The organism is Nocardioides cremeus, from assembly GCF_030518195.1.
Classification (GTDB): domain Bacteria; phylum Actinomycetota; class Actinomycetes; order Propionibacteriales; family Nocardioidaceae; genus Nocardioides; species Nocardioides cremeus.
Window position 1 is genome coordinate 1 of sequence record NZ_JAULSC010000003.1, and the last position, 57,671, is coordinate 57,671.

Genomic DNA, 57,671 nt, shown 5'->3' on the forward strand with positions numbered 1-57,671 from the left:
AGTTACGGCGGCCATAGCGAAAGGGAAACACCCGGTCCCATCCCGAACCCGGAAGTTAAGCCTTTCAGCGCCGATGGTACTGCAACCGAGAGGTTGTGGGAGAGTAGGACGCCGCCGGACATACACTCCGTAGGGGCCACCGCAAGGTGGCCCCTACGTGCATTTACCCCCGACCTCAGGGTCGACGAAGGAGCATCCCCGTGGCTGAGCAGCGACGCAACCAGCGCCCCACCGGCGGTCGCCCCTCGGGTGGGCGACCCACCGGAGGCGGGCGACCGTCCTCGAGCAGGTCCTCGGAGGGCCGACCCGACCGTGGCGGTCGCTCCGACTCGCGCGACTCGCGTGACTCCCGCGACTCGCGCGGTGACCGTGACTCCCGAGGGGGACGCGGTGGACCGTCCCGCGACCGCAAGTCCGGCCCGCGTGGCGCGGGCAGCGGCCGCTCGGTCGAGAAGGAGGCCCCCCGCTCAGCCGACCAGGCGGTCTACGACGGGCCGGACCTGCCGGACGACATCACCGGCAAGGAGCTCGACCGCGCGGTGATCGCCCAGCTCAAGGGCCTGCCCGAGAAGCTGGCCGCCCGGGTGGCGCGCCACCTCGCGGCCGCGGGGGCGCTCATCGACGAGGACCCCGAGACCGCCTACCAGCACACCCTGGCCGCCCGTGCCCGGGCGCCGCGGCTGGCGGTGGTGCGCGAGGCCGCCGGCGAGGCGGCGTACGCGGCCGGGCACTACGCCGAGGCGCTGGCCGACCTGCGCGCGGCCAAGCGGATGAACGGCGCGACCGCCTACCTGCCGATCATCGCGGACTGCCACCGGGCGCTGGGCCAGCCCGACCAGGCCCTCAAGCTCGCGAAGAGCCCGTCGGTGGCCAACTTCGAGTCCGAGGCCAAGGCCGAGATGACGATCGTCGAGGCGGGCGCGCGTCGCGACATGGGCCAGATGGACGCCGCTCTGCGCACCCTCGAGCTGGCGCCGCTGCTGTCGAAGAGCCGGGCCCCGTGGGTCGTGCGGCTGCGCTACGCCTACGCCGACACCCTCGAGGCCGCGGGTCGCACGACCGACGCGCTGGCGTGGTTCCACCGCACCGACGCGATCGATGCCGACGAGATCACCGACGCAGCCGAGCGTGCGGCCCTGCTCGAGAAGGCCGAGCGCGGCTGAGCGAGGCCGGCCGTGACGGGCGCGCCCGGGGTGGTCAGGGCGTGACGATCGCCAGGACCGCCTCGGTGCCCGCCTCGCGGTTGCCCCATCGCGGGCCCTCGCGGAAGGCGAGCGACGGCCGGTCGAGGTAGACCGCGCCGGGCTCCTCGGCCACGACTCGCACCACCAACGAGTCGCCGGGGCCGAGCGTGGTCCCGGCCGGGTCGAGCAGGTCACGGCAGAACGGTGCGGGATCGCTGGTGACCCCCACCGAGCCGCCCCGGCACAGCAGCGGCTCGAGGTCGACGGCGACCGTGGCATCGGCACGCAGTCGCACGCCGGCCACGTGCAGCTCGCGGCCGAAGTCGGAGCCGGTGCTCCAGACGCCCACGAAGACGGGCTTGCCCACCGTCGTGACGGCGGTGACGTGCCCCTCGCGGGTGGGCAGGGCCGGGGGAGTGGTGACGAACCACCAGACGAAGAGCAGGGCCCCCACGGCGGCGACGGCGAGCACGCCGCGGCGCCACAGCCGACCCGGCACCACCCCGAGGCCTCGACCGGCGAGCTGCTGCGACATGGCTGGAGCGTAGGGCATCGCGGCCGCCCCGCCGCGCATGGGAGAACGTGTTCTCGTTCTGGTCGTCGGCGGTGGCATGATGGGCGGATGAGTGCTCCTCTGACCTTGGACAGACCTGCCCTGGAGGGCAGCGTGGCGGTGCGTGCGGGGCGGCGGTTGAGCTTCGCCGAGTACGGCGTGCCTCGGGGCCGGGCCGTGGTCTGGATGCACGGGACTCCGGGGGCTCGCCGGCAGGTGCCGGTGGAGGCACGTCGTCTGGCGCTGGAGCAGGGGCTGCGCATCATCGGTGTCGACCGGCCGGGCATCGGGTCGTCGACGCCGTACCTCTACCCCGACCTGCTCGACTGGATCCACGACCTCGAGCACCTCCTCGACGCGCTCGGGGTGGACTCCACCCACCTCATCGGGCTCTCCGGGGGAGGTCCCTACGTGCTCGCCGCTGGCGCCGCCCTGCCCGAGCGGGTCCACGGCATCGCGGTGCTCGGGGGCGTGGCGCCGACGGTGGGACCGGACGCGGCGGAGGGCGGTGCGATCAGCCTGGCCGTGCGCCTGGCGCCGCTGCTAGCGCTGGGCAGGGTGCCGCTGGGGGTGGCCATGAACCAGTTCGTCAGGCTGGCCAAGCCCGTGGCGGGGTCCTTCCTCGACCTCTACGCCGCCGTGCAGCCACCCGGCGACAGGACGCTCCTCTCGCGCCCGGAGTTCCGGGCGATGTTCGTCGACGACCTGCTCAACGGCAACCGGTTCCAGTCCACGGCGCCGATCAACGACCTGCTCCTGTTCTGCCGTGAGTGGGGCTTCGCGCCGGCCGACGTGCGGGTGCCGGTGCGCTGGTGGCACGGCGACGACGACCACATCGTGCCGCTGCGCCACGGCCGGCACGTCGTGGACCGGCTCCCCGACGCCGAGCTCACGGTCATCGAGGGCGAGAGCCACCTCGGCGGACTCGGGGCGGTCGAGGAGGTGCTGGGGACCCTGCTGGGTCTCGGCCCGCGCCGCGACGCCGGCGCCGTGGCGCCGGCCTGAGGACGGGCCCGCGACACGGGCCGCGACACGGGCGCGGGGGACTGGTGCTCTGGCGCCTCATGGGCCACAATGGTCCCAAACCACATACGTGTCACTCGATCCTTCGAGACTCCTGACGAGACCGCTGGGGAAGGCGTACCTCGCGCCGGAGATGAAGGAGGTCACGGTGACCGCAACGACTGCCACCCGCACCGCGACGAGGGGCGTGCTCTACGTCCATTCAGCACCCTCCGCGCTGTGCCCCCACATCGAGTGGGCCGTGGGCGGCGTGCTCGGCATGCCCGTGAGCCTGGACTGGACCCCCCAGCCCGCGCAGAGCGGGAGCTACCGCGCCGAGCTCTCCTGGACCGGTGCCGTGGGCTCGGCCGCCGCGACCGCATCGGCGCTGCGCGGCTGGAACCACCTGCGCTTCGAGATCACCGAAGAGCCCAGCCCCGGCGTCGAGGGCACCCGCTACTCCTACACCCCCGACCTCGGCGTCTACCACGCCGTGACCGGGATGCACGGCGACATCATGATCCCCGAGGACCGGCTCAAGGCCGCGGTGGTCAAGGCCGCTCTCGGCGACACGACGCTGCTGGTCGAGATCGACAAGCTGCTCGGCAAGCCCTGGGACGACGAGCTCGAGACCTTCCGCCACGCGGGCGACGGCGCGCCCGTGCGCTGGCTGCACCAGGTGGTCTGAGCCGCCCGCTCAGCGACGGCGCAGCCGGAACCTGGTGCGGTCGGCCCAGCCGTCGTGCGCGGTGAAGCCGACGTAGTAGGTCAGCTTGGCGCGGATCTTGAACTTGCCCGGACGCGTCGAGGTGCTGCAGAACTCGAAGGTGTCGCGCCCCTTGCGACGGTCGGAGCCGCTGTGCAGCGCGCCCGACGAGACGCTGTCGCCGCCGGGGCCGACCAGGAAGGTCTCCAGGCCCCATGCCTGGTCGCTGGGCGGACTCACCTTGTAACGGTAGGGGTAGGACCGGCAACCAGGTCGCAGCACCTGGTCCTTGGCCCAGGTGCGGGCGTACTGCGCCATGTCGTGCTTCTCGGCGCCGGTGTGGGCCGCGGCCGGCGTCACCGAGCCGGCCAGCAGCCCGGCGGTGAGCAGGGCAGCCGAGGTGGCGGCGAGGGGCGCGGTGAGCGTGCGGGTCCTGGTCGTCATGCGGTCCTCCACGAGAGACGTCGTCGGTTCAACGCAGGTGCGCGCCGAACGTTACGTACGTCACAGCCCCGCGTCGACGACGTCCACCGGGTGGAACGTCAGAGCGGGATGTTGCCGTGCGCCCCGCGGCGTACGCCGACGCTCTGGACCGCCTCGTCGATCGCCCGGGCGATCGCGGAGCGGGTGGCTGCGGGCTCGACGACCTCGTCGACCACGCCGATCTCCACCGCGCGCTCCACGCCACCGGCGATCCGCTCGTGCTCGGCGGCCAGCTCGGCCTCGAGCGCGGGACGGATCTCGGGGGAGACCTCGGCGAGGCGCCGTCGGTGCAGGATGCGCACCGCGGCGACGGCCCCCATCACCGCGACCTCGGCGCCGGGCCAGGCGAAGACCTTGGTGGCGCCCAGGGAGCGTGCGTTCATCGCGATGTAGGCGCCGCCGTAGGTCTTGCGGGTCACCAGGGTCACGCGCGGGACCACGCACTCGCCGAAGGCGTGCAGCAGCTTGGCGCCGCGTCGTACGACGCCGTCCCACTCCTGGCCCACGCCGGGCAGGTAGCCCGGCACGTCGACGAGGACCACCAGCGGGATGCCGAAGGCGTCGCACATGCGCACGAAGCGGCTGGCCTTCTCGGCCGAGAGCGAGTCCAGGCAGCCGCCGAGGCGCAGCGGGTTGTTGGCCACGACGCCGACCGTGCGACCGCCGAAGCGGCCCAGGGCGGTGACGATGTTGGGTGCCCAGCGGGCGTGCAGCTCCTCGACGGTGCCCTCGTCGAGCACCTGCTCGACGAGCGGGTGCACGTCGTAGGCGCGCTTCTTCGACTCGGGCAGGACGGCCGCCAGGTCGCGGTCCTCGACGTCGGCGACCCGCAGGCTGCCCTGGGCGCCGAGCAGGTTCGCGATGCTGCGTGCGCGCTGGAGCGCATCCGCCTCGGAGTCGGTGAGCACGTGCACGACGCCCGAGCGGCGACCGTGCGGCTCGGGGCCGCCCAGGCGCAGCATGTCGACGTCCTCGCCGGTCACCGAGCGCACCACGTCGGGCCCGGTGACGAAGATCCGTCCCTCGGGCCCCAGGATCACGACGTCGGTCAGGGCCGGCCCGTACGCCGCGCCGCCGGCCGCCGGGCCGAGGACCACGGAGACCTGGGGGATGCGTCCGGAGGCCTGGGTCATCACCTGGAAGATGCGGCCCACGGCGTGCAGGCTGAGCACGCCCTCGGCCAGGCGGGCGCCGCCCGAGTGCCACAGCCCGATGATCGGGATCCGGTCGGTCATGGCCCGGTGGTAGGCATCGACGACCACGCGGCAGCCCTGGTCGCCCATCGCGCCGCCCATCACGGTGGCGTCGGAGCAGAAGGCCACCACGGGCGCCCCGCCGACCGTGCCGACGGCGGCCAGCATGCCGGACTCGTCGTCGGGGGTGATCAGCTCGAGGGAACCCTCGTCGAGCAGCGCCCCCAGCCGGTGCCGGGGGTGGCGCGGGTCCTGCTCGCGGGGGAGCTTGGCCGGCTTCGCGGCGGGCGGGGCGGGGGCGGTGCTCGCGGTGCTCACGTGGTGGTCTCCTGGTCTCAGACGCTGCCGAAGGCGACGGCGACGTTGGCGCCGCCGAACCCGAACGAGTTGTTGACCGCGACGATGTCGCCCATCGGCAGGTCGCGGGCCTTGGTGGCGATGTCGAGGTCGACGGCCGGGTCCTGGTCGTCGAGGTTGATGGTGGGCGGCGAGGTGCGGTGGTGCAGGGCCATCACGGTGGCCACGGCCTCCACGGCGCCGGCGCCGCCGAGCAGGTGGCCGGTCATCGACTTCGTCGAGGTCACCACCACGTCGGTGGCGTGCGCGCCGAGGGTGGCGTGCAGCATCAGCCCCTCGGCGATGTCGCCCAGCGGGGTGGAGGTGGCGTGCGCGTTGACGTGCACCACGTCGGTGGGGTCGACCTCGCCCTCGTGCAGGGCCCGGGCGATGGCCCGGGTGCCGCCGCGGCCCTCGGGGTCGGGCTGGGCGATGTCGTGGGAGTCGGCGGTCACGCCGGCACCCATCACGACGGCGTAGATCCGGGCGCCGCGGGCCAGCGCGTGCTCCTCGGACTCGAGCACCAGCGCACCGGCGCCCTCACCGAGCACGAACCCGTCGCGGCCGGTGTCCCAGGGTCGCGAGACCGTGGTCGGGTCGTTGGTGCTCTTCGAGAGCGCCATCATGTTGGCGAACGCCGCGATGTTGAGCGGGTGGATGGCCGCCTCGGTGCCGCCGGCGACCACGACGTCGGCGCGTCCCAGGCGGATCTGGTCGAGGGCCAGCGAGATCGCCTCGTTGCCCGACGCGCAGGCCGAGACCGGGGTGCTGGCGAAGGCGCGGGCGCCGAAGGCCAGGCTGACGCTGGCCGCGGGGGCGTTGGGCATCAGCATTGGGACCGCGAGGGGCGAGACCCGGCGGGGGCCCTTCTCGAGCAGCGCGTCGTAGTTGGCGAGCAGGGTGGTCACGCCGCCGATGCCCGAGGCGAACGCGACGCCGACCCGGTCGCCGTCGGGGCCGTCGCCCTCGGCGAGGTCGGCGAACCCGGCGTCGCTCCACGCCTCGGTGGCCGCGATCATCGCCAGCTGGGTGGAGCGGTCCCAGCGCCTGGCCTTGACCCGCTCGAGCACGTCGGTGGGCTCGACGGCGGCGGTGCCCGCGATGCGCACAGGCAGTGTCTCGGCCCAGTCCTGGGTCAGTGGTCGGACGCCGGAACGTCCGTTGACGAGAGCGTCCCAGGTGCTGGGCACGTCTCCGCCGACCGGGGAGGTGACCCCGAGGCCGGTGACGACGACTCGCTTCGACGACATGCGTGGGTGTCCTTACGTGGAGGGGTGGGTGCTGGTGCTGGTGCTCGTCTTGCTGGGTGGTGCGGGTCCGGCGGCCGCCCGGGGGCGGCCGCCGGCAGCCGGCTCAGGCCTGGGCGCGCTCGATGTAGGCGACGGCGTCGCCCACGGTCTTGAGGTTCTTGACCTCGTCGTCGGGGATCGAGACGCCGAACTTCTCCTCGGCGGCCACGACGACCTCGACCATGGACAGCGAGTCGACGTCGAGGTCGTCGACGAAGGACTTGTCGAGCTGGACGTCGTCGGTGTCGACGCCGGCGACCTCGTTGACGATCTCGGCGAGGTCGGTGCGGATCTCTTCGGTGGTGGCCATGTGCAGGCTGTCTCCTGTTTCTTGTTGGGTGGTGCTGGACGGTGCGGGTGATGGTGCCGGTGGATCAGGGCAGGACGACGACCTGGGCGGCGTACGCCAGGCCGGCGCCGAAGGCGATGAGCAGGGCGGTGTCGCCCGAGCGGGCCTGGCCCTCCTCGCGCATCCGGTCGAGCGCGAGCGGGATGGAGGCGGCCGAGGTGTTGCCCTGGTGGACGATGTCGCGGGCGATGGCCACGGTGCCGGGCAGCTTCATCGCGCGGGCCATGGCGTCGGTGATGCGGTTGTTGGCCTGGTGGGGCACGAAGCAGTCGAGGTCGTCGACCCCGATGCCGGCGCGGTCGAGGGCCTGGAGCCCGGTCTTGGCCATCTGGAAGGAGGCCCAGCGGAAGACCGCGTTGCCCTGCATGACCAGGTGGGGCATGCGCGGGGAGTCGGAGGTCAGCACGTCGCGCCAGTCCTCGCGCGAGCGGATCAGGTCGTACTGCTCGCCGTCGGAGCCCCAGACCACCGGGCCGATGCCCGGCTCGTCGCTGGGACCCACGACCGCGGCGCCGGCGCCGTCGGCGAAGATGAAGGCGGTACCGCGGTCGGAGGGGTCGGTCTGCTCAGAGAGCCGCTCGGCGCCGATGACCAGCACGTGGCGGGCGCTGCCGCCACGGACCATGTCGGAGGCCATCGCGACGCCGTGGCAGAAGCCCGCACAGGCGGCCGAGACGTCGAAGGCGGCCGCCTGGTCGGTGCCGAGGTCGTGGGCGACCAGGGTGGCCAGGGCGGGGGTCTGCATGAAGTGGCTGACCGTGGCGACCACCACGCAGTCGATCTGGCGGGCGTCGACACCGGAGTCGGCCAGCGCCCGACGCGCCGCCTCGACCGACATCATCCGCAGGGTCTCGTCGTCGGTGGCCCAGCGGCGCTCCTCGATGCCCGAGCGCTGACGGATCCACTCGTCGGTGGAGTCGATGCCGGTGACGACCTCGGAGTTCGGGACGACGCGGGAGGGCCGGTAGGCGCCCAGCCCGAGGACCCGGGCGTGCGCGACGCCCGTGTTGGGGCGCAGCGCGGGCCGGGGGGTCGTGCCGCCCATCAGGCCGCTCCCTCGGGGTGCAGGCGCAGCAGCGGCTGGCCGGGGGCGACGGGGTCGCCGTCCTCGACGAGCCACTCGACCACCTGGCCGCCGTGGGCGGCGGTGATGGCCACGCGGTCGCGCGAGCTGGCCACGTCACCGATCGGTGCACCGGCGCTCAGCACGGTGCTGGAGGCGGCGGCCTCGTCGAGGTGGAAGGTGCCCTTGGCGGGGGAGACCACCACGCGCCACGTCGGGGTGAGGTCGAGCCCGGCGGACTCGCCGTGCTTGTCGACGAAGGCCCGTGCGTCGTCGAGCTGGTCGGGGGTCTTGAGCGCGAAGGTCTCGACGCCCTTGAGGGCGCGCTTGGCGATGCCGGTCAGGGTGCCGGCCGGCGGCATCTCCAGGATGCCGGTGACGCCGAGGTCCTCCATCGTCTCCAGGCACAGGTCCCAGCGCACCGGGTGGGCAATCTGGCCCACCATCCGGCGCAGCACCTCGCGGCCGTCGTGCACCACCTGGCCGTCGCGGTTGGAGATCAGCCGGGTGCGCGGGTCGTGGGTCGAGACCGAGCGCGCCAGGTCGCCGAGGTGCTCGACCGCCGGTGCCATGTGGTGGGTGTGGAAGGCGCCCGCGACCGACAGCGGCACCAGCCGGGCCTTGGCCGGCGGGTCGTCCTTGAGGGCGGCGAGCTGCTCGAGCGTGCCGGCGGCCACGACCTGGCCGGGACCGTTGTCGTTGGCCGGGGTCAGCCCGTGCCTGGCGAGGGCGTCGAGCACCTCGTCGCGGTCCCCGCCGAGGACGGCGGTCATCCCGGTGGGGGTCTGCGCGGCTGCTCGCGCCATCGCGAGCCCGCGCTCGCGCACCAGCACCATGGCCTGCTCGGCGGTGATCACCCGGGCGCCGGCGGCCGCGCCGATCTCGCCGACGCTGTGGCCGGCGACGGCGCCGATGCGCTCGAAGGCGTCGCTGGGGTGGGGGAACAGCTCGAGCGCGGCCACCAGGCCGGTGGCGACGAGCAGCGGCTGGGCCACCTCGGTGGCCCGGATCGCCTCGGCGTCGGCCTCGGTGCCGTAGTGCACGAGGTCGAGGCCCGCGACGGTGGAGAGCCACTCGAAGCGGCGGGCGAAGCCGGTGTCCTCGAGCCAGGGACGCAGGAAACCGGGGGTCTGGGCTCCCTGTCCGGGAGCGACGATGACAAGCACGGGACCTACTGTGCCGCAGCAGGTCCTACGACTCACGAGTGCCACCGACGATCTTTCGGCCACTTTTGTTGTGAGTTTCCTACAACAACCCGAGCAGGGCGGCGCTGGAGCGCCGGCGTACGGGCGGGGGTATGCCGCTCAGTCGTCGGCGGAGCGGCCCGACTGGCGACCGAGCACCAGCGCGATCTGGAGGGTGAAGGCCTCGCGCGCCTCGGTGGGGTCGAGCCCCACGAGGTCGGCGACCTGGCGCAACCGGTAGCGCACGGTGTTGGCGTGCACGAAGAGGGCGCGCGCGGTCGCCTCGATCGAGCTGCCGGACTCGAAGTAGGCCGTCAGCGTGGTGGTCAGGGTGCCGCGCGAGCGCAGCAGCGGCACGTACACCTCCTCGACCAGGTGGCGCCGGGCGTGGCCGTCGCCGCCGAGCGCCCGCTCGGGCAGCAGCTCGTCGGTGCGGACCGGGCGGGGCGCGCCGGGCCACCCGACGGCGACCCGGTGAGCGGAGACCGCGGCCCGCGCCGAGAGGTGGGCGGTGTCGAGGCTGTCGGCGACCGGCCCCACCACGACCGGGCCCTCGCCGAAGACGTCCACGACGTGGGCGGCGGCGGCCCGTGGCTCGGTGACCCCGCCCAGCAGCAGGACCAGCCGGTCGCCCTGGACCGCCCCGAGAGCGTCCATGCCCGCGGCCTGGGCGGCGCGACGGGCCTCCTCGAAGAGGTCGGTCTCGGCGCGGCGGGCGGGTGCCTTGCCGAGCACGACGACGACCTGGCCGCGCCCGCGCCAGCCCAGGGCGCTTGCCCGGGAGGCGATGGTCTCGTCGGCCTCGGCGCGCAGCACCGCGTCGACCACGAGCGCCTCCAGCCGCGCGTCCCAGGCGCCGCGGGACTCGGCGGCGCGGGCGTAGACCTCCGCGGTGGCGAAGGCGACCTCGCGGGCGTAGCGCAGCACGGCCGCGTGCACCTCGAGCGCGTCCTCCGGCTCCAGGAGGGAGTCGACGTTGGCCTCGATGACCTCGATCGAGAGCCGCACCAGGTCGACGGTCTGCTGCAGGCTGATCACCCCGGCCAGGGCGCGGGGTGCGGCGCCGAAGACCGAGGAGGCCAGCGCCCCCTCGCCCGACGGGGTGCTCTCGCCGTCCTCGGCGTACCAGCTGACGAACTGGCGCACACCGGCCTGGACGATCAGGCCCACCCAGGACCGGTGCTCCGCGGCCAGGTCGCGGAACCACGGGAGCGTCGTCTCCATCCGCCCGGTCGCGGCCGTGCTCAACGTCCCGGTGGAGCGCAGCAGGGTCTGGGCGGCGCGGCTGCGCGACGCCGGGGCATGGTCGACCACCCCTGCAGGCTAGTGCGCCCGCCTGCGCGCAGGGGCAGACCCAGGTCGGGGAAGGGCGGTGCCGGCCGCACGCGCAGGTCAAGTTTCGGCCGCGAAGGGGTGAGAACCCTTACGTGCAAGGGAATTGTGCGACATGGTGTCCCGACGCCGCAGTGCTCACGACCCCCAGGTGGGGTGTCGGCTGCGGTCGCCACGACAGGAGGACCGGTGCCCCCCAGCCGCCACCACGTCCAGCACCTCACCGTCCACGGCCACCAGCGCGCCTTCGTGCAGGTCGGGCAGGGGCCGGTGCTGCTGCTGCTGCACGGCCTGGGCTGCGACCACACGACCTGGTCGCCGGTGATCGACGGGCTCGCCGAGCACTACACCGTCATCGCGCCCGACCTGCTCGGGCACGGGCTCTCGGACAAGCCGCGCGCCGACTACAGCGTCGGCGGCTACGCCAACGGCGTGCGCGACCTGCTGACGGTGCTGGGCATCGACAAGGTCACTGTGGTGGGCCACAGCTTCGGCGGCGGCGTCGCGATGCAGTTCGCCTACCAGTTCCCCGAGCGGACCGAGCGGATGATCCTGGTCGCCTCGGGCGGGCTGGGCCCCGAGGTGACGCCGGCGATCCGCGCGATCACCACGCCCGGCTTCCAGCAGGCGATGGGTCTGCTGACCCTCCCGGGCGTGCGCCACGTGGGCACGGCGGGCCTGCGCACGCTCGCCGCGCTGCCGACCGCGGCCACCCGCGACCTCGGCGAGGTCGCCGACATCTACGACTCCTTCAAGGACCCGCGCGCCCGCGCCGCGATCCGCCACGTGGTCAGCGCGGTCGTGGACTGGAAGGGCCAGATCGTCACGATGGCCGACCGGGCCTACCTGACCGAGGCGATGCCGATGTGCGTGGTGTGGGGACGCGACGACCTGGTCATCCCGGTGCGGCACGCGCGCAACGCGGCCGCGCTGGCGCCGAAGGCGCGCGTCGAGATCATCGCGCGCAGCGGCCACTTCCCGCACAAGGATCACCCCGAGCGCTTCGTGGAGGTCGTGCACGACTTCGTGCGCGACACCCGGCCGGCGACGTACTCGCGCGCCCGCTGGCGCCGCCTGCTCAAGAACGGTCCGACCAGCCCTGCCGGCTCCGTGGCGCAGGTCGTGCCGCTGGCCGCCGCCGACGCGGGCGCCTGAGCCGAGCGGCGTACGCCGCAGCCGCCCGAAGCGCGGCCAGCACGTGACGACGGCCCCGGAGCAGTGCTCCGGGGCCGTCGTCGTCGCCGGGGCCCGTGTGCCACGGGCCCCGGCTCAGGCGTCGCCGCCCTCCTGCTTGACCCCGCTCACGGCGGTCGGGTCGTCGATGCGGTACTTCGAGAACGCCTTCTCCACCAGGCTCGGGTCGATCTCGCCGGCGTCGGCCAGCGCCTGCAGCGAGCGGACCACGACCGACTCGGCGTCGATGTGGAAGAAGCGCCGCGCCGCGGGGCGGGTGTCGGCGAAGCCGAACCCGTCGGCTCCCAGCACGCAGTAGTCGCCGGGGACCCAGCGCGCGATCTGCATCGGCACCGCGGTCATGTAGTCGCTCACCGCGACGAACGGGCCGTCGTGGCCGGACAGGGCGGTGGTCACGAACGGGGTGCGGGGCTCGGCGGTTGGGTTGAGCAGGTTGTGCTCCTCCGAGGCGACGGCCTCGCGGGCCAGCTCGTTCCACGACGTCACCGACCAGGTGTCGGCCTGCACGCCCCACTCCTCGGCGAGCAGCTGGCGCGCCTTCTCGACCCAGGGGAAGCCCACGCCCGAGGTCATCAGCTGGACCCGGGGGCCCTCGCCGTCGGCCGTGGAGACCTTGTGCACGCCCTTGAGGATCCCCTCGACGTCGACGTCGTCGGGCTCCTTGGGCTGGTGCACCGGCTCGTTGTAGACCGTGATGTAGAAGATCACGTTCTCGCCGTCGGGGTGCTCCTCGCTGGTGCCGTACATCCGCTCGAGGCCCGAGCGCATGATGTGCCCGATCTCGTAGGCGAAGGCAGGGTCGTAGTGCACGACCGCCGGGTTGGTGGCCGCCAGCAGCGGCGAGTGGCCGTCGGCGTGCTGCAGGCCCTCGCCGGTCAGCGTGGTGCGACCGGCGGTCGCGCCGATGAGGAAGCCTCGGGCCAGCTGGTCGGCCATCGCCCAGATCGAGTCGCCGGTGCGCTGGAAGCCGAACATCGAGTAGAAGATGTAGAACGGGATCATGTGCTCGCCGTGCGTGGTGTACGCCGATCCCGCGGCGGTGGCCGAGGCCATCGCGCCGGCCTCGGAGATGCCCTCGTGGAGCATCTGGCCCTGCTGGGACTCCTTGTAGGAGAGCAGCAGCTTGCGGTCCACCGACTCGTAGAGCTGGCCCTGCGGGTTGTAGACCTTGGCCGAGGGGAACATCGAGTCCATGCCGAAGGTGCGGTACTCGTCGGGCGCGATCGGGACCAGGCGCTGGCCGATCTCGGGGTCCTTCATCCAGTCGCGCAGCAGGCGCACGACCGCCATCGTGGTGGCCACCGAGTTCTTGCCCGAGCCCTGCTTGAGCTCGGAGTAGACCTTGTCTCCGGGCAGGGTGAGCGACTTGGCCCGGTTGACCCGGCGCGGCACGGCGCCGCCGAGGGCCTTGCGGCGCTCCATCATGTACTCGATCTCGGGGGCGTCGGCGCCGGGGTGGAAGAACGGCGCGGCGCCGGTCTCCTCGTAGGAGCGCTCGAGGTCGCGGTCGGAGATCGGCAGGTAGAGACGGTCGCGGAACTTCTTGACGTCGTCCTGCGTCAGCTTCTTCATCTGGTGGGTGGCGTTCTTGCCCTCGAGGGCGTCGATCGTCCAGCCCTTGACGGTCTTGGCCAGGATCACCGTGGGCTGCCCGACGTGCTTCTTGGCGGCGTCGAAGGCGGCGTAGACCTTGCGGTAGTCGTGGCCGCCGCGGGGCAGCTTCTGGATCTGCCGGTCGTTCATGTGCTCGACCATCTTGCGCAGGCGCGGGTCGCCGCCGAAGAAGCTGTCGCGGATGTAGGCGCCGTCCTCGACGGAGTAGGTCTGGAAGGCGCCGTCGGGGGTGGTGTTCATCTTGTTGACCAGCACGCCGTCGACGTCGCGGGCCAGCAGGTCGTCCCACTCGCGGCCCCAGACGACCTTGATGACGTTCCAGCCGGCGCCCCGGAAGGTCGACTCGAGCTCCTGGATGATCTTGCCGTTGCCGCGCACCGGGCCGTCGAGCTGCTGCAAGTTGCAGTTGATGACCCAGGTCAGGTTGTCGAGCTCCTCGCGGGCCGCGACCCCGATGGCGCCCAGCGACTCGGGCTCGGCCATTTCGCCGTCACCGAGGAAGGCCCACACGTGCTGCTGGTCGGTGTCCTTGATGCCGCGGTTGTGCAGGTAGCGGTTGAAGCGGGCCTGGTAGATCGAGTTGATGCCGGTCAGGCCCATCGAGACCGTGGGGAACTCCCAGAAGTCGGGCATCAGCCGCGGGTGCGGGTAGGAGGGCAGCCCGGCTCCGGTGCCGTGCTGGACCTCCTGGCGGAAGCGGTAGAGCTGCTCCTCGGTGAGGCGGCCCTCGAGGTAGGCGCGGGCGTAGACGCCGGGGGAGCCGTGGCCCTGGATGTAGATCTGGTCGCCGCCGCCGGGCGCGTCCTTGCCCTGGAAGAAGTGGTTGAAGCCGACCTCGTAGAGGCTGGCCGAGGACTGGTAGGTGGCGATGTGACCGCCCACCTCCAGGCCCTTGCGGTTGGCGCTGGAGACCATCACCGCGGCGTTCCAGCGGATGAAGGCGCGGATGCGTCGCTCGACGTCCTCGTCACCGGGGAACCACGGCTCGCGCTCGGGCGGGATGGTGTTGATGTAGTCGGTGCTGCGCAGCGCCGGGACCCCCACCTGGGTCTCGCGGGCGCGCTCGAGCAGGCGCAGCATCACGTAGCGGGCGCGGTCGCGGCCGCGCTCGGCCAGCATCGAGTCGAACGACTCGATCCAGTCGCGGGTCTCGTCCGGGTCGATGTCGGGCAGCTGGGTGGGCAGACCCTCGTGGATCACCGAGGTCTTGGCGCTGCCACGCGAGGTGGGCGTGCTCCGCTCGCTCTCGGAGCCGGTGGGCTCGGTGGCGTCCGCGGAGGTGCCTGCTGCAGGAGCTGAGTCGTCGGTCACTCGTCCATCGTGGCACGCAGACCGGCGAACCGAAATCTACCCGTCGGTATGTCCTGTATGCGGTCACCGGCGTCCTGAGAGGGGTCCCGAACGGCCTCGGGGCGGGTGCGCCGACGCCAGCGCAGGAGGCTCGTCACCCGCGCGGGAGGTTGCGTCGCCCGCCCAACTCCGCTGGACTGTCCGCACTACCCTGCGGCGCGGTGCCGCGGGTGTGACGACGTGGAGGTCTCAGTGAGCTCGACCGCGGGTGGCGGGTCCACCCAGACAGGCACCCCTTCAGGCCCGGCCGAGCGCCTCGGCCTCAGCAAGGGAATGGTGGTCCAAGAGCTCGGGTGGGACAACGACACCGACGACGCGCTGCGGGTGGCCATCGAGGACGCCATCGACGCCGACATGGTCGACGGTGACTACGGCAACGTCGTCGACGCCGTCGTGCTCTGGTTCCGCGACGACGACGGTGACCTGGTCGACTCGCTGGTCGACGCCCTGACCGACCTGGTCGGCGGTGGCGCCATCTGGCTGCTCACCCCGCGCATCGGACGACCGGGGTCGGTCGACCCCGCCGACGTCGCCGAGGCCGCCCCCGTGGCCGGCCTCGCGCAGACCACCACCGCGACCGTGAGCAAGGACTGGGCCGCCACGCGCCTGGTCACCCCCAAGACCCCCGCCTGACCCAGGTCCGGCCACACCCCCGGCCACGACCGTCCCGCCCCGGCCGCGGGTCGCGGGGTGGCCCCGGCAGATCGGACGTCATGATCTCCACGCTGCTCACCAGCGCCGGATCGGCGGGCACCAGCCTGCGCGTGCTGGCACGCGCGGGCGTGCTGCGCCCCTACTCACCGGTGGTCCTGGCCAGGCTGGCCAAGGTGCTCAAGGACTGGGGCACCGGCCCGGCCGGCGGGTTCGCCTCCCTGGCCGTGCGCGCCCCCGACGACGTCGGGGTCGTCGACGAGCTCGGCGAGCTCACCTGGAGCCAGCTGCACCGGCGCTCGAACGCCCTGGCCCGGGCCCTGCGCGAGCGCGGGATCGGCGAGGGCGACGCCGTCGCGGTGATGTGCCGCAACCACCGCTTCTTCCTCGACGTGACCTGCGCGGCCGCCAAGCTGGGGGCCGACGCGCTCTACCTCAACACCGCCTTCGCCGGGCCGCAGCTGGTCGAGGTGCTGGGGCGCGACCGCCCCGCCGCGGTCGTGCACGACCAGGAGTTCCTCGACCTGCTCGGGGAGGCCGACGTGCAGCGCCGCGTCGTGGCCTTCGTCGACGACGAGCGCGACCTCCCGGACGGCGCCGACACCGTCGAGCGGCTCGTCGCGACCCACGACAGCAGCGACCTCGAGCCGCCCGCGCGCCACGGGCGCACGGTCATCCTGACCTCGGGCACCACCGGCACCCCCAAGGGCGCGCCGCGCAGCGAGGCCGGCGTCGACGCCGCCGTGGCCCTGCTCTCGGCGATGCCGCTGCGGCGCGGGTGGCGCTGCCACGTGGCCGCCCCGCTCTTCCACACCTGGGGCTTCGCCCACATGGCCCTGGCGATGCTGCTGGGCTCCACCCTCGTGCTCCGGCGCCGCTTCGAGCCCGAGGAGGCGCTGCGCACGATCGCCGAGGAGCGCTGCGAGAGCGTCGCGGTGGTCCCGGTGATGCTGCAGCGCATCCTCGCCCTGCCCGACGAGGTCCTCGACGCCCACGACCTCTCCCGCGTCGAGGTAGTCGCGTCGTCCGGCTCCGCGCTGCCCGGCGACCTCGCCCTGACCTGGATGGACCGCTTCGGCGACAACCTCTACTCGACCTACGGCTCGACCGAGGTCGCCTACGCCGCCGTGGCCGGGCCCGCGGACCTGCGCGCGGCGCCCTCGACGGCCGGCCGGGCGCCGTACGCCACGGTGCTGAAGGTGCTCGACGAGACCGGCGCCGAGGTGCCCGCAGGACAGGCCGGGCGCATCTTCGTCGGCAACACGCTGCTCTTCGAGGGCTACACCGGCGGCGGCTCGAAGGAGGTCGTCGACGGGTTGATGGCCACCGGTGACATGGGCCGCATCGGCGACGACGGGCGGCTCTACGTCGAGGGGCGCGACGACGACATGATCGTCTCGGGCGGCGAGAACGTCTTCCCCCAGGAGGTCGAGGACTGCATCGCCCGCCACGACGACGTCGCCGAGGTGGCGGCCGTCGGTGTCGACGACGACGACTACGGCCAGCGGCTGCGTGCCTTCGTGGTGGTCCGCGACGGCGCCCGGCTCGACCAGGAGGACGTCCAGGGATGGGTCAAGCAGCACCTTGCGCGCTACAAGGTGCCCCGCGAGGTGGTCTTCCTCGACGAGCTGCCGCGCAACGCCACCGGCAAGGTGCTCAAGCGGGACCTGCGGGGCGAGGACGCGTGAGCCAGCACCACACCGACGAGCGCGGCCTGACCCTGGGCGGCCCGGCCCCCGACTTCACGCTGCGCGACCAGTTCGGCCAGGACGTCACCCTGTCGTCGTACCGCGGGGTGAAGGCGGTGGCGATCCTCTTCTACCCCTTCGCCTTCTCCGGGGTGTGCACCAGCGAGATGACCGGGGTGCGTGACCGGCTCGCGGAGTTCATGACCTTCGACACCGAGGTGCTCGCCATCTCCTGCGACCCGATGTTCGCGCTGCGGGCCTTCGCCGACGCCGACGGCCTGAACTTCCCGCTGCTCTCCGACTTCTGGCCGCACGGGCAGGTCGCGCGGTCCTACGACGTCTTCGACGAGGTCGCCGGGGCGCCGCGTCGCTCGTCGTACGTGGTGGACAAGCAGGGCCTGGTGCGGTGGGCGGTGCACAACGCGAACCCGGACGGACGCGACCTCGACGAGCACCTGCGCGAGCTCACGGCCCTGGCCTGAGCGCCGTCCCCGGTACGAGTCCGGGGTCCTGGTCTGGACCGCTGCCGGCAAAATCCGCCGCGAATCGTGGAGAGTCCTCACGGACGCGTCGAGCACCCCGTAGCCTTGGCATCGTCGAACCGCTGGTGACCCGAGACGCCAGCGGTTCGACTCATTTCCGACCCGCGTGCGTGAGCGTCTAGTGTGTGGCCCGCCCGCGGTGCGCTCCGTGCGGGCTCCGGGGCGTATAGCTCAGCGGTAGAGCACCTCGCTTACAACGAGGTGGTCGGGGGTTCGATCCCCTCTGCGCCCACCACCGCGACGGCCGGCGAGAAACTAATCGCCGTGTCGTCCCATCCGGGAGGGTGAGCGTGCCGAAGCACCTGTGACCCGCCTCACCAGGGGCGGTCGCAGACCCGTGGAGGCAACTCGGATGAGTGAGACCAGCAGAAGGAACGTGATCGCGGTGGCAGGTGCCGGCGCCGCGGTCGGAGCAGCAGCACTCATGGGTGGGGGAGCGGCCTCGGCGGCCTCCCGCCCGAGCCGCATCAGCGCCCAGGAGCCGCTCGTCGCCTATGTCGAGGACCACCGCTCCGACCGGGTGACGCTGATGATCGGCGAGGACGAGGTGGTCGTGCGCGACCGCGACCTCGTCACCCGCCTGCTCGCCGCGATGGGAGGCAAGTGAGATGTCGTCCCACCGCGAAGCACCCGAGATCTCCAAGGACCCCGTGGCCGACAGCACGGATGTCTACGCGTTCCGCAGCCCCGCCAACCCGGGCAACGTCGTCCTGATCGCCAACTTCATCCCGCTGCAGAAGCCTGACTCGGGCCCGAACTTCTTCGAGTTCGGCGACGACGTGCTCTACGAGATCCACGTCTCCAACAAGGGCACGGCCCAGGCCGACATCAGCTACCAGTTCAAGTTCAAGACCAAGGTGCGCAACGACCGGACCTTCCTCTACAACACCGGTCAGATCAACAACATCGACGACGAGTCCTGGAACCGGCCGCAGAGCTACTCGGTCAAGCGGGTCAAGGGCAACGACACGACGACGCTGGGCAGCAACCTGCCCTGCCCGCCGGTCAACGTCGGCAAGCGCTCCACCCCCGACTACGCCAAGCTCGGCGAGCAGGCGGTGCACCAGCTGCCGCGTGGGCGCAAGGTCTTCGCGGGCCAGCGCGCCGACGCGTTCTGGGTCGACCTGGGCTCCATCTTCGACCTCGGGGCGCTGCGCCCCTTCAACGAGGCGCACCTGATCCCGATGGGTGCGATGGACGGCATCAACTCGGTGCAGTCCTTCAACGTGCACACCATCGCCATCGAGGTGCCGATCGACGAGCTGACCCGGGACGGCTCCACGCCCTCGGACCCGATGTCGGCCACCTCGACCATCGGTGTGTGGGCCACGGCCAGCCGGCGTACCTCGCGGGTCTTCAACAAGAAGACCGGCACCTACCGTGACTTCGGCAAGTGGCGCCAGGTCTCGCGCCTGGGCAACCCGCTCTTCAACGAGGTCGTGGTGCCGATGGCCGAGAAGGACCTCTGGAACAGCCGCGAGCCCTCGGGCGACAGCAAGTACCAGAAGTTCGTCTACGAGCCCGAGCTCGCCGGTCTGCTGCCGGTGCTCTACCCGGGGGTCTTCCCGAACCTCGAGGCCTACGACAAGCGTCGCGCCGACCTGCACGCGATCCTGCTCACGGGCATCCCCGAGGGCGTCGTGCCGGGCTTCCAGAACTACACCGGCCCGGTGCCCTCCGACATGCTGCGCCTCAACGTGGCGATCCCGCCGAGCAAGGACCCGAACCCGCTGGGTCTCGTCGGCGGCGACCCCGCCGGCTTCCCCAACGGACGCCGGCTCGAGGACAACGTGACGACCATCGAGCTGCGGGCCATCGCCGGGCTCACCATCCCGCTGGTGGACCCGTCCTACAAGCCCGACGACGCCGCCGCCGCGGTCGAGGACGGCTCGGAGTACACCAACTCGCCGCTGCTGGGCGAGTTCCCCTACCTCGGTCTGCCCGGTGGCGGATACCAGACCGAGCCCGGCACGACGCAGGCGTCGTGACCGGGGTCGCGACCGTCCCGGGGAGCGGCCCCGCGGGTCCTGACGAGACGAGCCTGCCGAGGCACCTGCAGGCCAACCTCGACGAGAACCCGTGGGCCGGCGAGGGCTCGGTGCTGCTCGACATCGGGGGCGACGTGGGGGCCCTCGTCGTCGACATGCCCGCGGCACTGGTCGGCTACGAGGTCGAGATCGACCCCGTGGACGGTCGCGACCGCCACGAGCACTCGCACTCCCACGAGCACGACCATGGGCACGGGCACGACCACGGGCACGGGCACCCGCACCGCCGGCACGTCGCGGTGGTGCCGCGGCGTACCCCGGCGGGCATCTCGCCCTCGGTGGTCTTCCCCGACCTGCACGAGGGCGGCTACCTGCTCTACGCACCCGGCACCGATGACGTCGTCCTCGACGTCGTGGTGCGGGGCGGAGAGGTCACCTGGGCCACCTGGCCGGCCTGAGCCCCCTCCCGCGCAGCGCCGTACGTCTGTACGGTGCTGCGCGTGCGGGTTCGCAGCCCGCGGCGAGGAGGACGCATGACTCAGGCACCGTCCGGGTCGGTGGCCGGCAGGCTCGCGGGCCGGCACCTGCTGCTGACCGGGGTCACCGGCTTCGTCGGCGAGGCGCTGCTGCACCTGCTGCTGCACGAGGTGCCCGACGTGCGCGTCAGCCTCCTGGTGCGCCCCAAGGGCTCGACCGGCGGCGCGGCGCGGATCGCCAAGCTGCTGGAGAAGCCGGTCTTCGCGCAGGCGGTCGCCGACGCCGGCGGCGTCGAGGCCCTGCTCGCCTCCCGGCTGGGAGTGGTCGAGGGGGACCTGGCCGACGTGCCGCCGCTGCCCGGCGACCTCGACGCGGTGGTGCACTGCGCCGGCGACGTCAGCTTCGACCCGCCGGTCGACGAGGCCTTCACCACCAACGTGGTCGGCACCCGCGACCTGCTCGCCCGGGTGGTCGAGGCGGGCCGGGAAGCCGGCCGCGACGTGCACTACCTGCACGTCTCGACGGCGTACGTCGCCGGGAGACGCCGCGGGCACGTGCCGGAGGCGCCGGTCGAGCACGACGTCGACCTGGAGGCCGAGCTGGCGTGGGGCCTGGCCCAGCGCCGCGACACCGAGCACCGCAGCCGCAGCGCGGAGGTCCTCGAGGCCGCCCGGCGCAGGGCCGAGAAGGCGCACTCGCGCGCCGGCCTGCTGACCGCGGCGACGGCCACCGAGCAGGCGCGTCGCGACTGGGTCTCCGCCGAGCTGGTGCGGGTCGGCACCGAGCGCGCCCGCAGCCTGGGCTGGACCGACTGCTACACCTTCACCAAGGCGCTTGGCGAGCGGGTCGTCGAGGCGCACGCGCGGGCCGGTCACCGGGTCACGGTGCTGCGCCCCAGCATCATCGAGTCGGCCCTCGACCGCCCGCACGCCGGCTGGATCGAGGGGTTCAAGATGGCCGAGCCGCTGATCCTGGCCTACGGCCGCGGCGAGCTGCCGGAGTTCCCCGCCGCCGCCGACACCATCGTCGACATCGTGCCGGTCGACCACGTGGCCTCGGCGATCGTCGCGGCCCTGGCGCACCCGCCCGAGCCCGGCGAGGCGGCGTACCTGCACGTCTGCTCGGGCGACCGCAACCCGCTGACCTTCGGCGAGCTCTACTCCCACGTGCGCGCCTACTTCGACGAGCACCCCTTCCAGGTCGGCGCCCGGGGCGCCGCCCGGCTGCCCGACTGGCGCTTCCCGGGCGCGGCCTCGGTCGACCGGCTGCTGACCACCAGCGAGCGGGCCTTCAAGGTCGCCGACTACGTCGTGGGCCACGCGCCGCGCGGCGACCGCACCCGCCAGGTGGCCCGCGAGCTCGACCGGCGGGGGCGGCGGCTGGAGTTCCTGCGCCGCTACCTGACGCTCTACCAGGAGTACGCGCAGGCGGAGCTGCGCTTCTCCGACGACGCGACGACGGCGCTGCGCGAGCGGCTCTCGCCCGACGACCAGCGCACCTTCGCCTTCGACACCGCCACCATCGACTGGCCCGTCTACCTGCGCGAGATCCACTGCCCGGCCGTCACGGCGCCGGTGCGTCGCCTCGACGAGCTCCGCGCCCGTCGCCAGGGCGCCCGGGGGCCCAGCGCCGGCGGCGATCGGCTGCCCGAGGTGTCGGGTCGTGCGGGGACGGAGGGCAGCGGCGCCGGCGAGGTGGCCGCGTTCTTCGACATGGACGGCACGCTGCTGTCCTCCAACGTGATCGAGACCTACCTGTGGATGCGGCTCCAGGAGCTCGACGGTGCGGGCCGCTTCGCCGAGCTGGCGCGGGTCGCTGCCCGGGTGCCGTCGCTGGTGCGCGCCGAGCGCCGCGAGCGCAGCGCGTTCCTGCGCGCGGTCTACCGCGAGTACGCCGGCGCCCGGCTCGACGACCTCGACGCCGTGGTCGACGAGCTGCTCAGCGACCACGTGCTCTCGCGCCTGGCCCCGGCGGCCGTACGACGGGTGCGCGAGCACCGGCGCGCCGGTCACCGCACCGTGCTGATCACCGGGGCCGTGCGCCCGCTGACCCGCCCGCTGGCGCCGCTCTTCGACCACATCGAGGCCGCTGAGCTGGCCGTCGACGGGTCGGGCACCTGCACCGGGCACCTGTCCGGCTCGCCGGTGGTGGGGGAGTCGCGGGCCGCGTTCATGCGCGACTGGGCCGCCCGCAACGGCGTCGACCTGGCCCGCTCCTACGCCTACGCCGACTCGCACTCCGACCTGCCGCTGCTGGCGGCCGCCGGGCACCCGGTGGCGGTGCGCCCCGACGTGTCGCTCTACCGGCACGCGCGCCGGCACCACTGGACGATCGTCGACTGGGCCAGCCCGCCCTCGGCCAGCCGCGGGCTCAACCCGGCGGGAGCACGCCGATGATGCTCGCGCTGGAGATGTTCCGCTCGCTGCCACGCACCGTGGTCGGGCGGGCCGTGGGCCCGCGGATGCCAGGCCTGCTCTCCGGGGTGGCCGCGCCGCTGCGGCTGGCCACCATCGAGGCCCCGGTCGTGCGCCGTCCGGGCTGGGCGCGGCTGCGCACCCGGCTCTCGGGCATCTGCGGCTCCGACCTGTCGATGCTCTCGGGTGGCACCAGCCTGTACTTCTCGGCGCTGGTCTCGCTGCCCTTCGTGCCCGGCCACGAGGTGGTCGCCGACCTGGCGGAGGACTGCGACGACCTGCCCGCCGGCACCCGGGTCGTCGTCGACCCGGTGCTGGCCTGCGCGGCACGCGGGGTCGAGCCCTGCGAGGGCTGCGCGGCCGGCGCGACGAACCGCTGCTCGCGCATCACCGTCGGCGACGTCTCGCCGGGGCTGCAGACCGGCTTCTGCCACGACACCGGAGGCGGGTGGGGCCAGCAGCTGAGCGCCCACCGCAGCCAGCTGCACCCGGTCCCCGAGGCCCTCACCGACGCCCAGGCGCTGCTCGCCGAGCCGCTGGCCTGCGCGGTGCACACAGCCCTGCGCGCCGGGGTGGCGCCCGGCGACCGGGTGCTGGTCAGCGGAGCCGGGGCCGTGGGCCTGTTCGTGACCCTGGCCCTGCGGGAGCTGACCCAGGCAGGCGAGATCCTGGTCGTGGCCAAGCACGCGCACCAGCGCGAGCTGGCGCTCGCGCTGGGGGCCAGCGAGGTGGTGGCCCCCCACGAGGTGCTGCGGCGGGTACGCCGCGCCACCGGCGCCTTCCAGCTGCGACCCGAGCTGTCGTCGGCGTACCTGCTCGGCGGGGTCGACGTGGCCCTCGACGCCGTCGGCAGCAAGCAGTCGTTGGAGACCTCGCTGCAGGCCACCCGCGCCGGCGGCCGGGTGGTGCTGTCGGGGATGCCGCGCCCCGCCGACCTGTCGGCGGCCTGGTTCCGCGAGCTCGAGGTGGTCGGCAGCTACGCCTCGGCCCGCGCCGAGCCGGGCGGGCGCAGCGCCTTCGCGACCGCCCTCGAGCTGGCCGGGCACGACGCGCTCTCGAGGGTCGCCGACGGGGTGGCGGCCTACCCGCTGCACCGCTGGCGCGAGGCCCTCGACCACGCCCACTCCACCGGACGCCTCGGCACCGTGAAGGTGGCCTTCGACCCCAGGAGATCGCAGTGATGATCCCAGTGAGGACCGCAGTGAGGACCATGAGGAGCGCCCAGTGACCCGACCAGGTTTCGTGCTCGAGGTCGACGACCGCACCCCGCCGCTGGTGGTCCACGAGGGCCTCGGCTTCCGGCTCGAGGACTTCCCCCTCGGCACCCGGGTGATCTACCCGCCCGAGTCGCTGCCGGGCATCGCCGACGTCGAGGGCGCCGTGCGCGAGGCGCTGCTGCACCCCGTCGACAGCGACCCGCTGCCCGAGCGGCTCTTCGCCGGGATGCGGCTGACGATCGCCTTCGACGACGTGTCGCTGCCGCTGCCCAGCATGCGCCGACCCGACATCCGCCAACGCATCATCGAGCAGGTGCTGACCATGGCCGCCGAGGCCGGGGTCGACGACGTGGAGATCATCGCCGCCAACGCGCTGCACCGCCGGATGACCGCGGCCGAGCTCGAGCACATCGTCGGGGAGCGGGTCTTCCGCTCCTTCCACCCCCAGGGCAAGCTCTACAACTTCGACGCCGAGGACCGCGACGCCCTGACCCACCTGGGCACCACCGACCGCGGCGAGGACATCGAGATCAGCAAGCGGGCGGCGGAGTCCGACCTGCTGGTCTACGTCAACGTGAACCTGGTCGCCATGGACGGCGGCCACAAGTCGGTCGGCATCGGGCTGGCGTCGTACAAGAGCCTGCGCCACCACCACAACGCGCACACGATGGTGCACTCGCGCTCCTTCATGGACCACCAGAAGTCGGCGATGCACCAGTCGGCGTGGCGGATCGGGCGGGTCATCAAGGACACCGTGCCGGTCTTCCAGGTCGAGACCACGCTCAACAACGACGTCTTCCCGCGCCCCTACGAGTTCTTGATGAAGCGCGAGTGGGAGTGGTCGGTGCGCGACCAGGCCTCGATGCTCGCCGCCCGGCGGGGCCTCGCGCTGGCGCCGCAGAAGCTGCGGCACAAGCTCTTCCACGACCTGCGCGCGCCCTACGGGCTCACCGGCATCGCCGCCGGCGAGGTCGAGGCCGTGCACGAGCAGACCCTCGCCCGGGTGCACCGCCAGCAGCTCGTGGAGGTGCAGGGCACCTCCGACGTGCTGGTGATGGGCGTGCCCTACCTGGGCCCCTACAACGTCGACAGCTCGATGAACCCGGTGCTGGCCACCTGCATGGGCCTGGGCTACTACTTCAACTCCTACCGCGGGCACCCGGTGGTGCGCCGCGGCGGCGCGGTGATCCTCTACCACCCGCTCGACGAGGGCTTCAACCAGCTGCACCACCCGTCGTACGTCGACTTCTACGAGGAGGTGCTGGCCGAGACCACCGACCCAGCGGTGATCGGCGAGAAGTACGAGCGGCAGTTCGCCGAGGACCCGTGGTACCGCCACCTCTACCGCACCTCGCACGCCTACCACGGGGTGCACCCCTTCTACATGTGGTACTGGGCGGCGCACGCGATGGACCACGTCGGCGACGTCATCTGGGTCGGTGGCGACCGGCGCGCCGCGGCCCGGCTCGGCTTCCGGGCGGCCTCGACGCTGGCCGACGCCCTCGAGATGGCCTCGGGCACCGTCGGCACCAGCCCCTCCATCACCTACCTGCACAACCCGCCGCACCTGCTGGCGGACGTGCGGGTCTGAGGAGGCACTGATGGGGTTCCTGCGCGAGGGCGTCGACGACGTGCGCCGCACCGCCCGCGGCTGGCGCTGGGGGCGCCGCTCGCAGGTGCCACGATCGGCCGAGCCGTACGTCGAGCCCGTGCGCGCGCAGGTGTTCGGCTCCGACTGGGCGCGGCGTCGCCCGGCGCTCGCCGCGCGCGAGGTGGCCCAGAAGGTGGGCCTCGAACCGGTCTTCCGCTCCCAGGTGCGCACCCGGGTCGAGGGCCTCGACGTGCTCGACCGGGTCGAGGGCCCGGTCATCTTCGTGGCCAACCACGCCTCCCACCTCGACACCCCGCTGCTGCTGCTCTCGCTGCCCGACGAGTGGCGCCGGCGCACGGCCGTGGCCGCCGCGGCCGACTACTTCTTCGACACCTGGTGGCGCGCGGTGGGCTCGTCGCTGCTGTTCAACACCTTCCCCATCGACCGCCGCGGGGGCTCCATGTCGGCGACGCCGGGGGAGGTGCTGGCCGACGGCTGGAGCCTGGTGATCTTCCCCGAGGGCACCCGTTCGGGCGACGGCTGGATGCACACCTTCCGGATGGGTGCGGCCTACCTGTCGCACACCCACGACGTACCGATCGTGCCGGTGGCCCACCGCGGCACCTTCGCCGCCATGCCGCGCGGGGCCGGCTGGCCCGGGCGCGACGAGGGCGGGCGCCGGCAGCTGACCGTGCGCTTCGGCGAGCCGCTGCGTGCCCGCGAGGGCGAGACGGTGCGCGACTACGCCCCGCGGGTGCGCGAGGCCGTCGCGGCGCTGCTCGACGAGGACAGCACCACCTGGTGGGAGGCCCAGCGCCGACGCGCCACCGGCTCGACGCCCGACCCGGGAGGTCCCGACGTGGCGACCTGGCGACGGGTCTGGGCCCAGACCGAGTCGCCGGCCGGCGACCCGCCCTCCGGCCCCCGCCGCCGGGTCTGGCAGCGCTGACACCTCCCCGAGCCGGCACGAGTTCCTGCCGAGCCGGCGTGACTTCCTCGCCGAGCCGGCACGAGTTCCTGCCGAGCCGGCGTGAGTTCCTGGTGTACGGCGCCGTGCGCCGCGAGTCGGCTCGTTTGAACCGGCCGGGTCGGGGGTGGTCTTGTGGTCTTGCGGGTTGCTTGTGGGAACGGGGGGTCTTTGCCGGGTGGTGGCTTGAGGTGGGGGCGTCAGAGTTTGGTTCATCGCCCCCGGACCGGCACTCGCCGGCCTCTAGACAAGGACCTCCCTCATGGCCTCGAACCCCACATCTTCCTCGCGCAAGTCCCTCACTCGTGTCGTCGCGTCGGTGGCGCTGGTCGCTGGTGCGACCGCGGTGGCGGGTCTGGGCACGTTCGGTTCGTTCACCTCCTCGACTGAGGCGACCGAGGCGGTGGCGTCGGGGGAGACGAAGATCGAGCTGGCCGGTCAGGGCACGCAGGGCCTGGACATGGCCGCGGTCGGTCTGGTGCCCGGCGACGCCGTGGAGCGTGCGGTGCAGCTGACCCGGGCCGGGACCACCGAGGGGTTCGGGTCGGTGGCGCTGACCACGACCTCGGCTGCTGCGGCGCCCTCGATCCTGACCAGCGACGCCAGGAACGGTCTGCAGCTGTCCATCGACCAGTGCGCCACGGCGTGGGTCAAGGCCGCTGAGTCCAAGAAGATGACCTGCGCCGGCCCGATCACCTCGATCGTCGCGTCGGTGCCCGTGCTCGGTGCGAACCGCGACCTGGCCCAGGTCACCGCGGCGCTGAACGGCTCCGCGATGGTCTCGAACCTGCGGATCACCCTGGCCCTGCCCCAGGCGGCCGACAACACCTTCCAGCTCAAGACCGACACCGTGAAGTTCGTCTTCGACGCCACCCAGCGCGCCGCCGAGGCCCGCTGACCCTGATCGCTCCGGCCCCGAGCCGGAGACACCTGTGGCCGCCGTGGAGGGAGCGGCGGCCGCACGGCACCTGGTTCTTCTGCCTGCCTCGAGCCGGCTCGTCATCGACGAGCCGGCTCGAGTGCATTGCGGGTTCCGCGAGCCGGCGTGACTTCCTGCCGAGCCGGCGTGAGTTCCTGGCGTACGGCGGCGTACGACGTGAACTGGCGCCGGCTCGCGGGGAACTGGCGCCGGCTCGCGCGGAACTGGCGCCGGCTCGCGGGTCAGGTGAGGAGTTGCTCGCCCAGCCAGGAGCCCTGCTCGAAGCCCGGCAGCACCGCGAAGGTGGCTGAGCCGATGGCGGTGGTCCAGTCGTTGAGCTGGTCGGACTCGTCGAGCGCCTGCTGCACCGGCACGAACTGGTCGGCGAGGTCGGCCTGGAAGGCCAGGAACACCAGCCCGCTCTCCACCTCGACGCCCTGCCCGGTCTCCACCTCGCGGGTGTAGTTGGCGCCCTTGCGGAACATCCGCCGGCCCCCGTGGAGACTGGGGTGCGCCCGCCGGGCGTGGGCGTCGGCCGGCACCACCAGCCGGCCCTGCGACCGGGCCTCGAGGTCGAGGTCGTGGAGCTCCGGGCCGCCCGTCAGCGGCGCACCGTCGGCCAGGGTCCGCCCGACCGAGCGCTCCTGCTCGTCGCGGGTCAGCTCGTCCCAGGTGTCGAGGTCCATCCGGATGCAGCGCACCACGAGGCTGCTGCCCCCGGCCCAGCGGCCCTCGCGCACCCACACCGTGGCGTCGAAGAGCGGGGTGCCGGGCTGCGGGTTGCCGGAGCCGTCGACCTGGCCGAAGAGGTTGCGCCCGGTCTGGGGACGGCCCGTGGGGTCGGTCGGGTTCCACGAGCCCACCTGGCGCCACCGCGCCCGCGCGAAGGGCGCTGCGTCGGCGACCAGGCGGCGTACGGCGTGGGCGACGGTGGTGCCGTCGCGGCCGGCCACCAGCACCGCCAGGTCGCCGCCGCTCCAGCGCTCCTGCAACCGGTCGTGACGCATCGGCGGCACGTCGCCGAAGCCCGGGGGACCGGCCCCGAAGAGCCCCGGCCGGCAGGCTCCGGGCCCGACCCCGACCGTGATGGTCAGGTCTGAGGCCGGCTGGGACAACCAGGGGGCCGGGTCGCCCGGGGCGCCGCGACCGGCGGCGAGGGCCTCGATGTCGCCGGTCCAGAGACGCATCAACCGGCCCAGGGCCTCCCGGTCGACGTCGGGGAGCAGGTCGAGGGCGACCAGCTCGCTCACGGCCGCCTGCGGCGCGGCGACGCCGGGCTGGTGGGCGCCCCAGGGCTCGATGGTGCGGCCGGGCGCGGCCGGTGCGGGTGCCGAGGACGCGGGGGCCGCGTCCTCGGCACCGACGGCCAGCACCGCTCCCGCGCCGGCAGCGGCGCCGACACCGGCGCTGCCGACGTACCCCAGGAGCCGGCGACGGCTGACGCGGGGAGCCGGGCTCACGAGTGGTCGTGCTCGCCGGTGCCGGGCTCGTGGTAATGGCCCTCCTCCTCGGTGAACTCCTTCACGGGCGCGGTGAGGGCCTGCTCGCTGCCGTCGGAGAACTCCAGGGTCAGCTCGACCTCGTCGCCGGCGGCCAGCTCGCCCTGCAGGTCCATCAGCATCACGTGGTAGCCACCGGGCTCGAGCACCTTGCCGCGGCCGGCCGCGACGACCAGGCCGTCGGGCATCGCCTGCATCGCCATCGCGCCGTCGACCATCGACATCTCGTGCAGCTCGACCATGGCGGCGACCTCGGTGCTGGCGCCGACCAGCGTGACGTCCTGCTCACCGTCGTTGTCGATGGTCATGAACGCGGCCGACATGGAGGTGTCCTCGGCGCCGACGGTCGCGCGGACCCAGGGGTCGCCGATCGTGACGGAGCCGGCCTGCTCGGTGGTCTCGGAGGTGGAGTCCGTCGAGCCGGTGGGCTCCTCGTCGCCACAGGACGCCAGGCCGGTGCCCAGGGCGAGGGCCAGGGCGGCCGCGGGGACGAGCCGGCGGACGCGGCCGCGGGCAGGGGCGGTGCGGTTGGTGCGGGTGGTGCGGGTCATGGGGTTCTCCTCGTACGACGGGGGCGCGCGGCAGCGCGCGGGAAGCACCGCCGGCGGCGGTGCGGGTCAGGCGGCGAGGAGGAACGGAGGACCGCGACGGGTGACGAGACGGTGGGGCAGGGTGCGCTCCAGCGGCAGGAGCAGCAGCGGCGGCACGGGCAGCCGACGGGAGGCGTCGAGGCCGCCCAGGGCGGAGGCGTGCAGCGGCAGCAGCGCGAGAGGCAGGGTCGCTGCGACCCGTGCCTTCACGGACGCCAGGACGAGCAGGTGCCACAGGGCCGACTCGCCGACCGCCAGCCACAGCCCGAGCACGACGGCGCCCAGGGTGTGGGCCAGGAGCATGAGCGGGCCCTGGGCGAGCGTGTGCTCGACCAGGTGAGCCGAGGCCTGGGCGAGGGGCCCCGCCGTCACGGCCTCACCCGCGCGGCCGCCGGCCGCCGAGGCGGCGTCGAAGTGGTCGGCCAGCGACCCGACGCGGCGTCCGCCGTCGTCGGCGACGACCTGCAGGGCCGGGCCCGCCGACGAGCCGGGTGCCGGGCTCGGGCCCGATGCGCCCGACCCGGCGCCGTGGTGGCCGGCCGTCACGGACAGCAGGAGGTGGGTGGCGGCCTGGCCGCCGACGAGCAGCGCCACGAGCCGCAGCGCGCTGGCCCGCGAGCGCAGGAAGAACGCGCTCAGCACGGTGCAGGCCGCCAGCACCAGGACCATCGGCACCACCGACGGCAGCCGGCCGTCGGCGGCCACGTGGGACACCGCGCCCGAGACCAGCACCACCGGACCGAGCACGGCCGCCCGCGACCACACGAGCGTGCTCGTGGGCCGGGTGGGGTGCTGCTCGCGCGTGATGGTCGGTCTCCGGTGCAGGCGGCGGGCTGGGGTGGTGAGCTGGGGTCGGCCAAGGCTACAGCCGGCGAGAGGGCGGCGGACCGTTCGTCGCCGCACCCGCACCGCTCGGCGTACCGGCCCCGGCGGCGTACGCCGCGCTGCTGGTCGCCTGCCTAGAGTGGTCGGCGTCACACCACTGACTGGAGGAGCCACATGATCGTCCCGTTCAGCGTCTCGGACTTCATCGACCGCGCCGTGCAGGTCTACGGCGACCGGGTCGGGGTGGTGGACGAGCCCGACCAGCCCGCGGAGCCGTTGGGCGACAAGGGCCGGCTGACCTACCGCGAGATGGCCCGGCTCGCGGCCCGCCAGGCCGCGCGGCTCGACGAGCTTGGCATCGGGGTCGGCGAGCGCGTGGCGGTCGTCAGCCACAACAGCGCGCGGCTGCTGACCTCGTTCTTCGGGGTCGCGGGCTACGGGCGGGTGCTGGTGCCGGTGAACTTCCGGCTGCGCCCCGACGAGGTGCAGTACATCGTCGACCACTCCGGTGCGCGGGTGCTGGTCGTGGACCCCGAGATCGACGAGGAGCTGCGCGACGTCACCGCCGAGCACCGCTTCGTCATCGGCGACGACGACCTCATCTACGCACCCGAGGGCAGCGAGCCGCGGCCCTGGGAGCCCGACGAGAACGCCACGGCGACCATCAACTACACCTCGGGCACCACCGCGCGGCCCAAGGGCGTGCAGATCACCCACCGCAACATCTGGACCAACGCGGTGACCTTCGGGATGCACGCGGGTGTCAGCGACCGCGACGTCTACCTGCACACCCTGCCGATGTTCCACGCCAACGGGTGGGGTTGGCCCTTCGTGGCCACCCAGGCCGGCGCCAAGCACGTGGTGATCCGCAAGATCGACGGCGCCGAGATCCTGCGCCGTGTCGAGGAGCACGGGGTCACCGTCATGTGCGCCGCCCCGGCGGTCGCGGCCGCCGTGCTGGAGGCCGCCCAGGAGTGGGACGGGCCGATCCCCGGGCGCGACCGGGTGCGCATCATCATGGCCGGCGCGCCGCCGCCGACGAAGACGGTCGTGCGGGTGGAGGAGGAGCTGGGCTGGGAGTTCATCCAGATCTACGGCCTCACCGAGACCTCCCCGTTGCTGACCATCAACCGCGGTCGCGCCGAGTGGGACTACCTGGAGCCCGAGGAGCGGGCCGCGAGGCTGACCCGCGCCGGCGCCCCGGCCCTCGGCGTACGCCTCGCGATCTCGGAGGAGCCCGACAACCAGGGAGAGGTGCTGGCCCGCTCCAACGTCTGCCTCGAGGGCTACTGGGAGCAGCCCGAGGAGAGCGAGCGCTGCCTGGCCGGCGGGTGGTTCCACACCGGTGACGGTGGCGTGGTCGGCGACGACGGCTACCTCACCATCAGCGACCGCAAGAAGGACGTGATCATCACCGGCGGCGAGAACGTGTCGTCCATCGAGGTCGAGGACGTGCTCTTCTCGCACCCGGCGGTGGCCGAGGTGGCCGTCATCGGCGTGCCCAGCGAGAAGTGGGGCGAGACCATCAAGGCCCTGGTCGTGCTGGCGCCCGACACCGAGGCCACCGAGGCCGAGCTGATCGCCTGGTGCAAGGAGCGCGCCGCGGGCTACAAGGCCCCGACGTCGGTCGAGATCCGCGACGAGCTGGCCCGCACCGCCACCGGCAAGCTGCAGAAGTTCAAGCTGCGGGCGCCGTACTGGGAGGGCCAGCAGCGCCAGGTGAACTGACCCGCGGGGATGCTCAGGAGGGGCGGACGTCCATGACGACCTCGAACTCCAGCAGGTCGGCGCCGCTGGCGACGGGCTTGGCCCGCTCGCCGGCGTGCGCGGCCTGGGCGCCGCCGTCGCGCCACGCGGCGAAGGACTCCTCGTCCTCCCAGTGCGTGACGACGAAGTAGCGCTCCTCGCCCGCGGTGGGGCGCAGCAGCTGGAAGCCCAGGAACCCGGGGGAGCCCTCGACGGCGCCGGCACGGGCGGCGAAGCGCTTCTCGAGCTCGGGGCCGGCCTGCGGCGGGACGGAGATGGCGTTGATCTTCACGACGGGCATGACGCCACCCTAGGCGCCGGGCCCGGCGCCGGTGCCGGCGCCGATAGCCTCCTGTCATGCACACGAGCTCGGAGCCCACGCTGAGGGACGTCGTCGACCTGGTGCACGGGTGGTACCCGCCCGGCACCGCCGACTCCTGGGACCGCGTGGGGCTGGTGCACGGCGACCCCGCCCAGCCGGTACGCCGGATCATGATGGCCGTGGACCCCTCGCCGGCGGTGGCGCAGGAGGCCGCCGACTGGGGCGCCGACCTGCTGGTGGTGCACCACCCGCTGTTCCTCAAGGGCGTGCACGGCTTCACCACCGAGACACCCAAGGGACGCACCCTGCACACGCTGGCCCGGGCCGGCTGCGCGCTGCTGGCCGCCCACACCAACGCCGACCAGGCCGAGGGCGGGGTCTCGGAGTCGCTGGCCCTGGCGCTGGGGCTCGACGACCTGCGCCCGATCCTCACCGCGCCGCGCCCGGCCCTCGACAAGCTCGGCGTGCTGGTGCCCGTGGCCGACGCCGACCGGCTGCGGGCGGCCCTCGCCGAGGTGGGCGCGGGGCGTCTGGGCGACTACGAGTCGGCCTCGTTCACCGTCGAGGGCGTCGGCCGCTTCCGCCCGCTGCCCGGGGCCACCCCGACCATCGGCACGGTCGGTGACCTCGAGGAGGTGCCCGAGGAGCGGGTCGAGGTCGTCGCCCCCCGCTCGCGCCGCAGCGAGGTGCTGCGCGCGATGCTGGCCGTGCACCCCTACGAGGAGCCGGCCTACGACGTCGTCGAGCTCGCCGACCCCGGCCTGTCGAGCACCGGCACCGGTCGGGTCGGCACGGTGGAGCCGATGTCGCTGGCCGCCTTCGCCGCCCGGGTCGCCGAGGTGCTGCCCCCGACGGTGCACGGCGTGCGGGTCGGCGGCGACCCCGACCGCGAGGTGCGACGGGTCGCGGTCTGCGGCGGCGCGGGCGACTTCCTCCTCGACACGGTGCTCGACATGGGGAGCTCGGGGGGTGCCGACGTCTACGTCACGAGCGACCTGCGTCACCACCCCGCCTCGGAGTTCCTCGAGCACGACGGGCCCGCGCTGGTCGACGTCGCGCACTGGGCGGCGGAGTGGACCTGGCTGCCCGTGCTCGAGGCGCGACTCCGGGCGGCGCTGGTGGGCGAGCGGGGCGCTACGGTGGAGACCCGCGTGAGCACCCGGTGCACCGACCCGTGGACGTTCCGCCCCGATGCACACACAGCACACCCCACAGCCAGGAGAGACCGCTGAAAGCCGATCCGACCGCCCAGGTCACCCTGCTCGAGGTCCAGGAGCTCGACTCCCGGGCCGACCAGCTGCGCCACCAGCGCCGCGCCCTGCCCGAGATCGCCGAGATCACCGAGCTGCAGGCCCACCGCAACGAGCTCGACGACCAGGCCCGCGACGCCCGGATCGTCGTCGACGACCTGAGCGCCGAGCAGGCCAAGGTCGACGCCGACGTCGAGCAGGTCAAGGCCCGCCGGGCCCGCGACCGCCAGCGGATGGACACCGGCCAGGTCGGCAACCCCAAGGACCTCGAGCGCCTCGGCCACGAGCTCGAGTCGCTGGAGCGCCGCATCGCCAGCCTCGAGGACGACGAGATCGAGGTGATGGAGCGTCTCGAGGAGGCCCAGTCGGTGCTCGACTCGGTCACCAAGCTCCTCGAGCAGGCCGACGTGCGGCTCGGCGAGCTGATCGCGGCTCGCGACGAGAAGGTCGCCGCCATCGACGCCCAGCTGGTCGACGTTGAGGCCCAGCGCGGCCCGTCGGTCGACGGGCTGCCCGAGGACCTGCTCGCGCTCTACGAGAAGCTGCGGGCCAACAAGGGCGGGGTGGGCGCGGCGATGCTGCACCAGCGCCGCTGCACCGGCTGCCAGCTCAGCATCGACAACGCCGAGCTCTCGGTGATCCGCTCCGCGCCGGCCGACCTCGTGGTCCGCTGCGAGGAGTGCACGCGCATCCTGGTGCGCACCGCGGAGTCAGGGCTGTGACCTCGCGCGTCGTCGTCGAGGCCGACGGCGGCTCGCGCGGCAACCCCGGCCCGGCGGCGTACGGCGCCGTGCTGAAGGACGCCGCCAGTGACCAGGTCATCGCCGAGGACGCCCGCACCATCGGGGTGGCCAGCAACAACGTGGCCGAGTACTCCGGGCTGGTCGCCGGGCTGCGCCTGGCCGTCGAGCACGCCCCGGGCGCCGAGGTGGAGGTCCGGATGGACTCCAAGCTCGTCGTGGAGCAGATGTCGGGCCGCTGGAAGATCAAGCACCCCGACATGCGGGTGCTGGCCGCCGAGGCCGGCGAGGTCGCACCCCCGGGCACGACGTACACCTGGATCCCGCGGGCCCGCAACGCGCACGCCGACCGCCTGGCCAACGAGGCGCTCGACGGGGTGCGCGAGGGCGTCGTGGTGGCCGAGGCCGAGCCGGCGCTCCCCGCTGACGCCCCCGGCGAGGAGGCGCCCGACGAGGAGTCGCTGATCGAGGAGATCGAGTCACCGGGCGCGACCCGAGGCGAGCAGCCCCGCGACCAGGCCGGGCACCGTGGCTGGAGCGGCCCCACTGCCCCGCCCACCACGCTGGTCCTGGTGCGCCACGGCGTCACCCGCCACACCGCGGCCAAGCGCTTCTCCGGCGGCCTCGGCGGCGACGACCCGGCCCTGAGCGAGGAGGGCCTGGCCCAGGCCCGCGACACCGCCGACTGGCTGACCGGGCTCGGCGAACGGGTCGACGCGGTCGTCTCGTCGCCCGTGCGCCGCACCCGCGAGACCGCGGAGGTGGTCGCCGCGCGGCTCGAGCGCACCGTGGAGGTCGAACCCGGCTTCGCCGAGATGGAGTTCGGCGAGTGGGACGGGCTGACCTTCGCCGAGGTCGCCGAGCGCGACAAGGCGGGCCTCGACGCCTGGCTGGGCTCGATGGACGTGGCGCCGCCCGGGGGCGAGTCCTTCGGCACCGTGCGCGAGCGGGTGCTGGCCGGGCTCGACCGGGTGCTCGCCGAGCACGCCGGGCGCACCGTCGTGGTGGTCAGCCACGTGACCCCGATCAAGACGCTGGTCGCGCACGCGCTGGGCGCGCCGCTCGAGGCGGTCTACCGCATGGAGCTCTCGCCGGCCTCGGTCACGGTGCTCTCCTTCTACGCCGACCCGGCCGCCGACGGCGCGGCGCGCGGCTCGATGCGGCTCTACAACGCGCTGCCGCCGGGGGAGCGCGCCACCGTCGAGCCGGGTCGCTGGTAGCTCAGCCCACCTGGTGGACGGTGCGCCCGGCCACCATCGTGCGCAGCAGGCGGGGCAGCTCGGCGCCGGGCTCGAGCACCGGCACGCCGTCGGCGTCGACGCCTGCCGGGGTCTCCCAGACGGCCAGGTCGGCCACCCAGCCGCGCGCCAGCCGGCCGCGATGGTCCTGGGCGGCGGCCAGCCAGCCGCCGCGGGAGTGGGCGAGCACGGCTGCCAGCGGCGTGAGCCCCTGACCGGGCACGCGGTGGTGCACCGCGGCGCGCACGGCCGCCCACGGGCCCAGCGCCGTCACCGGTGAGTCCGAGCCGAACGCCAGCGGCACCCCGGCCCCGGCCAGGTCGCGGAACGGGTTGGTCTCGCGCCAGCGCTCGCCGAGGCGGGCGGCGTACATGCCCGAGGGCCCGCCCCACAGCCCGTCGAACATCGGCTGCACGCTCGCGGTGACGCCCAGCCGGCCGAGCACGGCGATGGTGGCCGCCGACGGCATCTCGACGTGCTCGAGCCGGTGCCGACCGGCCCGCACAGCCTCGTCGCCGAGCTCGTCGGCGGCGGCCGCGAAGCCCTCGCCGATCGCGTCGAGCGCGGCGTCGCCGATGCAGTGGAAGCCGGCCTGCAGCCCCGCGCGGGTGCACGCCACGACGTGCTCGTGCACCTGATCGGCGCTGACGTAGGCGTGCCCGCAGGTCGGTGCGTCGGCGTACGCCGCCCCGAGCGCGGCGGTGCGCGAGCCGAACGCGCCGTCGGCCACCAGGTCGCCGGCCAGGCCGGCCACCCCCAGCCGCGCGGCGGTCTCGACCGCCATCAGCTCGCCCCAGTAGACCGTCGCGGCGAGGCCGACCTCGTCGGCGGCCTGGCGCACCAGGGCGATCTCGGCCTCCGGGCCGATGTGCGGGGCGGCGTTCTCGTGGAACCCGGCGATGCCGACGGCCGCCATCGCGTGACAGGCGGCCCGGGCCGCGTCGAGGCGCTCGACGTCGCCGATCAGGGTCTCCAGCGTGTGCCGCACCGCGTGGTGGGCGTCGCGCTCGACGCGCCCGTCGGGCGTCCAGCCCTGCAGGTCGGGGAGCCCCGGCACCAGCGAGGCGAGCGCGGGGGAGACGACCGAGGAGTGGCCGTCGACGCGGGTCAGGTAGGTACGCCGTCCCGGCGCGGCCCGCTCGAGCTCGTCGCCGGTGGGCGGGCGGCCCGCGCGCCACGGCGTCTCGTCCCAGCCCTGGCCCACGAGCACCGCGTCGTCGGGGTGGCGCCGCGCGTGACGGGCGAGGGCGTCGAGCACGTCGTCGAGCCCCGTGGCGGCGGCGTACGCCGGGCCGGAGAGGTCGAGGCCGGTCAGCGCGAAGCCGGTGCGCACGGTGTGCACGTGGCTGTCGACGAAAGCAGGGGTGACCAGGGCGCCGTCGAGGGCGACCACGTGCGGCGCCGCGTCGCCGGTGCCGACCCAGGCGTCGGCGTCGTCCTCGCTGCCCAGCGCCACGACCCGGCCGTCCTCGACGGCCAGGGCCGTGGGTCCGGAGCCGGGCTCTGCGGGCGAGGTGGGGTCGAGCACCCGGCCGCCGCGCAGCACGGTCCGGCGGGCGCGGGCGGGAGCAGCAGCGGCGTCCATGGCGACACCCTAGGTCGGGGGTGGGCCGGGGACGGACCGGGTGGCCCCGGTGTCGGCGGGCGGGAATAGCCTCGGTCGTCGCGGGGTTCGCCCGCGGTCGGGCGGGACGAGGACGGGACACGCGGTGAGCGAGCAGGCAGGGTCGGAGCCGAGGGCGGCAGCGAGCCGGGCCACGACCACCCGCGACGGGTTCGCCGTGCTGTGGGTCGCCATCAAGCGCGAGCCGTGGGTCTTCGCCGTCTCCGCCCTGGGCAGCGTGCTGTTCGGCGCCCTGACCGTGGCCGACGCCTGGGTGCTGGGCTGGTCGACGGAGAACGTGGTGCTGCCGGCCCTCGAGACCGGCGAGGTCGGTGCCGGGATGCTGTGGGCGGTGCTGACGCTCTTCCTGGGCGTGGCCATCCTGCGCGCGGTCGGCATCGTCGCGCGTCGGCTCGGCGCCGGCATCATGCAGTACCGGATGCAGGCGCACACCCGCCGCGCCGTGACCCGCCAGTACCTCGCGCTGCCGATGGAGTGGCACCAGCGCCACCCGACCGGGCAGCTGCTCTCCAACGCCAACTCCGACGTCGAGGCCGCCTGGGGCCCGGTCGCGCCGCTGCCGATGGCGGTCGGCACGGTCGCGATGATGGTCATCGCGGTGGTCCAGATGCTCGTCGCCGACCTGGTGCTGGCCGTGGTCGGGCTGCTCGTCTTCCCGGCGGTGATCGCGGCCAACGTCGTCTTCCAGCGGCTCAGCTCGCCGCTGATGACCCGCGCGCAGCAGCTGCGCGCCGAGCTCTCCGAGGTCGCCCACGAGTCCTTCGACGGGGCGATGGTCGTCAAGACGCTGGGTCGCGAGGGCGAGGAGACCGCCCGGTTCTCGGCCAAGGCCCAGGAGCTGCGCGGGGTGCTGGTGCGCGCCGGTCGCATCCGCGCGGCCTTCGACCCGGCCCTCGCAGCGCTGCCCAACCTCGGCGTCCTGGTCGTCCTGGCCGTCGGGGTCGCGCGGGTGCAGAGCGGCGCCACCGACCCCGGCAACGTGGTCCAGGTCGCCTACCTGCTGACCATCGTGTCGTTCCCGATCCGCTCCATCGGCTGGCTGCTGGGCGAGTTCCCCCGCAGCGTCGTCGGCTTCCGCCGGGTCACCAGCGTGCTCGAGGCCACCGGCGAGATGCCGTACGGCGATGCCGCCCTGGCGACCACCGGCCGCGGCGGTGCACGGCTCGAGGTCGACGGCCTCAGCTACTCCTACGTCCCGGGCCAGCGGCTCCTCGACGACCTGCGCTTCACCGTGGAGCCCGGGCGCACGGTGGCGCTGGTCGGGGCCACCGCGTCCGGCAAGAGCACCCTGACCTCGCTGGTCAGCCGCCTCGTCGACCCCGACGGCGGACGGATCCTCCTCGACGGGCAGGACCTGCGCGACCTCGCACCGGGCCAGCTGGCCCAGGCGGTCTCGCTGGTGGCCCAGACCGCCTTCCTCTTCGACGACACGGTGCGCGGCAACATCACGCTGGGCGCCGACGTCAGCGACGAGGAGGTGTGGGCGGTGCTGCGCGCTGCCCAGGCCGACGGGTTCGTGGCCGCCCTGCCGCACGGCCTCGACAGCCGGCTCGGCGAGCGCGGCACCTCGCTGTCCGGGGGCCAGCGCCAGCGGATCTCGCTGGCCCGGGCGCTGGTGCGCCGGCCCCGGCTGCTGGTGCTCGACGACGCGACGTCCGCGGTCGACCCCGAGGTCGAGGCGCGCATCCTGGCGGCGCTGCGCTCGGGCGCCGACGGGGCCGAGCGCCCGAGCCTGCTGGTGGTGGCCTACCGCAAGGCCACGATCGGGCTGGCCGACGAGGTGGTGCACCTCGAGGACGGACGCGTCGTCGACCGCGGCACCCACCAGGAGCTGCTGGCGCGCAACCCCTCCTACGCCGCGCTGGTCAACGCCTACGAGGACGAGCCCGACCCCGATGCCGCCGTCGCCACCACCGCAGGAGAGCCGTCATGAGTGCCGTACGGGCCGCCTCCAGCTCGGGCACCGCGCTCGATACCGGCGAGGAGATGCGCGCGATCGAGACGATCCGCCGCGGGCTGCACCACTCGCCCGAGCTGACCGTCGGCATCCGCACCACGCTGGCCTACGCGGTGCTGGCCTCCGCCGGACAGGTCGTGGTGCCGATCGCGGTGCAGCAGACCCTCGACCGGGGGCTGGGTGCCGAGGGCGGCCCCGACCTCACCTTCACGGCCTGGATGGGCGTGCTCGCCGCGCTCGCCATCGTGCTGACCTCCTGGGCGTCGTACAAGATGACCAGCCGACTCTTCCGCACCGCCGAGGGCGGGCTGGCGACGCTGCGCACCAAAGCGTTCCGCCACGTCCACGACCTGCCGCTGCTGACGCAGAACACCGAGCGCCGCGGTGCGCTGGTCGCGCGCGTGACCAGCGACGTCGACCAGGTCAGCCAGTTCCTGGTCTTCGGCGGGCTGCTCTTCGTGGTCAGCATCGGCCAGGTGGTCATCGCCACCGCGGTGATGCTCATCTACTCGTGGCAGCTGACGCTGGTGGTGTGGCTGTGCTTCGCACCGCTCTTCGCCTCGCTGAAGTTCTTCCAGCGCAAGCTGTCGCAGGCCTACGGCACCGTGCGTCGCCAGGTCGGCGCGATGCTCTCGGCCATCTCCGAGCCCGTGGTCGGCGCCGCGGTCGTGCGCTCGTACGCCGTGCAGTCGCGCACCCAGGACCGCATCGACGAAGCCGTCGACGCACACCGCGTCGCGAGCACCCGCGCCCAGGGCTTCACGGCCTTCTCCTTCTCCCTCGGTGGCGTGTCCGCGGGCCTGGCCAACGCGGGCGTGATCGTCGTGGGCGTGCTGCTCGGGATCGCCGGCGACATCACCGCCGGCGAGATCCTGGCCTTCGCGTTCCTGGTCACCCTGTTCGTCGGGCCGGTGCAGATGGGCACCCAGATCCTCACCGACGCCCAGCTGGCGATCGCCGGGTGGCGCCGCGTCATCGGCATCCTCGACACCCCCGCCGACCTCGTCGACCCGGGGTCCGCGGGCCACGACCTCCCGCCGGGCCCGATCGACGTGCGCTTCCAGGACGTCACCTTCGCCTACCCCGGCGGCCCGCCGGTGCTGCAGGACTTGGACATGTCGATCGCCGCGGGGCGCCGGGTGGCGATCGTGGGGGAGACCGGGTCGGGCAAGTCGACCTTCGCCAAGCTGCTGACCCGGTTGATGGATCCCTCCGAGGGGGCCGTGCTGCTCGACGGCGTCGACGTGCGCGACATCGCCCAGGCCACGCTGCGTCGCAGCGTCGTCCTGGTGCCGCAGGAGGGCTTCCTCTTCGACGACACGATCACCGCCAACGTGCGCTACGGCCGTCTCGACGCGTCCGAGGCCGACATCTGGGCCAGCGCCGAGGAGCTCGGCCTGGGTGACTGGCTGGCCGGCCTGCCGGCCGGGCTCGAGACCCGCGTGGGCCAGCGCGGCGACTCCCTGTCCGCCGGCGAGCGCCAGCTCGTGGCGCTGCTGCGGGCCCACCTGGCCGACCCCGACCTGCTGGTGCTCGACGAGGCCACCAGCGCCGTCGACCCGTCGCTGGAGATGCGGATCGGACGCGCCCTGGAGCGGCTGATGAGCGGTCGCACCTCGGTCACCATCGCGCACCGGATGTCGACTGCCGAGGCCGCCGACGAGGTGGTCGTGGTCGACCGCGGCCGCATCGTGCAGCGTGGCCCGCACGCCGACCTGGTCGTCCAGCAGGGCTCGGTCTACGCCGGGCTGCACGCCTCGTGGGTGGCCCAGCAGGGTCGCTGAGCGGCCACCGCGCGGGGTCCTTTACCTTCGCAGCCCGGTCGGGCGCAAGGGGTCTGGACCGGTCGGTCTGGACCTGCGGAGCGTTCGGGGTCTTTCTTTACCCCCACCCGTAACACCGCCCACGGCCTGCGGTTGGGGCGTGTGCCGACCCCTCGCGGGCGGTGCCGCGTCCCCCCACAGGAGAGGTGTTCCATGCCCTCGTCATCGTCCCGCCACGCCCGCAGAGCGCTCTCGCTGCCGCTGCTGCTCCTGACCGTCCTCGCGCTGGTGGTCGGCACCTTCTCGGTGGCCGCGCACGCGGCCACCGTGACCGTCTCCGGCAAGGTGACAGGTCAGGACGGGGCGCCGCTGCAGGGGGTGACCGTCCGGCTCGGCGATCGGGACGGCGGCAGCTTCAAGGAGCTGGTCGCGGTCGACGCCACCACCGACGCCAACGGCGCGTGGACGACCACGCTCGACGACGCGACCCGCAGCACCTACCTGGTGCGCTACACCGCCCCCGGCTACGACCCGGCGTACCTGCGGACGGGCGGCAACGCCACCACCGACCTCGCCCAAGCCACCTACGTGACGGTGACCGGCGGTCGCACCGACGTCGACGAGCAGCTGCAGGCCGGCAGCGCCGAGCTCAGCGGCGTCGTGACGCGCAAGGGCAGCCTCGAGGACGACCCGGTGGCCGGTGCGACCGTCACCCTGTCGCGCACGGGCACCACCGCGCAGCAGCGGTCGACCGACTCTGACGGCGCCTACCGCTTCGACGACCTGCTGCCCGGCACCTACCGGCTGACCTTCGAGCGCGCCGGCTACCGCACCCACTACTACGTCTCCAGCACGGCAAGCACCGCCGACCCGGCCGCGGCCGGCTCGGTGACGCTGGCCGACCAGCAGACTGTCGCCGCGGCCCACGGCTTCCTCACCCAGATGACCCGCTCGCAGATGGGCGGCACGGTCATGACCAAGGACGGCACGCCCATCAAGGACGCGACCATCCGGGTCTTCACCCGTCGTTTCGCCGACGGCGGGACCGGCAGCGTGCAGTACACGCAGGTGGACAAGGACGGCAACGCCACCACGGCCGCCAGCGACACCACCGAGGGTGACGGCCGGTGGCTCGTCGACCAGGTCTTCGGCGACTACGTCGTCGAGGTGACCGCGCCCGCCTTCGGCACCTACTACTTCGACAACGGCTCGTTGAGCACGGACAAGTCCCGGACTGCCCTGGTGGCGATCGAGGAGGGCACCGCTCGTCGCCTGGACGCCCGACTCGACAGCCGCAGCACCACAACCATCACCGGCATCGTGAAGGAGGCCGGTGGCAACGATCCGGTCAAGGGCGTCGTGATCTCGGTCGAGACCGGCACCACCGACGCCTCCGGCCAGCCGGTGTGGACCGAGGTCCAGGCGACACGGGCCACGACCGGCGCCGACGGCTTCTACTCCGCCCAGGTGCCGCCCGGCAGCGGCTACGTCGTGGGCTTCCACGCGCCGGGCTTCGAGACCCAGTACTTCGACGCGAAGCCGACGCAGGCAGCGGCGGACGAGGTCGAGACCACCTTCAAGACGCCGAAGGCCGGCGTCAACGCGAGCCTGAACCGGGTCGCTCAGGTCATCGGGACCGTGCGGGACAACGCGGGCAACGCGTTGCAGGACGTCCGCGTGACCCCGGTCGTCTATGACGCCGCCGCCGACCAGTGGGTCAGCAGGGCGGCGTATGCCACCCCCGCGACCACCGACAAGACCGGTCGCTACGCGATCACGGTGAAGGACGCCGGCCTCGACCAGCCCTTCCGCCTGCGCTTCGAGAAGGCGGGCCGCGAGACCCGCTGGTTCCCGGCCGCCACGGTCGCCGACGAGGGCCAGAACATCTCGGTCGCCGAGCACCAGGTCCTCCACGGTCGCGACGTCACCCTGCCGACCCTCGCGGTCCTGGCCGGCTCGCTCACCGAGCGCGACGGCTCGGCGTACGACGACGGCGGCGCGGTCTCGCTGTGGCGCAAGGTCTCCTTCACGGAGAAGGGCGAGCAGGGCGGCGCCGCGCACACCGTGTGGCGCGAGGTCGCCACCAGGAGCCTGACCGGCTCGGGTGGATTCTCCTTCTCGGTCGCCAGCGGCAGCTACCGCCTCCTGGCCGACCTCGCGGACGGCAACCGGGGCTTCCTGCCCGGTCTGGTCGGCCTCGACCAGGCGCCGGACGTCACGTTGACCGCCGAGCAGAGCCGGACGCTGCAGCAGTACTCGCTGCCCGGCGTCTCGGCCATCCGGGGCACCGTCACGACCACCACCGGCGCGCCGGCCCGCGACGAGTCCGTGCACGCCCGCTACCGCTTCGTGGAGAACATCGTCGACGGCGCACCCGTGCTGGCCGGCTGGAAGTCCGTCCAGCCCGCAGCCAGCACCCAGAGCGACGGCTCGTACGAGCTGAGGGTGCGCGCGCGCACCTACCGGGTGGGTGTGCCCGGCAAGGGCTTCTACACGACCGACGAGCTGCCCGCACAGGAGATCGGTGACGCCTCCGACGTCGTGGTCGGGGCAGCCGCCAGCACCGGGATCGACGTCCGCCTGAGCGACGGACGGCCGGTCAACCTCGCCGCACCGTGGATCGCCGGGCAGGCCGTCGAGGGGGGCACGCTGACCGCGAAGCCGGGTACCTGGTCGGCCGCGGACGTCACCTACGCCTACCAGTGGTTCCAGTCCGACTCTGCGGCCGGTCCGTGGACGAAGGCGTCGGGCACCTCCGACGGGGCGACCTACAAAATTCCCACAGCGACGCCGATCGTGGGGACCTTCGAGGCCAAGCACTACCTGGTGCACCTGACCGCCCGACGCGCCACGGGCGACGTCAGCGAGGCGGCGAGCAGCAAGCCCACCGGCAAGGCGCAGGCCTCGTCGATGTTCGGCTCGCCCGACCCGTCGACCGAGAACCGCCAGGACCCGCTGGTCACCGGCAGGGCCGTGGTGGGGGAGACCCTGACCGGCACCACCGGTGAGTGGAGCAAGGGCGGCACCTTCGAGCTGCAGTGGCTCGCCGACGGCCAGGCCGTCGCAGGGGCCACCAGCAGCACCCTGCTGCTCGACGCCGCGCAGCTGGGCAAGAAGATCTCGCTGAAGGTCACCGAGACGACCAACGACCCCGACCGCGTCGCGGTCTCGCGCACCACCGTCGAGGTCGTGCGCGGCACGCTGCGGGCCACGACGCTGCCGAGCGTCAAGGGACAGCCGTTCGTGGGCAAGCCGCTCAGCGCCGAGCCCGGCACCTGGAACGCCGCCAAGCCGACCTTCACCTACCAGTGGCTGGTGGACGGCCGGGCGGTGCCCGGCGCGACCGGCACGACGTACACCCCCAGCGGTGCCGACGAGGGCAAGACCGTCGCGGTGCGCGTCGGGGCCAGCGTCGCGAAGGGGATGGACCCGGGCACGGCCACCTCGGAGTCGACCGCCCTGGTCGCCCCCGACCCGACGACCGTGTCGAACCGGACCGCTCCGAAGGTGAGCGGCACGCCGCGCGTCGGCGAGACGCTCTCGAGCACCGAGGGCACCTGGACGAACGAGCCCACCTCGTTCTCCTACCAGTGGCTGGTCGGCGGCGTCGCGATCACCGGCGCCACCCGCCCCACCTACGAGCTGGAGCGCAGCACGGCCGGCAAGGTGGTCACGGTCCGGGTCACGGCCAGCAAGGCCGGGCTCACCTCCGGGACGGCGACGTCCGACCCGGTCGGTCCGATCGCCTCGGGTCCGATCACCAACACCACGCTCCCGGTGGTCACCGGCACCGCTGCGCCGGGTGGGACCCTCAGCGCCAGCACCGGCACCTGGGACCCCGCGGACGGGCTGACCTACGACTACCAGTGGCTCGCCGACGGCACCCCCGTCGCCGGCGCGACCTCGTCGTCGATCGTGGTCACCGAGAGCCTCGTCGGCAAGGCCGTCGCGGTCGTCGTGACCGCCCGCCGGGGGGCCGACAGCGCGTCGGCGACCTCGCAGCCCCGCACCATCGCCGAGCAGCCGGTGCAGCCGGTCGAGGTCGTGGTGGCACCCACCGTCGAGGGACGCGCCGTGGTCGGCGAGGAGCTGGTCGTCGACACCGGCACCAGCGACCCGGCCGACGCGACCCGCGCCGTGCAGTGGCTGCGTGACGACGCCCCGCTCAGCGGTGCCATCGGGGAGCGCTACCGCGCCACCCGCGCCGACGCCGGCACGGTCCTCTCGGCCCGCGTCACCTACAGCCACGCCGACCGGGCGGACACCGTGCGCACCGTCTCGGCCGGCCGCGTGGCCGACCCGGCCGGCACGCCGGAGAAGCCCGAGCTGCAGGTGGTCGAGCGGACCAAGGGCTCGAAGCTCGTGGTCAAGGTGAAGGTGTTCGCCGAGGCCGTCTCGCCGGTGCCCGGTCGAGTGGTGCTCAAGGAGAACGGCCGCACCCTGGGCGCCAAGAAGCTGACCGGTGGGACCCGCAAGATCGTGGTCCGCGGCCTGAGCCGTGGCAAGCACGTCGTGCGGGTGAAGTTCCTCAGCGCCAGCGAGGACGTCCTCGACGCCAAGAGGACGATCAGGGTCCGCATCCGCTGACCGCCCACCAGCGCCAGCACCACGACCGCCCCCGCGCCGCCCGGCGCGGGGGCGGTCGTGCTCGCGGGGGATGATGGGGCCATGACCGACCAGCTCGCCCCTGACGTGGCCGCACGCCTCAAGCGCACCAGCGACGGCCTGGTCCCGGCCGTGGCCCAGCAGCACGACACCGGCGAGGTGCTGATGCTGGGCTGGATGGACGACACCGCTCTGGCCCGCACCCTCTCGACCGGCCGGGCGACCTACTGGTCGCGCAGCCGGGGGGAGTACTGGGTCAAGGGCGACACCTCGGGGCACGTGCAGCACGTCGTCGAGGTCCGCCTCGACTGCGACGGCGACACGATCCTCGTCAAGGTCGACCAGGTCGGCGCCGCCTGCCACACCGGCGAGCACACCTGCTTCGACGCCGACCTGCTCCCGCTGGGCGCCCCCGAGCGTGGCTGAGCCCCACCGCGCGCGGCGCACCTTCGCCCCGGTCGTGCTGCTGGGTCTCGCCGCTGGAGCCCTGACGGCCGTCGCGGGCACCAGGCCGGGCGTCGACGTCGAGGGTGACCCCGGGTCCGGCGTCACCGCCTCGGTCGGGCTCGGCGGCCCCGAGGCGGCCTACGACCTGCCCCTGGTCACCTCGCTCGCGCTGGTGGCCCTGGCCGCCTGGGGCGTGGTGCTGGTGACCCGCGGCCGGGTGCGCCGCGCCGTCGTCGCGGTGGCTCTCCTCGGGTCGGTGGCCGCCCTCGTGGCGACGCTCGCCGCGTGGGGAAGCCTGCCCGACGAGCTGCGCACCGCGCTCGAGCAGGTCGGCGCCGGCGACACCGGGGTCTCGCGCACCGGCTGGTACGCCGCGGCGGTGGTCGGCTCGCTGCTGCTGGTGCTCGCCTCGGGCGCGGCACTGCGGCTGGTGCCGCACTGGCCCGAGATGGGCACCCGGTACGACGCCCCGACCGGCTCGGCGGCCGAGGCGCGGTCCGCCGCGCCCACCCGCCCCGCGGAGGAGCTCTCCGGCCTCGACCTGTGGCGCGCCATCGACGAGGGTCGCGACCCGACCGACGACGACACGTCGGGGCCAGACCGGGGTGCGGGCTGAGCGGGGCCCGCCACTACACTCGGCCGCACCGATCGACGTACACCCGAGGAGCAGCAACATGTCGAACAACCACGGCAACACCCCCGCAGCCTGGACCGCGGTGGTCGTGGGACTCCTCGGTTTCACCGTGGGCAGCGTGGGCCTGCTGTTCAGCCCCGTGAGCTTCATGGTCTTCTGGGTCGGCGTGGCGATCACCGTCGCCGCCGGCATCGTCTTCCTCGTGATGGCCAAGATGGGCCTGCACGAGGAGTCCGGGCACTGAGCCACTTCCCGCGATGAGCGTCCTGGCCCCCACCGCTCCGCCGCCGACGCGGCGCGAGCGGGTGCGGGCCCCGGCGCTGACGATCGGGGCCCTGGCCCTGACGACGCTGGCGCTGCGGCTGCGCGACCCCCACGTCGGCGGCAGCTGGGGCATCTGCCCCTCCGCGGCCCTGGGCTTCTGGTGCCCCGGCTGCGGTGGCCTGCGGGCGGTCAACGACCTCACCCACGGCGACGTCGCCTCCGCCGCGTCCAGCAACCTGCTGCTCGTGGTGGCCATGCCTGTGGTCGTGGCGCTGCTCGCGCTGTGGGCCGTGTCGCGGTGGCGGAGCCGAGCGATGCCGCGGCTGCAGGCCCGCGCGGCCTCGGTGGTGCTCGTGGCGGGGCTGGGCGTGGTGGGCGCGTTCACGCTCCTGCGCAACCTGCCGCTGCCGGCGGGCGCCTGGCTGGCGCCCTGAGGCCGGGTCAGCTGGTCGAGAAGTCGAAGTCGACGCCGCCGGAGGCGAAGACGATGATCTGGATCACGAAGAAGACCAGCGCCACGATGCCGAGGATGAAGCCGGCCTTGGCCAGGCCGGCGCCCTGCTGGCCGGTGGTGGCGATCTCGGCCTGCGCCTGACGGCCCAGCACGATCGCCAGGATGCCCAGCGGGCCGCAGCAGAGCAGCGAGACGATGCCGCTGACCAGCGACCAGGTCGCCTTCTTCGAGGTGCCGGTGGGCTGGTCACCGCCGTAGGAGGGCTGTCCGTACTGCGGCGGCGGGGGAGGCGGCTCGTTGTAGCTCATGGTGCTCCTTCGTCGTGCGGCCAGGGTCCTGGGAACATATCGCCGTCGGCGGCCCCGGCGCAGGCGGACGCGCCAGGCGGGCGCAGCCACCGTCGTGACAGACTCGGGGGGTCCCCACCACCGTTCCAGGAGTCCCCGTGTCCGTCCTCGACGACATCGTCGCCGGCGTCCGGGTCGACCTCGCCGAGCGCCAGGCCACCACGTCGCTGAGCGACCTGCGTGCCGCGCTCGCCGACGTCGACGCGCCGCGCGACCCGATGCCGCACCTGCGCGCCCCCGGCTCGAGCGTCATCGCCGAGGTCAAGCGCAGGAGCCCCAGCAAGGGCGCGCTCGCCGACATCCCCGACCCCACGGTCCTGGCCCGCGAGTACGCCGCTGGGGGAGCGGCGGCGATCAGCGTGCTGACCGAGCAGCGCCGCTTCGGCGGCTCGCTGGCCGACCTGCGCGCGGTGCGCGCCGCCGTCGAGACCCCGCTGCTGCGCAAGGACTTCATCGTCACCGACTACCAGCTGTGGGAGGCCCGGGCCGCCGGCGCCGACCTGGCGCTGCTGATCGTCGCCGCGCTCGACGACGACGAGCTGCGCCGCCTGCACGACCTGGCCGGCGAGCTGGGCCTGACCGCGCTGGTCGAGGTGCACGACGAGGCCGAGACCGAGCGCGCGGTGGCCCTCGGGGCGCCGCTGGTCGGCGTCAACGCCCGCAACCTCAAGACGCTCGAGATCGACCCCGCCACCTTCGCCCGGCTGGCCCCGCAGATCCCCGACGACGTGGTCAAGGTCGCCGAGTCCGGGGTCTTCGGCCCCGACGACGTCCGTCGCCACGTCGGTGAGGGCGCCCGCGCGGTGCTCGTCGGCGAGGCGCTCGTCAAGGACGGCGACCCCCGCGCCGCCGTCGCCGCCATGACAGGAGTCCAGGCATGAGCACCACCAGCAGCCCCGTCCCGCCGTCCTCGGGTCGCTTCGACGCCGACGCGCAGGGCTGGTTCGGCGGGCCCGAGCAGGGCTGGGGCGGGCGCTTCATGCCCGAGGCGCTCATCGCCGCCCTCGACGAGCTCACCGAGGCCTGGACCGGCGCGATGGCCGACCCCGCCTTCGTGGGCGAGTTCGAGCACGTGCTGCGCGACTACGCCGGCCTGCCCAGCCCGCTCTTCCACGCCACCCGGCTCAGCGAGCAGGTCGGCTGCCGGGTGCTGCTCAAGCGCGAGGACCTCAACCACACCGGCGCCCACAAGATCCGAAACGTGCTGGGCCAGGCGCTGCTGACCAAGCGGATGGGCAAGCAGCGGGTCATCGCCGAGACCGGCGCCGGCCAGCACGGGGTCGCGAGCGCCACGGCGGCGGCGTACTTCGGGCTCGACTGCACCGTCTACATGGGCGCGGTCGACACCCGGCGCCAGGCTCTCAACGTGGCCCGGATGCACCTGCTGGGCGCCGAGGTCATCCCGGTGGAGTCGGGCAGCGCCACCCTCAAGGACGCCATCAACGAGGCGCTGCGCGACTGGGTCGCCTCGGTCGACCACACCGCCTACCTCTTCGGCACCGCCGCCGGCCCGCACCCGTTCCCGAGCATGGTCCGCGACTTCACCCGCGGCATCGGCGACGAGTCCCGCGCCCAGTGCCTCGAGCAGTACGGCGTGCTGCCCGACGCGATCGCGGCCTGCGTGGGTGGCGGCTCCAACGCGATCGGCCTCTTCACCGCGTTCCTCGACGACGACGACGTGGCGATCTACGGCTTCGAGCCCGGCGGCGAGGGCGTCGACACCCCGCGGCACGCCGCGACCATCCACGCCGCCGACCGGGGCGTGCTGCACGGCGCCCGCACCTACGTGCTGCAGGACGCCGACGGCCAGACGCTCGAGTCGCACTCGATCAGCGCCGGCCTGGACTACCCCGGCGTGGGCCCGCAGCACGCCCACCTCGCCGCGACCGGCCGGGCGACGTACCTGCCGGTGACCGACGACGAGGCGATGAGCGCGATGGCGCTGCTGAGCCGCACCGAGGGCATCATCCCGGCGATCGAGACCGCGCACGCGGTGGCGGGCGCGATCCGCGTCGCCGAGCGGCTGGCGGTCGAGAAGGGCCCGGAGGCCACCGTGCTGATCAGCCTCTCCGGACGCGGCGACAAGGACATGGGCACCGCGATCGAGTACTTCGGCCTCGGCGAGACCAAGGTCGACCTCGACGACGACATCACCGAGGAGCCGGTCGGATGAGCGCGCCCACCAGCAGCACCGACCGCACCGTCGCCTTCGCCTTCGCCACCGCGCGGGCCGAGGGCCGCGCGGCGCTGGTCGGCTACCTGCCCGCCGGCTTCCCCGACGTCCAGGGCGGCATCGACGCGATGCTGGTCATGGTCGAGGCGGGCTGCGACGTGATCGAGGTCGGGCTGCCCTACTCCGACCCGGTGATGGACGGCCCCACGATCCAGGCCGCCGCCCAGCAGGCTCTCGAGCGCGGCGCCCGCACCGACGACGTGCTGCGCACGGTCGAGGCCGTGGCCGCCACCGGCACGCCCACCGTGGTGATGACCTACTGGAACCCGGTGGAGCGCTACGGCGTCGAGCGGTTCGCCGCCGGGCTGGCGGCCGCCGGGGGAGCGGGCCTCATCACGCCCGACCTGACCCCCGACTTCGCCCCCGAGTGGATCGCCGCCGCCGACCGGCACGGCCTCGACAAGATCTTCCTGGTGGCGCCGTCCTCGACGCCCGAGCGGGTCGCGATGACCGTGCGCGCCAGCCGCGGCTTCGTCTACGCCACCGCCGTGATGGGCGTGACCGGCGCCCGCACGACCACCAGCGACCTAGCCGGCCCCCTCGTGAGCCGCACCAAGCAGGCCGTGGCCGAGGCCGGCCTCGACCTGCCGGTCGGCGTGGGGCTCGGCGTCGGCAACGGCGACCAGGCCGCCGAGGTCGCGTCGTACGCCGACGCGGTCATCGTCGGCTCGGCCTTCGTGCGCACCCTGCTCGACCACCCCGACGACCGCGCGGCCGGCCTCGAGGCCCTGCGCGCGCTGACCCACGACCTCGCGGAGGGCGTCCGACGTGCCTGAGACCACTCGATCGACCCGCCGGCTGCTCGCGCCGGTGCTCGCGGCGGCCGCCCTGCTGCTCAGCGCCTGCGGGGGCGGCAGCGAGGCCTCGACGGCACAGCTGAGCGCCCAGGTGGTCGACCCGCCCTTCGACGTCTCCTCGACGCCGCTGACCGACACCGAGGGCGAGCCGTTCTCGCTGACCGACGACACCGACGCGCGCCTGACGCTGGTGTTCTTCGGCTACACCCGCTGCCCCGACATCTGCCCGGCGGTGCTCACCAACCTGGCCAGCGCGATGACCCGGCTCGACGAGGCCGACCGCGAGCAGGTCGAGGTGGTCTTCGTGACCAGCGACCCGGCCCGCGACGACGCCGAGACGGTGCGCTCCTACCTCGACCGGATCGACCCCGACTTCATCGGGCTCACCGGCGACATCGACGACATCGAGGAGGTCGGTGAGTCGATCGCCATCGGCGTCACCGACGGCACCCGCCTGCCCAGCGGCGGCTACGACCCCAACACCCACAGCACCCAGGTGGTGGCCATCGACGGCGGCGACGACGCCCCGCTCTACTGGGGCCAGGAGACTTCGTCGGCGCAGTTCGCCGCCGACATCCACGCCCTGCTCGAGAGGGGCTGAGCATGGCGCTCGACCTGCTCGCCGTGCTGCCGCTGTCGATCCCGAGCCCCTCCGAGGGCACCTGGTACGTCGGCCCGCTGCCGCTGCGCGGCTACGCGCTGAGCATCATCGCGGGCATCGTGGCCGCCATCTGGATCGGCGAGCGCCGCTGGGTGGCCCGCGGCGGGCGCGCTGGCGACATCCAGGACCTCGCGATCTGGGCGGTGCCCTTCGGCCTGGTCGGTGCGCGCGCCTACCACGTGGCCACCGACGCGAGCCGCTACTTCGGCGAGGACGGCAACCCCTGGCAGGCGCTGTACGTCTGGAAGGGCGGCCTGGGCATCTGGGGCGGCATCGCCCTGGGCGCCGTCGGCGTCGTCATCGGCGCGCGGCTCAAGGGCATCCGGCTGCTGCCGGTGCTCGACGCGATGGCCCCCGGCGTGCTCGTGGCCCAGGCGCTGGGCCGCTGGGGCAACTGGTTCAACCAGGAGCTCTACGGCCGGCCCACCGACCTGCCCTGGGGCCTGGAGATCGACCCGGCCAACTGGCCGCCGGGGCGCAGCTTCGAGCCGGGCACCACCTTCCACCCCACCTTCCTCTACGAGTCGCTGTGGGGCCTGGCGGCCTTCGCGGTGCTCGTGTGGGCCGACCGGCGCTTCCGGCTGGGCCACGGGCAGGTGCTGGCGGCCTACGTCGCGCTCTACACGCTGGGACGCGGCTGGATCGAGACGCTGCGCATCGACGACGTCGAGCTCTCCGACGTGGGCGGGCTGCGCTTCAACGTCTGGACCTCGATCGTGCTGTTCGTCGCGGCGGTGGCGTTCCTGGCCTGGTCGCGCCGGCGCCACCCCGAGCGGGAGGAGCGGGTCTACGAGCCGGGCCGCGAGCCCGCCGAGGACGCCACGGCCTGAGGCGGCGGCGTCCCACCAGGCGTCTCACCAGGCGGCGGCCAGGACCGTGTGGACCGGCGGCCCAGGTCACCGGTGCTAGCCTGATCCTTCGCGTGGGCCAATGTCGTCCCCTGCGCTCGACTCAAGATCCGCTCCACCGCAGTCGCCGGTCCCGGACCAGCTCGACCAGGGTCCGTTCCCCGGCGGCGACGACGACGGGAGACCCCGGTGCCCTACCAGCACGCATTCCCGCCGCCCCAAGGGCTCTACGACCCCCGCCACGAGCACGACGCGTGCGGTGTGGCTTTCGTCGCGACCCTGACCGGCGTCGCCAGCCACGACATCGTGGCCCAGGCACTCACCGCCCTGCGCAACCTCGAGCACCGCGGTGCCGCGGGCGCCGAGCCCGACTCCGGCGACGGCGCCGGCATCCTGATGCAGGTGCCCGACGCGTTCCTGCGCGAGGCGACCGCCGAGCTCGGCATCGAGCTCCCGCCGCAGCGCGCGTACGCCGTCGGCACGGCGTTCCTGCCCGGTGACGACGAGCACGTGGACGCCACCGTGGCCCGCATCGAGGAGATCGCCGCCGAGGAGGGCCTCGCGGTCCTCGGCTGGCGCGAGGTCCCCACCGACCCCAGCACCCTGGGCGCCACCGCCCTCGGCGTGATGCCGACCTTCCGCCAGCTCTTCGTGGCCGGGGCGACCCAGCGGGTCACCGGCATGTCGCTGGAGCGGATGGCCTTCTGCCTGCGCAAGCGCGCCGAGCGCGAGACCGACGTCTACTTCCCGTCGCTGTCGGCGCGCACCCTGGCCTACAAGGGCATGCTGACCACCGAGCAGCTCGACCAGTTCTACCCCGACCTGGTCGACGAGCGCGTCGCCTCGGCGCTGGCCGTGGTGCACTCGCGCTTCTCGACCAACACCTTCCCGAGCTGGCCGCTCTCGCACCCGTTCCGCTACATCGCCCACAACGGCGAGATCAACACCGTGATGGGCAACCGCAACTGGATGCGGGCCCGCGAGGCGCTGCTCGACTCCGACCTGATCCCCGGCGACCTCGAGCGGCTCTACCCGATCGTCACCGACGGCGCCTCCGACTCCGCGTCCTTCGACGAGGTGCTCGAGCTGCTGCACATGGGTGGGCGCTCGCTGCCGCACTCGGTGCTGATGATGATCCCCGAGGCGTGGGAGAACCACACCGAGATGGACGCGGCCCGCCGCGCCTTCTACGAGTTCCACGCCAGCATGATGGAGCCGTGGGACGGCCCGGCCTGCGTCGTCTTCACCGACGGCGACCAGATCGGCGCGGTGCTCGACCGCAACGGCCTGCGCCCCTCGCGCTACTGGGTCACCGGCGACGGTCTCGTCGTGCTGGCCTCCGAGGTCGGCGTGCTCGACCTCGACCCCGCCACGATCGTGCGCAAGGGCCGGCTGCAGCCGGGCCGGATGTTCCTCGTCGACACCGAGGAGCACCGCATCATCGAGGACGAGGAGGTCAAGTCGGGCCTCGCGGCCGAGCACCCCTACGAGGAGTGGCTGCACGCCGGGCTGATCCACCTCGACGACATCCCCGAGCGCGAGCACATCGTGCACACCCACGCCAGCGTCACCCGGCGCCAGCAGGTCTTCGGCTACACCGAGGAGGAGCTGCGGGTCATCATCACCCCGATGGCCAACACCGGCGCCGAGCCGATCGGCTCGATGGGCACCGACACGCCCATCGCGGCGCTCTCGCAGAAGCCGCGCCTGCTCTTCGACTACTTCGCGCAGCTCTTCGCCCAGGTCACCAACCCGCCGCTCGACGCGATCCGCGAGGAGCTCGTCACCTCGCTGAGCGGCACCATCGGCCCAGAGTCCAACCTGCTCGAGCCCACCCCGGCCTCGTGCCGCCAGGTGGTGCTGCCGTTCCCGGTGATCTCCAACGACGACCTGGCCAAGATCCGCCACGTCAACCGCGACGGCGACATGCCGGGCTTCATCACCCACGTCTCCCGCGGCCTGTACGAGGTCGACGGTGGCGGCGCCGCGCTGGCGGCCCGCATCGACGAGGTGTGCGCCGAGGTCAGCGCCGCCATCGCCGAGGGGGCGCGGATCATCGTGCTCTCCGACCGGCACTCCACCGCCGAGCTGGCCCCGATCCCGTCGCTGCTGCTCACCGCCGCGGTTCACCACCACCTGGTGCGCGAGAAGACCCGCACCCAGGTCGGCCTGCTGGTCGAGGCCGGCGACGTGCGCGAGACCCACCACGTGGCGCTGCTGGTCGGCTACGGCGCGGCCGCGGTCAACCCCTACCTGGCCATGGAGTCGGCCGAGGACCTGGCCCGCGAGGGCTACTACGTCACCAGCGAGCCCGAGCAGGCCGTGGCCAACCTGGTCAAGGCGCTGGGCAAGGGCGTGCTCAAGGTGATGTCGAAGATGGGCGTCTCCACGGTCGCCTCCTACACCGGTGCGCAGATCTTCGAGGCCCTGGGCCTCTCGCAGTCGGTGGTCGACAAGTACTTCACCGGCACGACCTCCAAGCTCGGCGGCATCGAGCTCGACACCATCGCCGAGGAGGTCGCCCGTCGCCACCGCACGGCGTACCCGCGCGGCGGCATCATGCCCGCGCACCGCGAGCTCGAGATCGGCGGCGAGTACCAGTGGCGCCGCAGCGTCAACGGCGAGGCCGAGCCGCACCTGTTCGACCCCGAGACGGTCTTCCGCCTGCAGCACTCCACGCGCACCGGGCGCTACGACGTCTTCAAGCAGTACACCCAGCGCGTCGACGAGCAGTCCGAGCGGCTGATGACCCTGCGCGGGCTGTTCCGGTTCAAGGACGCCGAGCAGGCCGGGCGCGCCCCGGTGCCGATCGAGGAGGTCGAGCCGGTCTCCGAGATCGTCAAGCGGTTCTCGACCGGCGCGATGTCCTACGGCTCGATCAGCGGCGAGGCGCACGAGACCCTCGCCATCGCGATGAACCGGCTCGGCGCGAAGTCGAACACCGGTGAGGGCGGCGAGGACCCCGAGCGGCTCTACGACCCCGAGCGGCGCAGCTCCATCAAGCAGGTCGCCAGCGGCCGGTTCGGCGTGACGTCGGAGTACCTGACCAACGCCGACGACATCCAGATCAAGATGGCCCAGGGCGCCAAGCCGGGCGAGGGCGGGCAGCTGCCCGGCCACAAGGTCTACCCGTGGGTGGCCAAGACCCGGCACAGCACGCCCGGCGTGGGCCTGATCAGCCCGCCGCCGCACCACGACATCTACTCGATCGAGGACCTGGCCCAGCTGATCCACGACCTCAAGAACGCCAACCCGGCGGCCCGCGTGCACGTCAAGCTGGTCTCCGAGGTCGGCGTCGGCACGGTCGCGACCGGTGTCTCCAAGGCGCACGCCGACGTGGTGCTGATCTCCGGCCACGACGGCGGCACCGGCGCCTCGCCGCTGACCTCGCTCAAGCACGCCGGCGGACCCTGGGAGCTCGGCCTCGCCGAGACCCAGCAGACGCTGCTGCTCAACGGGCTGCGCGACCGGATCGTGGTGCAGACCGACGGCCAGCTCAAGACCGGTCGCGACGTCGTCGTGGCGGCACTGCTGGGCGCCGAGGAGTACGGCTTCGCCACCGCGCCGCTGGTGGTCTCGGGCTGCATCATGATGCGGGTCTGCCACCTCGACACCTGCCCGGTGGGCGTGGCGACGCAGAACCCGGTGCTGCGCGAGCGGTTCTCGGGCAAGGCGGAGTACATCGTCAACTTCTTCACCTACATCGCCGAGGAGGTGCGCGAGCTCCTCGCCGAGCTCGGCTTCCGCAGCCTCGACGAGGCCATCGGCCAGGTCGAGGCGCTCGACGTGGCCCCGGCGGTCGAGCACTGGAAGGCCGCGGGTCTCGACCTGAGCCCGATCCTGCACAGCCCCGACACGTCGGCCTTCCCCGACCAGGACCTGCGCTGCACCAAGACCCAGGACCACGGGCTGGAGAAGTCGCTCGACGTGACCGAGCTGGTGCCGCTGGCCCAGCCGGCGCTCGAGAACGGCGAGCCGGTGCGGGCCCAGGTCGCGGTGCGCAACGTGCACCGCACGGTGGGCACGATCCTGGGCCACGAGGTGACCAAGCGCTACGGCGGCGAGGGTCTGCCCGACGGCACCATCGACCTGACGTTCCTCGGCTCCGCGGGCCAGTCCTTCGGCGCGTTCGTGCCGCCGGGCATCACCCTGCGGCTCGAGGGCGACGCCAACGACTACGTCGGCAAGGGCCTCTCCGGCGGGCGCATCGTGGTGCGTCCCGACCGCTCGGCGACCTTCACCGCCTCCGAGCAGGTCATCGCCGGCAACACGATCGCCTACGGCGCGACCTCGGGCTCGGTCTTCATCCGGGGCGGGGTCGGCGAGCGTTGCTGCGTGCGCAACTCCGGCGCGCGGGTGGTCACCGAGGGCGTGGGCGACCATGCCGCGGAGTACATGACCGGCGGCCGCCTGGTCGTGCTGGGCCCCACCGGCCGCAACGTCGCGGCCGGCATGTCCGGCGGCGTGGCCTGGGTGCTCGACCTCGACGAGGCGCGGGTCAACCGCGAGCTCGTCGAGCTGATGCCCGTCGAGGGCGAGGCCGCCGAGGAGCTCGAGGCCCTGGTGCGCAGCCACCTCGAGGAGACCGGGTCGGAGGTCGCCGAGGCGCTGCTGGCCGACTGGTCGCAGTCGCTGGCCCGCTTCACCGAGGTGATGCCCCGTGACTACCGCATCTCCCTGGAGGCCAAGGCGAAGGCCGAGGCCGACGGGCTCGACGAGAACCAGACCGCTCACGCGATGATGGAGGCGCTCCATGGCTGACCCCAAGGGCTTTCTGAAGGAGGGTCGCAAGGTCGCGACCCGTCGTCCGGTCGAGGAGCGGGTGGGGGACTGGAACGAGGTCTACCCCGACGGCGTCGGCCGTGCCCTGCTGCCGATCATCACCCCGCAGGCCGGGCGCTGCATGGACTGCGGCATCCCGTTCTGCCACCAGGGCTGCCCGCTGGGCAACATCATCCCCGAGTGGAACGACCTGGTCTGGCGCGACGACTGGGAGGGGGCGATCGAGCGGCTGCACGCCACGAACAACTTCCCCGAGTTCACCGGTCGGCTCTGCCCGGCGCCCTGCGAGACCGCCTGCGTGCTGGGCATCAACCAGGACCCGGTGACGATCAAGAACGTCGAGGTCTCGATCATCGACAAGGCGTGGGAGTCCGGCACCGTGCGGCCCCAGCCGCCGGAGTGGCTCTCGGGCCGCACCGTGGCCGTGATCGGCTCGGGCCCCGCCGGCCTGGCCGCCGCCCAGCAGCTCACCCGGGCCGGGCACACCGTGGCCGTCTACGAGCGCGCCGACAAGATCGGCGGGCTGCTGCGCTACGGCATCCCCGAGTTCAAGATGGAGAAGAAGCACCTCGACCGGCGCCTCGACCAGATGCGCCGCGAGGGCACGGTCTTCCGCGCCGGCGTCGACGTCGGGGGCGACCTGACCGGGCAGCGTCTGGCCGACCGGTACGACGCCGTCGTGCTGGCCACCGGCTCGACCGTGGCCCGCGACCTCGGTGTCGAGGGCCGTGAGCTCGACGGCATCCACCAGGCCATGGA

At 73.4% G+C, this 57,671-nt stretch carries 48 protein-coding genes, 1 tRNA gene and 1 rRNA gene (1 of these 50 running past the window's edge); 35 read left to right on the plus strand and 15 right to left on the minus strand.

What is annotated here, in order from left to right:
- The first annotated feature begins 3 nt into the window (after positions 1-3).
- Together rrf and QWJ41_RS04425 are read left to right on the plus strand one after the other, a co-directional pair.
- Positions 4-120 (plus strand): 5S ribosomal RNA (gene rrf / locus QWJ41_RS04420).
- A gap of 80 nt (positions 121-200) precedes the next feature.
- A complete protein-coding gene (locus QWJ41_RS04425) occupies positions 201-1,163 on the plus strand; it encodes a tetratricopeptide repeat protein (protein ID WP_302705952.1) in 963 nt (320 codons plus the stop codon).
- 34 nt (positions 1,164-1,197) lie between these two features.
- On the opposite strand, the gene QWJ41_RS04430 is transcribed toward QWJ41_RS04425, so the two are convergent.
- On the minus strand, positions 1,198-1,719 hold the full coding sequence (locus QWJ41_RS04430) for a hypothetical protein (protein ID WP_302705953.1): 522 nt from the start codon (positions 1,717-1,719) through the stop codon (positions 1,198-1,200).
- Positions 1,720-1,806: 87 nt separating this feature from the next.
- On the opposite strand from QWJ41_RS04430, the gene QWJ41_RS04435 reads away from it, so the two are divergent.
- Positions 1,807-2,742 carry an alpha/beta fold hydrolase gene (locus tag QWJ41_RS04435; protein WP_302705954.1) on the plus strand — a complete coding sequence of 312 codons (936 nt, stop codon included), beginning with the start codon at positions 1,807-1,809 and terminating at the stop codon, positions 2,740-2,742.
- A 151-nt stretch (positions 2,743-2,893) separates the two neighbouring features.
- Positions 2,894-3,427, plus strand: a complete 534-nt coding sequence (locus QWJ41_RS04440) for a DUF3145 domain-containing protein (RefSeq protein WP_193670225.1) — start codon at positions 2,894-2,896, stop codon at positions 3,425-3,427.
- Between the two features lie 9 nt (positions 3,428-3,436).
- Here QWJ41_RS04440 and QWJ41_RS04445 read toward each other — a convergent pair whose 3' ends face one another.
- The 7 genes from QWJ41_RS04445 to QWJ41_RS04475 form a co-directional block, all read right to left on the minus strand.
- Complete coding sequence (locus QWJ41_RS04445; protein ID WP_302705955.1) at positions 3,437-3,889, minus strand: hypothetical protein; 453 nt, start codon at positions 3,887-3,889, stop codon at positions 3,437-3,439.
- A gap of 98 nt (positions 3,890-3,987) precedes the next feature.
- Complete coding sequence (locus QWJ41_RS04450; RefSeq protein WP_439117306.1) at positions 3,988-5,439, minus strand: acyl-CoA carboxylase subunit beta; 1,452 nt, start codon at positions 5,437-5,439, stop codon at positions 3,988-3,990.
- A gap of 17 nt (positions 5,440-5,456) precedes the next feature.
- Entirely contained in the window at positions 5,457-6,707 is a 1,251-nt protein-coding gene (locus tag QWJ41_RS04455) for a beta-ketoacyl-[acyl-carrier-protein] synthase family protein (RefSeq protein WP_302705956.1), read from the minus strand.
- A 103-nt stretch (positions 6,708-6,810) separates the two neighbouring features.
- Positions 6,811-7,056, minus strand: a complete 246-nt coding sequence (locus QWJ41_RS04460) for an acyl carrier protein (protein ID WP_179616869.1) — start codon at positions 7,054-7,056, stop codon at positions 6,811-6,813.
- 64 nt (positions 7,057-7,120) lie between these two features.
- Positions 7,121-8,140, minus strand: coding sequence for a beta-ketoacyl-ACP synthase III (locus QWJ41_RS04465; protein WP_302705957.1), 1,020 nt, complete (start codon positions 8,138-8,140; stop codon positions 7,121-7,123).
- Positions 8,140-9,324 carry an acyltransferase domain-containing protein gene (locus QWJ41_RS04470; protein WP_302705958.1) on the minus strand — a complete coding sequence of 395 codons (1,185 nt, stop codon included), beginning with the start codon at positions 9,322-9,324 and terminating at the stop codon, positions 8,140-8,142. The genes QWJ41_RS04465 and QWJ41_RS04470 overlap by 1 nt, the downstream gene beginning before the upstream one ends.
- A gap of 138 nt (positions 9,325-9,462) precedes the next feature.
- Positions 9,463-10,656, minus strand: coding sequence for a PucR family transcriptional regulator (locus QWJ41_RS04475; protein WP_302705959.1), 1,194 nt, complete (start codon positions 10,654-10,656; stop codon positions 9,463-9,465).
- Between the two features lie 207 nt (positions 10,657-10,863).
- Here QWJ41_RS04475 and QWJ41_RS04480 point away from each other — a divergent pair, with 207 nt between their 5' ends.
- Positions 10,864-11,829 (plus strand): alpha/beta fold hydrolase, encoded by a 966-nt coding sequence (locus QWJ41_RS04480; RefSeq protein ID WP_302705960.1) that lies wholly within the window; start codon positions 10,864-10,866, stop codon positions 11,827-11,829.
- Between the two features lie 114 nt (positions 11,830-11,943).
- Here the strand turns inward: QWJ41_RS04480 and aceE are convergent, their stop codons facing one another.
- Positions 11,944-14,682, minus strand: a complete 2,739-nt coding sequence (gene aceE, locus QWJ41_RS04485) for a pyruvate dehydrogenase (acetyl-transferring), homodimeric type (RefSeq protein ID WP_302706349.1) — start codon at positions 14,680-14,682, stop codon at positions 11,944-11,946.
- A gap of 342 nt (positions 14,683-15,024) precedes the next feature.
- Between aceE and QWJ41_RS04490 the strand changes: the two genes are divergently transcribed.
- The 12 genes from QWJ41_RS04490 to QWJ41_RS04545 all read left to right on the plus strand — a co-directional run bounded on the left by QWJ41_RS04490 (position 15,025) and on the right by QWJ41_RS04545 (position 27,265).
- Complete coding sequence (locus QWJ41_RS04490) at positions 15,025-15,465, plus strand: DUF3052 domain-containing protein (RefSeq protein ID WP_302705961.1); 441 nt, start codon at positions 15,025-15,027, stop codon at positions 15,463-15,465.
- Positions 15,466-15,545: 80 nt separating this feature from the next.
- Positions 15,546-17,171, plus strand: a complete 1,626-nt coding sequence (locus QWJ41_RS04495; protein ID WP_302705962.1) for an AMP-binding protein — start codon at positions 15,546-15,548, stop codon at positions 17,169-17,171.
- Complete coding sequence (locus QWJ41_RS04500) at positions 17,168-17,653, plus strand: peroxiredoxin (protein WP_302705963.1); 486 nt, start codon at positions 17,168-17,170, stop codon at positions 17,651-17,653. Before QWJ41_RS04495 ends, QWJ41_RS04500 begins: the two co-directional genes overlap by 4 nt.
- 220 nt (positions 17,654-17,873) lie before the next feature.
- Positions 17,874-17,948, plus strand: a tRNA-Val gene (locus tag QWJ41_RS04505).
- Positions 17,949-18,065: 117 nt separating this feature from the next.
- Positions 18,066-18,320 (plus strand): hypothetical protein, encoded by a 255-nt coding sequence (locus QWJ41_RS04510; RefSeq protein ID WP_302705964.1) that lies wholly within the window; start codon positions 18,066-18,068, stop codon positions 18,318-18,320.
- A 1-nt stretch (position 18,321) separates the two neighbouring features.
- On the plus strand, positions 18,322-19,701 hold the full coding sequence (locus tag QWJ41_RS04515; protein WP_302705965.1) for a DUF4331 domain-containing protein: 1,380 nt from the start codon (positions 18,322-18,324) through the stop codon (positions 19,699-19,701).
- Positions 19,698-20,159: a hypothetical protein gene (locus QWJ41_RS04520; protein ID WP_302705966.1), complete on the plus strand. Its 462-nt coding sequence runs from the start codon at positions 19,698-19,700 to the stop codon at positions 20,157-20,159. Before QWJ41_RS04515 ends, QWJ41_RS04520 begins: the two co-directional genes overlap by 4 nt.
- A gap of 75 nt (positions 20,160-20,234) precedes the next feature.
- Complete coding sequence (locus QWJ41_RS04525) at positions 20,235-22,574, plus strand: HAD-IB family hydrolase (RefSeq protein WP_302705967.1); 2,340 nt, start codon at positions 20,235-20,237, stop codon at positions 22,572-22,574.
- A complete protein-coding gene (locus QWJ41_RS04530) occupies positions 22,571-23,773 on the plus strand; it encodes a zinc-dependent alcohol dehydrogenase (protein WP_302705968.1) in 1,203 nt (400 codons plus the stop codon). The genes QWJ41_RS04525 and QWJ41_RS04530 overlap by 4 nt, the downstream gene beginning before the upstream one ends.
- 43 nt (positions 23,774-23,816) lie before the next feature.
- The gene (gene larAH, locus QWJ41_RS04535; RefSeq protein ID WP_302705969.1) at positions 23,817-25,400 is read left to right on the plus strand and encodes an NPN-dependent hydroxyacid isomerase, LarAH14/15/16 family; all 1,584 of its coding nucleotides are present in this window, start codon (positions 23,817-23,819) and stop codon (positions 25,398-25,400) included.
- A gap of 10 nt (positions 25,401-25,410) precedes the next feature.
- Positions 25,411-26,349 carry a lysophospholipid acyltransferase family protein gene (locus QWJ41_RS04540; RefSeq protein WP_302705970.1) on the plus strand — a complete coding sequence of 313 codons (939 nt, stop codon included), beginning with the start codon at positions 25,411-25,413 and terminating at the stop codon, positions 26,347-26,349.
- 280 nt (positions 26,350-26,629) lie between these two features.
- Positions 26,630-27,265 (plus strand): hypothetical protein, encoded by a 636-nt coding sequence (locus QWJ41_RS04545; RefSeq protein ID WP_302705972.1) that lies wholly within the window; start codon positions 26,630-26,632, stop codon positions 27,263-27,265.
- Between the two features lie 263 nt (positions 27,266-27,528).
- Here QWJ41_RS04545 and QWJ41_RS04550 read toward each other — a convergent pair whose 3' ends face one another.
- The 3 genes from QWJ41_RS04550 to QWJ41_RS04560 all read right to left on the minus strand — a co-directional run bounded on the left by QWJ41_RS04550 (position 27,529) and on the right by QWJ41_RS04560 (position 30,140).
- On the minus strand, positions 27,529-28,746 hold the full coding sequence (locus QWJ41_RS04550) for a Dyp-type peroxidase (RefSeq protein ID WP_302705974.1): 1,218 nt from the start codon (positions 28,744-28,746) through the stop codon (positions 27,529-27,531).
- On the minus strand, positions 28,743-29,336 hold the full coding sequence (locus tag QWJ41_RS04555; RefSeq protein WP_302705976.1) for a copper chaperone PCu(A)C: 594 nt from the start codon (positions 29,334-29,336) through the stop codon (positions 28,743-28,745). Before QWJ41_RS04555 ends, QWJ41_RS04550 begins: the two co-directional genes overlap by 4 nt.
- Positions 29,337-29,402: 66 nt before the next feature.
- The gene (locus QWJ41_RS04560) at positions 29,403-30,140 is read right to left on the minus strand and encodes a hypothetical protein (protein WP_302705978.1); all 738 of its coding nucleotides are present in this window, start codon (positions 30,138-30,140) and stop codon (positions 29,403-29,405) included.
- Positions 30,141-30,374: 234 nt separating this feature from the next.
- Between QWJ41_RS04560 and QWJ41_RS04565 the strand changes: the two genes are divergently transcribed.
- A complete protein-coding gene (locus QWJ41_RS04565; RefSeq protein WP_302705980.1) occupies positions 30,375-31,928 on the plus strand; it encodes an AMP-binding protein in 1,554 nt (517 codons plus the stop codon).
- Positions 31,929-31,941: 13 nt separating this feature from the next.
- Here QWJ41_RS04565 and QWJ41_RS04570 read toward each other — a convergent pair whose 3' ends face one another.
- Positions 31,942-32,247: an antibiotic biosynthesis monooxygenase family protein gene (locus tag QWJ41_RS04570; RefSeq protein WP_193670246.1), complete on the minus strand. Its 306-nt coding sequence runs from the start codon at positions 32,245-32,247 to the stop codon at positions 31,942-31,944.
- 56 nt (positions 32,248-32,303) lie between these two features.
- Here QWJ41_RS04570 and QWJ41_RS04575 point away from each other — a divergent pair, with 56 nt between their 5' ends.
- From QWJ41_RS04575 to QWJ41_RS04585, 3 genes are read left to right on the plus strand one after another with little or no spacing between them, the layout of a single operon-like run.
- Complete coding sequence (locus QWJ41_RS04575) at positions 32,304-33,500, plus strand: Nif3-like dinuclear metal center hexameric protein (RefSeq protein WP_302705983.1); 1,197 nt, start codon at positions 32,304-32,306, stop codon at positions 33,498-33,500.
- Positions 33,443-34,240 (plus strand): zinc ribbon domain-containing protein, encoded by a 798-nt coding sequence (locus tag QWJ41_RS04580; protein ID WP_302705985.1) that lies wholly within the window; start codon positions 33,443-33,445, stop codon positions 34,238-34,240. The genes QWJ41_RS04575 and QWJ41_RS04580 overlap by 58 nt, the downstream gene beginning before the upstream one ends.
- Positions 34,237-35,478, plus strand: coding sequence for a bifunctional RNase H/acid phosphatase (locus QWJ41_RS04585; protein ID WP_302705987.1), 1,242 nt, complete (start codon positions 34,237-34,239; stop codon positions 35,476-35,478). The genes QWJ41_RS04580 and QWJ41_RS04585 overlap by 4 nt, the downstream gene beginning before the upstream one ends.
- Position 35,479: 1 nt before the next feature.
- Here QWJ41_RS04585 and QWJ41_RS04590 read toward each other — a convergent pair whose 3' ends face one another.
- Entirely contained in the window at positions 35,480-37,081 is a 1,602-nt protein-coding gene (locus tag QWJ41_RS04590) for an amidohydrolase (RefSeq protein ID WP_302705989.1), read from the minus strand.
- A 124-nt stretch (positions 37,082-37,205) separates the two neighbouring features.
- Here QWJ41_RS04590 and QWJ41_RS04595 point away from each other — a divergent pair, with 124 nt between their 5' ends.
- The 7 genes from QWJ41_RS04595 (at position 37,206) to QWJ41_RS04625 (ending at position 47,224) form a co-directional block, all read left to right on the plus strand.
- Positions 37,206-39,053, plus strand: a complete 1,848-nt coding sequence (locus tag QWJ41_RS04595) for an ABC transporter ATP-binding protein (RefSeq protein ID WP_302705991.1) — start codon at positions 37,206-37,208, stop codon at positions 39,051-39,053.
- Positions 39,050-40,861, plus strand: a complete 1,812-nt coding sequence (locus QWJ41_RS04600) for an ABC transporter ATP-binding protein (protein ID WP_302705993.1) — start codon at positions 39,050-39,052, stop codon at positions 40,859-40,861. The genes QWJ41_RS04595 and QWJ41_RS04600 overlap by 4 nt, the downstream gene beginning before the upstream one ends.
- Before the next feature lie 192 nt (positions 40,862-41,053).
- Positions 41,054-45,427, plus strand: a complete 4,374-nt coding sequence (locus QWJ41_RS04605; RefSeq protein ID WP_302705995.1) for a carboxypeptidase regulatory-like domain-containing protein — start codon at positions 41,054-41,056, stop codon at positions 45,425-45,427.
- Between the two features lie 81 nt (positions 45,428-45,508).
- Positions 45,509-45,871 carry a phosphoribosyl-AMP cyclohydrolase gene (gene hisI / locus QWJ41_RS04610; protein WP_302705997.1) on the plus strand — a complete coding sequence of 121 codons (363 nt, stop codon included), beginning with the start codon at positions 45,509-45,511 and terminating at the stop codon, positions 45,869-45,871.
- A complete protein-coding gene (locus tag QWJ41_RS04615; RefSeq protein ID WP_302705999.1) occupies positions 45,864-46,508 on the plus strand; it encodes a Trp biosynthesis-associated membrane protein in 645 nt (214 codons plus the stop codon). Before hisI ends, QWJ41_RS04615 begins: the two co-directional genes overlap by 8 nt.
- A 58-nt stretch (positions 46,509-46,566) precedes the next feature.
- Positions 46,567-46,770, plus strand: coding sequence for an HGxxPAAW family protein (locus QWJ41_RS04620; protein ID WP_302706001.1), 204 nt, complete (start codon positions 46,567-46,569; stop codon positions 46,768-46,770).
- Between the two features lie 13 nt (positions 46,771-46,783).
- On the plus strand, positions 46,784-47,224 hold the full coding sequence (locus tag QWJ41_RS04625; protein ID WP_302706003.1) for a DUF2752 domain-containing protein: 441 nt from the start codon (positions 46,784-46,786) through the stop codon (positions 47,222-47,224).
- A gap of 7 nt (positions 47,225-47,231) precedes the next feature.
- Here QWJ41_RS04625 and QWJ41_RS04630 read toward each other — a convergent pair whose 3' ends face one another.
- Entirely contained in the window at positions 47,232-47,552 is a 321-nt protein-coding gene (locus QWJ41_RS04630; protein ID WP_302706005.1) for a DUF4190 domain-containing protein, read from the minus strand.
- A 137-nt stretch (positions 47,553-47,689) separates the two neighbouring features.
- Between QWJ41_RS04630 and trpC the strand changes: the two genes are divergently transcribed.
- The 7 genes from trpC to QWJ41_RS04665 all read left to right on the plus strand — a co-directional run.
- Positions 47,690-48,472 carry an indole-3-glycerol phosphate synthase TrpC gene (gene trpC / locus QWJ41_RS04635; protein ID WP_302706007.1) on the plus strand — a complete coding sequence of 261 codons (783 nt, stop codon included), beginning with the start codon at positions 47,690-47,692 and terminating at the stop codon, positions 48,470-48,472.
- Entirely contained in the window at positions 48,469-49,764 is a 1,296-nt protein-coding gene (trpB, locus tag QWJ41_RS04640) for a tryptophan synthase subunit beta (protein ID WP_302706009.1), read from the plus strand. The genes trpC and trpB overlap by 4 nt, the downstream gene beginning before the upstream one ends.
- Positions 49,761-50,600, plus strand: coding sequence for a tryptophan synthase subunit alpha (trpA, locus tag QWJ41_RS04645; RefSeq protein ID WP_302706011.1), 840 nt, complete (start codon positions 49,761-49,763; stop codon positions 50,598-50,600). Before trpB ends, trpA begins: the two co-directional genes overlap by 4 nt.
- Positions 50,593-51,222, plus strand: a complete 630-nt coding sequence (locus tag QWJ41_RS04650; RefSeq protein ID WP_302706013.1) for an SCO family protein — start codon at positions 50,593-50,595, stop codon at positions 51,220-51,222. The genes trpA and QWJ41_RS04650 overlap by 8 nt, the downstream gene beginning before the upstream one ends.
- A gap of 2 nt (positions 51,223-51,224) precedes the next feature.
- A complete protein-coding gene (gene lgt / locus QWJ41_RS04655; RefSeq protein WP_302706015.1) occupies positions 51,225-52,112 on the plus strand; it encodes a prolipoprotein diacylglyceryl transferase in 888 nt (295 codons plus the stop codon).
- Positions 52,113-52,319: 207 nt separating this feature from the next.
- Entirely contained in the window at positions 52,320-56,891 is a 4,572-nt protein-coding gene (gltB, locus tag QWJ41_RS04660; RefSeq protein WP_302706017.1) for a glutamate synthase large subunit, read from the plus strand.
- A protein-coding gene (locus tag QWJ41_RS04665) for a glutamate synthase subunit beta (RefSeq protein WP_302706019.1) crosses the window boundary here: on the plus strand, positions 56,884-57,671 show its 5' portion. 679 nt of this gene lie beyond the right edge of the window; 788 of the gene's 1,467 nt are visible here — the first part of the coding sequence; it begins with the start codon at positions 56,884-56,886; its stop codon lies beyond the right edge, outside the window. Before gltB ends, QWJ41_RS04665 begins: the two co-directional genes overlap by 8 nt.

Coding starts and splice junctions, on each gene's coding strand:
- QWJ41_RS04445 (WP_302705955.1), bottom strand. CDS start 3,889: ATGACGACCAGGACCCGCACGCTCACCGCGCCCCTCGCCGCCACCTCG.
- QWJ41_RS04440 (WP_193670225.1), top strand. CDS start 2,894: ATGAAGGAGGTCACGGTGACCGCAACGACTGCCACCCGCACCGCGACG.
- QWJ41_RS04565 (WP_302705980.1), top strand. CDS start 30,375: ATGATCGTCCCGTTCAGCGTCTCGGACTTCATCGACCGCGCCGTGCAG.
- QWJ41_RS04620 (WP_302706001.1), top strand. CDS start 46,567: ATGTCGAACAACCACGGCAACACCCCCGCAGCCTGGACCGCGGTGGTC.
- QWJ41_RS04630 (WP_302706005.1), bottom strand. CDS start 47,552: ATGAGCTACAACGAGCCGCCTCCCCCGCCGCCGCAGTACGGACAGCCC.
- QWJ41_RS04495 (WP_302705962.1), top strand. CDS start 15,546: ATGATCTCCACGCTGCTCACCAGCGCCGGATCGGCGGGCACCAGCCTG.
- QWJ41_RS04600 (WP_302705993.1), top strand. CDS start 39,050: ATGAGTGCCGTACGGGCCGCCTCCAGCTCGGGCACCGCGCTCGATACC.
- QWJ41_RS04515 (WP_302705965.1), top strand. CDS start 18,322: ATGTCGTCCCACCGCGAAGCACCCGAGATCTCCAAGGACCCCGTGGCC.
- QWJ41_RS04570 (WP_193670246.1), bottom strand. CDS start 32,247: ATGCCCGTCGTGAAGATCAACGCCATCTCCGTCCCGCCGCAGGCCGGC.
- QWJ41_RS04455 (WP_302705956.1), bottom strand. CDS start 6,707: ATGTCGTCGAAGCGAGTCGTCGTCACCGGCCTCGGGGTCACCTCCCCG.
- QWJ41_RS04540 (WP_302705970.1), top strand. CDS start 25,411: ATGGGGTTCCTGCGCGAGGGCGTCGACGACGTGCGCCGCACCGCCCGC.
- QWJ41_RS04590 (WP_302705989.1), bottom strand. CDS start 37,081: ATGGACGCCGCTGCTGCTCCCGCCCGCGCCCGCCGGACCGTGCTGCGC.
- trpA (WP_302706011.1), top strand. CDS start 49,761: ATGAGCGCGCCCACCAGCAGCACCGACCGCACCGTCGCCTTCGCCTTC.
- lgt (WP_302706015.1), top strand. CDS start 51,225: ATGGCGCTCGACCTGCTCGCCGTGCTGCCGCTGTCGATCCCGAGCCCC.
- hisI (WP_302705997.1), top strand. CDS start 45,509: ATGACCGACCAGCTCGCCCCTGACGTGGCCGCACGCCTCAAGCGCACC.
- QWJ41_RS04435 (WP_302705954.1), top strand. CDS start 1,807: ATGAGTGCTCCTCTGACCTTGGACAGACCTGCCCTGGAGGGCAGCGTG.
- QWJ41_RS04575 (WP_302705983.1), top strand. CDS start 32,304: ATGCACACGAGCTCGGAGCCCACGCTGAGGGACGTCGTCGACCTGGTG.
- QWJ41_RS04460 (WP_179616869.1), bottom strand. CDS start 7,056: ATGGCCACCACCGAAGAGATCCGCACCGACCTCGCCGAGATCGTCAAC.
- QWJ41_RS04430 (WP_302705953.1), bottom strand. CDS start 1,719: ATGTCGCAGCAGCTCGCCGGTCGAGGCCTCGGGGTGGTGCCGGGTCGG.
- QWJ41_RS04605 (WP_302705995.1), top strand. CDS start 41,054: ATGCCCTCGTCATCGTCCCGCCACGCCCGCAGAGCGCTCTCGCTGCCG.
- QWJ41_RS04525 (WP_302705967.1), top strand. CDS start 20,235: ATGACTCAGGCACCGTCCGGGTCGGTGGCCGGCAGGCTCGCGGGCCGG.
- QWJ41_RS04510 (WP_302705964.1), top strand. CDS start 18,066: ATGAGTGAGACCAGCAGAAGGAACGTGATCGCGGTGGCAGGTGCCGGC.
- trpB (WP_302706009.1), top strand. CDS start 48,469: ATGAGCACCACCAGCAGCCCCGTCCCGCCGTCCTCGGGTCGCTTCGAC.
- QWJ41_RS04545 (WP_302705972.1), top strand. CDS start 26,630: ATGGCCTCGAACCCCACATCTTCCTCGCGCAAGTCCCTCACTCGTGTC.
- QWJ41_RS04465 (WP_302705957.1), bottom strand. CDS start 8,140: ATGGGCGGCACGACCCCCCGGCCCGCGCTGCGCCCCAACACGGGCGTC.
- QWJ41_RS04555 (WP_302705976.1), bottom strand. CDS start 29,336: ATGACCCGCACCACCCGCACCAACCGCACCGCCCCTGCCCGCGGCCGC.
- QWJ41_RS04625 (WP_302706003.1), top strand. CDS start 46,784: ATGAGCGTCCTGGCCCCCACCGCTCCGCCGCCGACGCGGCGCGAGCGG.
- QWJ41_RS04530 (WP_302705968.1), top strand. CDS start 22,571: ATGATGCTCGCGCTGGAGATGTTCCGCTCGCTGCCACGCACCGTGGTC.